At 42.5% G+C, this 57,671-nt stretch carries 35 protein-coding genes, 5 tRNA genes and 4 pseudogenes (1 of these 44 running past the window's edge); 15 read left to right on the top strand and 29 right to left on the bottom strand.

Translation table 11 applies throughout. The features are described from left to right. On the bottom strand, positions 1-1,232 hold the 5' portion of the coding sequence (locus tag V7K48_RS03445) for a RecQ family ATP-dependent DNA helicase (RefSeq protein WP_335069625.1). It extends 214 nt beyond the left edge of the window; 1,232 of the gene's 1,446 nt are visible here — the first part of the coding sequence; its start codon is at positions 1,230-1,232; its stop codon lies off the left edge, out of view. A 163-nt stretch (positions 1,233-1,395) separates the two neighbouring features. Between V7K48_RS03445 and V7K48_RS03440 the strand changes: the two genes are divergently transcribed. Further along, positions 1,396-1,833, top strand: a complete 438-nt coding sequence (locus V7K48_RS03440; protein ID WP_335069623.1) for a GNAT family N-acetyltransferase — start codon at positions 1,396-1,398, stop codon at positions 1,831-1,833. A 246-nt stretch (positions 1,834-2,079) separates the two neighbouring features. Here the strand turns inward: V7K48_RS03440 and V7K48_RS03435 are convergent. From V7K48_RS03435 to V7K48_RS03425, 3 genes and pseudogenes are all read right to left on the bottom strand, one after another. Further along, positions 2,080-2,761 (bottom strand): annotated as a pseudogene (locus V7K48_RS03435) (SnoaL-like polyketide cyclase). 334 nt (positions 2,762-3,095) lie between these two features. After that, the gene (locus V7K48_RS03430; RefSeq protein ID WP_335069621.1) at positions 3,096-4,700 is read right to left on the bottom strand and encodes a 2-isopropylmalate synthase; all 1,605 of its coding nucleotides are present in this window, start codon (positions 4,698-4,700) and stop codon (positions 3,096-3,098) included. Between the two features lie 95 nt (positions 4,701-4,795). Then, on the bottom strand, positions 4,796-5,317 hold the full coding sequence (locus V7K48_RS03425; RefSeq protein ID WP_041565194.1) for a LabA-like NYN domain-containing protein: 522 nt from the start codon (positions 5,315-5,317) through the stop codon (positions 4,796-4,798). Between the two features lie 740 nt (positions 5,318-6,057). Here V7K48_RS03425 and V7K48_RS03420 point away from each other — a divergent pair. Beyond that, positions 6,058-8,427 carry a CHASE2 domain-containing serine/threonine-protein kinase gene (locus V7K48_RS03420; RefSeq protein WP_335069619.1) on the top strand — a complete coding sequence of 790 codons (2,370 nt, stop codon included), beginning with the start codon at positions 6,058-6,060 and terminating at the stop codon, positions 8,425-8,427. 289 nt (positions 8,428-8,716) lie between these two features. Here V7K48_RS03420 and gorA read toward each other — a convergent pair whose 3' ends face one another. Further along, positions 8,717-10,063, bottom strand: a complete 1,347-nt coding sequence (gene gorA, locus V7K48_RS03415; RefSeq protein WP_335069617.1) for a glutathione-disulfide reductase — start codon at positions 10,061-10,063, stop codon at positions 8,717-8,719. Positions 10,064-10,490: 427 nt separating this feature from the next. Between gorA and V7K48_RS03410 the strand changes: the two genes are divergently transcribed. From V7K48_RS03410 to V7K48_RS03400, 3 genes and pseudogenes are all read left to right on the top strand, one after another. Beyond that, positions 10,491-10,616 (top strand): hypothetical protein, encoded by a 126-nt coding sequence (locus tag V7K48_RS03410; RefSeq protein ID WP_335069615.1) that lies wholly within the window; start codon positions 10,491-10,493, stop codon positions 10,614-10,616. Positions 10,617-10,703: 87 nt separating this feature from the next. Next, on the top strand, positions 10,704-10,970 hold the full coding sequence (locus tag V7K48_RS03405) for a ribbon-helix-helix domain-containing protein (protein ID WP_335069613.1): 267 nt from the start codon (positions 10,704-10,706) through the stop codon (positions 10,968-10,970). An 89-nt stretch (positions 10,971-11,059) separates the two neighbouring features. Further along, positions 11,060-11,374, top strand: a pseudogene (locus tag V7K48_RS03400) (PIN domain-containing protein); the annotation flags it as partial. Positions 11,375-11,576: 202 nt separating this feature from the next. On the opposite strand, the gene V7K48_RS03395 reads toward V7K48_RS03400, so the two are convergent. The 6 genes from V7K48_RS03395 to V7K48_RS03370 form a co-directional block, all read right to left on the bottom strand. Next, the gene (locus V7K48_RS03395) at positions 11,577-13,898 is read right to left on the bottom strand and encodes an NB-ARC domain-containing protein (RefSeq protein WP_335069611.1); all 2,322 of its coding nucleotides are present in this window, start codon (positions 13,896-13,898) and stop codon (positions 11,577-11,579) included. Positions 13,899-15,179: 1,281 nt separating this feature from the next. Next, positions 15,180-16,781, bottom strand: coding sequence for a TROVE domain-containing protein (locus V7K48_RS03390; RefSeq protein WP_335069609.1), 1,602 nt, complete (start codon positions 16,779-16,781; stop codon positions 15,180-15,182). Between the two features lie 37 nt (positions 16,782-16,818). Beyond that, a tRNA-OTHER gene (locus V7K48_RS03385) sits at positions 16,819-16,944 on the bottom strand. 39 nt (positions 16,945-16,983) lie between these two features. Next, positions 16,984-17,110 (bottom strand) — tRNA-OTHER (locus tag V7K48_RS03380). Between the two features lie 152 nt (positions 17,111-17,262). Beyond that, positions 17,263-17,392 (bottom strand) — tRNA-OTHER (locus V7K48_RS03375). 55 nt (positions 17,393-17,447) lie between these two features. Beyond that, positions 17,448-17,581: transfer RNA gene (locus V7K48_RS03370), tRNA-OTHER, on the bottom strand. Between the two features lie 412 nt (positions 17,582-17,993). Between V7K48_RS03370 and V7K48_RS03365 the strand changes: the two genes are divergently transcribed. Continuing rightward, positions 17,994-18,722 carry a hypothetical protein gene (locus tag V7K48_RS03365; RefSeq protein ID WP_335069607.1) on the top strand — a complete coding sequence of 243 codons (729 nt, stop codon included), beginning with the start codon at positions 17,994-17,996 and terminating at the stop codon, positions 18,720-18,722. A gap of 25 nt (positions 18,723-18,747) precedes the next feature. Here the strand turns inward: V7K48_RS03365 and V7K48_RS03360 are convergent, their stop codons facing one another. Next, positions 18,748-19,890, bottom strand: coding sequence for a quinone-dependent dihydroorotate dehydrogenase (locus V7K48_RS03360; RefSeq protein WP_335069605.1), 1,143 nt, complete (start codon positions 19,888-19,890; stop codon positions 18,748-18,750). Positions 19,891-19,952: 62 nt separating this feature from the next. Here V7K48_RS03360 and V7K48_RS03355 point away from each other — a divergent pair, with 62 nt between their 5' ends. Next, positions 19,953-20,174 carry a hypothetical protein gene (locus V7K48_RS03355; RefSeq protein WP_335069603.1) on the top strand — a complete coding sequence of 74 codons (222 nt, stop codon included), beginning with the start codon at positions 19,953-19,955 and terminating at the stop codon, positions 20,172-20,174. Positions 20,175-20,624: 450 nt separating this feature from the next. Here V7K48_RS03355 and V7K48_RS03350 read toward each other — a convergent pair whose 3' ends face one another. Continuing rightward, positions 20,625-20,840 (bottom strand): hypothetical protein, encoded by a 216-nt coding sequence (locus V7K48_RS03350; protein ID WP_335069601.1) that lies wholly within the window; start codon positions 20,838-20,840, stop codon positions 20,625-20,627. A 333-nt stretch (positions 20,841-21,173) separates the two neighbouring features. Here V7K48_RS03350 and V7K48_RS03345 point away from each other — a divergent pair, with 333 nt between their 5' ends. The 4 genes from V7K48_RS03345 to V7K48_RS03330 all read left to right on the top strand — a co-directional run bounded on the left by V7K48_RS03345 (position 21,174) and on the right by V7K48_RS03330 (position 32,811). After that, the gene (locus tag V7K48_RS03345; RefSeq protein WP_335069599.1) at positions 21,174-24,095 is read left to right on the top strand and encodes a sensor histidine kinase; all 2,922 of its coding nucleotides are present in this window, start codon (positions 21,174-21,176) and stop codon (positions 24,093-24,095) included. A gap of 1,007 nt (positions 24,096-25,102) precedes the next feature. Beyond that, positions 25,103-26,956, top strand: coding sequence for a vWA domain-containing protein (locus tag V7K48_RS03340; RefSeq protein WP_335069597.1), 1,854 nt, complete (start codon positions 25,103-25,105; stop codon positions 26,954-26,956). A gap of 20 nt (positions 26,957-26,976) precedes the next feature. Then, complete coding sequence (locus tag V7K48_RS03335) at positions 26,977-29,724, top strand: tubulin-like doman-containing protein (protein WP_335069595.1); 2,748 nt, start codon at positions 26,977-26,979, stop codon at positions 29,722-29,724. Positions 29,725-29,754: 30 nt separating this feature from the next. Next, entirely contained in the window at positions 29,755-32,811 is a 3,057-nt protein-coding gene (locus V7K48_RS03330) for a hypothetical protein (RefSeq protein WP_335069593.1), read from the top strand. A 545-nt stretch (positions 32,812-33,356) separates the two neighbouring features. Here V7K48_RS03330 and V7K48_RS03325 read toward each other — a convergent pair. The 4 genes and pseudogenes from V7K48_RS03325 to V7K48_RS34845 form a co-directional block, all read right to left on the bottom strand. Further along, positions 33,357-34,856 carry a nickel/cobalt transporter gene (locus V7K48_RS03325; protein WP_335069591.1) on the bottom strand — a complete coding sequence of 500 codons (1,500 nt, stop codon included), beginning with the start codon at positions 34,854-34,856 and terminating at the stop codon, positions 33,357-33,359. A gap of 258 nt (positions 34,857-35,114) precedes the next feature. Next, positions 35,115-36,503, bottom strand: a complete 1,389-nt coding sequence (locus V7K48_RS03320) for a tetratricopeptide repeat protein (RefSeq protein WP_335069589.1) — start codon at positions 36,501-36,503, stop codon at positions 35,115-35,117. Positions 36,504-36,508: 5 nt separating this feature from the next. After that, complete coding sequence (locus V7K48_RS03315; RefSeq protein ID WP_335069587.1) at positions 36,509-37,789, bottom strand: DUF4331 domain-containing protein; 1,281 nt, start codon at positions 37,787-37,789, stop codon at positions 36,509-36,511. A 685-nt stretch (positions 37,790-38,474) separates the two neighbouring features. Beyond that, positions 38,475-38,631 (bottom strand): annotated as a pseudogene (locus V7K48_RS34845) (IS982 family transposase); the annotation flags it as partial. A gap of 231 nt (positions 38,632-38,862) precedes the next feature. On the opposite strand from V7K48_RS34845, the gene V7K48_RS34840 reads away from it, so the two are divergent. Further along, positions 38,863-39,018 (top strand): GNAT family N-acetyltransferase, encoded by a 156-nt coding sequence (locus V7K48_RS34840; protein WP_442949400.1) that lies wholly within the window; start codon positions 38,863-38,865, stop codon positions 39,016-39,018. Positions 39,019-39,363: 345 nt separating this feature from the next. Here the strand turns inward: V7K48_RS34840 and V7K48_RS03310 are convergent, their stop codons facing one another. The 9 genes from V7K48_RS03310 to pstS form a co-directional block, all read right to left on the bottom strand. Continuing rightward, complete coding sequence (locus tag V7K48_RS03310; protein WP_335069585.1) at positions 39,364-39,777, bottom strand: CARDB domain-containing protein; 414 nt, start codon at positions 39,775-39,777, stop codon at positions 39,364-39,366. Between the two features lie 33 nt (positions 39,778-39,810). Beyond that, complete coding sequence (locus V7K48_RS03305; protein WP_335069583.1) at positions 39,811-41,184, bottom strand: hypothetical protein; 1,374 nt, start codon at positions 41,182-41,184, stop codon at positions 39,811-39,813. Between the two features lie 92 nt (positions 41,185-41,276). Further along, a complete protein-coding gene (locus V7K48_RS03300) occupies positions 41,277-42,914 on the bottom strand; it encodes a hypothetical protein (RefSeq protein ID WP_335069581.1) in 1,638 nt (545 codons plus the stop codon). 262 nt (positions 42,915-43,176) lie between these two features. Further along, on the bottom strand, positions 43,177-43,356 hold the full coding sequence (locus V7K48_RS03295) for a recombinase family protein (protein WP_335069859.1): 180 nt from the start codon (positions 43,354-43,356) through the stop codon (positions 43,177-43,179). Positions 43,357-43,484: 128 nt separating this feature from the next. Then, positions 43,485-45,578 carry a prolyl oligopeptidase family serine peptidase gene (locus V7K48_RS03290; RefSeq protein WP_335069579.1) on the bottom strand — a complete coding sequence of 698 codons (2,094 nt, stop codon included), beginning with the start codon at positions 45,576-45,578 and terminating at the stop codon, positions 43,485-43,487. Between the two features lie 355 nt (positions 45,579-45,933). After that, the gene (gene pstB, locus V7K48_RS03285) at positions 45,934-46,740 is read right to left on the bottom strand and encodes a phosphate ABC transporter ATP-binding protein PstB (protein ID WP_335069577.1); all 807 of its coding nucleotides are present in this window, start codon (positions 46,738-46,740) and stop codon (positions 45,934-45,936) included. A 147-nt stretch (positions 46,741-46,887) separates the two neighbouring features. Next, entirely contained in the window at positions 46,888-47,769 is an 882-nt protein-coding gene (gene pstA / locus V7K48_RS03280; protein WP_335069575.1) for a phosphate ABC transporter permease PstA, read from the bottom strand. A 19-nt stretch (positions 47,770-47,788) separates the two neighbouring features. Then, positions 47,789-48,739, bottom strand: coding sequence for a phosphate ABC transporter permease subunit PstC (gene pstC, locus V7K48_RS03275; protein WP_335069573.1), 951 nt, complete (start codon positions 48,737-48,739; stop codon positions 47,789-47,791). A gap of 169 nt (positions 48,740-48,908) precedes the next feature. Beyond that, positions 48,909-50,087 (bottom strand): phosphate ABC transporter substrate-binding protein PstS, encoded by a 1,179-nt coding sequence (pstS, locus tag V7K48_RS03270; RefSeq protein WP_335069570.1) that lies wholly within the window; start codon positions 50,085-50,087, stop codon positions 48,909-48,911. 794 nt (positions 50,088-50,881) lie between these two features. On the opposite strand from pstS, the gene V7K48_RS03265 reads away from it, so the two are divergent. Both V7K48_RS03265 and lspA read left to right on the top strand, forming a co-directional pair. Continuing rightward, positions 50,882-51,469, top strand: a complete 588-nt coding sequence (locus V7K48_RS03265) for a biotin transporter BioY (RefSeq protein WP_334978790.1) — start codon at positions 50,882-50,884, stop codon at positions 51,467-51,469. Between the two features lie 332 nt (positions 51,470-51,801). After that, complete coding sequence (gene lspA, locus V7K48_RS03260) at positions 51,802-52,278, top strand: signal peptidase II (RefSeq protein ID WP_335069568.1); 477 nt, start codon at positions 51,802-51,804, stop codon at positions 52,276-52,278. Between the two features lie 456 nt (positions 52,279-52,734). Here lspA and V7K48_RS03255 read toward each other — a convergent pair whose 3' ends face one another. Further along, positions 52,735-53,451 (bottom strand): hypothetical protein, encoded by a 717-nt coding sequence (locus tag V7K48_RS03255; RefSeq protein ID WP_335069566.1) that lies wholly within the window; start codon positions 53,449-53,451, stop codon positions 52,735-52,737. A gap of 432 nt (positions 53,452-53,883) precedes the next feature. On the opposite strand from V7K48_RS03255, the gene V7K48_RS03250 reads away from it, so the two are divergent. After that, the gene (locus V7K48_RS03250) at positions 53,884-56,154 is read left to right on the top strand and encodes a transglycosylase domain-containing protein (RefSeq protein WP_335069564.1); all 2,271 of its coding nucleotides are present in this window, start codon (positions 53,884-53,886) and stop codon (positions 56,152-56,154) included. A 225-nt stretch (positions 56,155-56,379) separates the two neighbouring features. Here the strand turns inward: V7K48_RS03250 and V7K48_RS03245 are convergent. Both V7K48_RS03245 and V7K48_RS03240 read right to left on the bottom strand, forming a co-directional pair. After that, positions 56,380-56,450 (bottom strand) — tRNA-Gly (locus V7K48_RS03245). A gap of 633 nt (positions 56,451-57,083) precedes the next feature. Beyond that, positions 57,084-57,671: pseudogene (locus tag V7K48_RS03240) on the bottom strand (hypothetical protein); the annotation flags it as partial.

Genomic DNA, 57,671 nt, shown 5'->3' with positions numbered 1-57,671 from the left:
TGGAGTAAAGCTAAGGTGATCGCACCTTCGGGAAATTGTCGCGTTACTGCATTCACTTCTCCCTGTTTTGGTAATTTTTTCACAAGTCGCTGCGCTATTTGTTGTTGCGATCGCATTTGTTCTTGAAAAAACTCCTGTCTTTGCTTATCTTCTGGATCTAACCACCCTGTAGGTTCACTCACCAATGTCAATGCTTGGGCTGGTTTTCCATCCCTTCCAGCCCGGCCAATTTCTTGCACATATTCAGATAGCAGATGTGGTGCGTGAAAGTGAACTACCCAGCGCACATCAGATTTATTTATCCCCATACCAAACGCACACGTACAGACAACAAAGGGGATTTTACCACTTAACCAGCTTGCTTCCACTGCACGGCGTTCTGTTGCACCCAATCCTGCATGATAACTAGCTGTAGTATAACCCATCTCTGCTAACCAATCAGCTAAATCTTCGCTATCTCTCCTAGTGCGAACATATACTAATCCCGATTGTTGCGGTCTATTTTGAATAAACTTTAATAATTGTTGTTTCCTACCTCGTGGTGTCCAAGCAATGCGGACGCTGGGATGCAAATTAGGACGGTAAGGATTCAAGCGAAAAATCTCTGGTTGCTGTAATTGTAAAACTGTTTGAATAATTTTTTGGGCTAAGGGGTCAGCAGTAGCGGTAAAAGCAGCAATGCTAATTTTTGTTCCCGGTGGTTTTGATTTTAGTAGTGCAGGACGCACAGCCCCTAATCTGCGATAAGCTGGTCGAAAAGTATCACCCCACTGCACTAAACAATGGGCTTCATCCAAAATTAAGCCATTAATTTGCAATTGTGGCTGACATAATCTTTCCCAGACTGGCGCACTTAGCAAAGTTTCTGGCGATAAATAAAGTAATCTTAGCTGTTGACGTTCTAAAGCTTGCAGAGTTGCACGGCGTTGAGATGAAGACAATTCGTTATGTAAAAGCGCTGCTTTTTGGTGGCTTTCTCGTAGTTCCTGTACTTGATTTTCCATCAACGCCACCAAGGGTGAAACTACCAAAGTTAATCCTGTTTGTAGCAGTGCGGGAAGTTGAAAACAAATCGACTTCCCTCCACCGGTGGGCATAATAATCAGTGCATCTTTTTGTGCTAATAAACTGCTGATAATTTCTCCTTGTGGTGGACGAAAATCTTCATAACCCCAGATTGTTTGAAAAGCTGCACGAACTTCTTGCCAAGATTTTGTTGTAGGCTGATTCATAATCAATGGTAGATGCACCCATATCCTTGAACACTGAATATAGCCTCTGTTATCCAGCTAATGGTTCAGTAATTTCATCATCTTAGGTTGCAACGCACTGACTGCAAGAATGAATTAGAATTAATTATTATGCATTAACATATTAAATACAAGTTTCACCTAGATGAACGAAGAATTAAAACATAAATTTTACATCAGCACCGATAAATCTAAATTAGATATTCAAATGATTCATGATTTTTTACAAGCTTCTTATTGGGCTGAAAACATCCCATTAGCCACTGTGGAAAAGGCAATAAAAAACTCTTTATGTTTTGGACTTTATGAAGATAATCAGCAAGTTGGCTTTGCAAGAGTCATCACTGATTATGCAACTTCTGCATTGTTAAAAGATGTTTTTATTTTGGAGCCTTTTCGAGGACAAGGTTTAGGAAAATGGTTTGTAGAATATATTTTGGAATATCCAGAATTGCAAGACGTTCAAAGGTGGATGTTAGGCACAAAAGATGCTCATGGACTTTATCGCCGTTATGGTTTTAAAAATTTGACAGAGCCAGAAAAAATCATGATGCGTCTAAATACTAATGCTGATCAAGCATAAGCAATGCCTAAATTGGGCAAAGCCTATGTAAACCAGTTTCATTCGATATAGCGCTTCTCGCTTGTATGCAATGCACTTTGACCTCACTTCCATTCCTCTCTCCTTTTAGAAGAGAGGCTTTGAATCTTACTCCCATTCCCTTGTAGGGAAGGGGCTGGGGGTTAGGTCTCTTGGACTCAGCTGAGAAACGCTATAAGCACTCTTGGTTGTTTACTTAAAGCACTGATCGAGTCAACTATATAAAAATTAGTGAGTGTTCTGATTTTGGGAATGGAAGGGACAACCACCTGCCGTTAATTTATCAAGAAAGACATTATTATCAAAATAATGCTCTAAAAACTCAATCTTCAAATCATCAGTCACGCGAGCAATACTAACTCCTACGATTTCTACTGTTTCTCCTGTGGGTGCATAGTCTTTATAAGAACCATTAAATGTTCCCCAATGTCGCCACTTAAAGGTTACATTAGGCGGTCCTGAGAGGACTTCTGTTAATTCCCAAAGAAAGCCATTATGAAAGGCATTATGAAAAACCTCAAATGAAGATTCAAAGGTTTCTGTTTCAGAGCTATAATGCTCACTTTCACCCAGAAACAGGTTATAAGTACTCTTGCTGGGCAACTTCTTGAGCAGTGAAGTGTTGCCCGCCATTGGTACTCATCTTAAACTTATCAGTAACAATCGAAAGCCACTGTTGAGGATTAGATTTATTAGAAGCTTCCATCTCAAAAGTGCGGACTAAATTTTGAGCGATCGCTTCTAAAGAACCTTCTGGATGCTGAAATTTACTTTCTTGATGAAGAAATTCATTGGTGTAAGAATAATCCGGGCGTATTCCTTCTCGCCACTGTACTTCTTCATCATGAGCAATGACTATATCTCTATCTTGTACCCAGAGCGGCAATTCTGGAGTTTTTTCGCTACTCATACAAGCTAACTGACTATAAAGATCATTTTTTAGAATAAGGTTTTATGGATATGAGGTAAATTTAAAAATCTAAAAAAGTAAACAATATTCATAATCAACTCAATAGACTTGACTTTTTGCAAAAATCCGAATACGAACAAAAAGAACCACAGATAAACATCAATGTTTATCTGTGGTTCGATTGTTTTTATGACTTACACACTGAAAACCTGAAACCTCCTTCGCGTAGCGTGCGCGAAGCGCACTCTCCCCTAACCCCCCGATAAATTGGGGGGGATCTGAAAAACCCCCTTAAAAAGGGGGTTGGGGATCTCTTCTGTGTAAGTCCTAGTTTTTACACTTTCTGTGCAGATACTTCCTCTGGCTTTTCTTGAGTTTGCAATGCAGAATATAGCCTGTTCAGCGCATTTACATAAGCTTGAGCAGATGCCACGATAATATCTGTGTTCGCTGCATGACCAGAAAATACTCTAGATTCATAACGTAAACGAATTGTCACTTCTCCAATGGCATCAATACCAGCTGTTACTGACTGCACAGAAAACTCAATCAACTCGTTGGGCACATTCACCACCCGGTTGATGGCTTTGTAAACTGCATCTACTGGCCCAGTCCCGATCGCAGCATCGGTTAATTCTTCACCTTCTGGGGTGCGGAGGGTGACTGTAGCTGTGGGACGGGCGTTGCTACCACAGGAAACTTGCACCAATTCTACCCGGAACAAATCGGGTGCTTGTTGGATTTCATCGTTAACGATCGCTTCTAAATCCCAATCAGAAATTTCTTTCTTTTTATCTGCTACCTCTTTGAATCTGACGAATGCTTTATTTAACTCAGTATCCGACAGTTCAAAGCCCAATTCTTTTAACCGAGTGCGGAAAGCATTTCTCCCTGAATGTTTGCCCAAAACTATTTGATTGTCTGTCAAGCCAATCAATTGGGCATCCATAATTTCATAGGTGAGTCTATTTTTTAGCACACCATCTTGGTGAATCCCAGACTCATGAGCAAAGGCATTCGCCCCGACGATCGCTTTATTTGGTTGTACTAACATTCCCGTCAGATTAGAAACTAAGCGTGAAGTTTTATAAATTTGCCGGGTATCGATATTTGTCAGGGATTCTTGAGAATCTGCTGCTCTGCCGACATAGGGATTAAAATATTGTCGCCGCACATGCAGTGCCATGACTAATTCTTCTAGTGACGCATTTCCGGCGCGTTCACCAATCCCATTAATCGTACATTCTAGTTGCCGTGCACCATTTTTCACGGCTTCTAAGAAGTTAGCAACTGCCAAGCCTAAATCATTATGACCGTGAACGGAAATAATCGCTTGGTCGATGTTGGGGACATTTTTGATAATCCCCTTAATCATGGCTCCAAATTCGCTAGGGGTTGTGTAACCCACAGTATCGGGAATGTTAACTGTTGTTGCACCAGCTGCGATCGTTCGCTCTAACACTTGGTAGAGAAATTCTGGATCACTACGAGCCGCATCCATCGGCGAAAATTCTACATCTGTCATGAAGGACTTGGCATAAGCTACCATTTCTTCGGCGATCGCTAACACTTCTGCCCGTGACTTCCGCAACTGATACTCTAAATGAATATCAGAAGTCGAAATAAATGTGTGAATTCTGGCGTTGACTGCTGGTTTTAATGCTTCGGCGGCTGCTTCAATATCTGCTTTAATTGCTCTTGCCAAACTGCAAATTACCGGGCCATTTTCTGTCCCGACAATTTTGGCAATCTTGCTGACTGCTTCAAAATCTCCCGGACTGGCAAAGGCAAAGCCCGCCTCAATTATATCCACACCCAGACGCGCCAGTTGCTTGGCAATAACTAGCTTTTCGTCTATATTCAGAGTTGCTCCTGGACACTGCTCTCCATCTCGCAGTGTAGTATCAAAAATGATTATTCTATCTGTTTTGTTTGTCATTTGCAGTTTGTTGTTTAATTTTTACTTGTGGCTCAATATATCTTCAACCTTAGTTTTTCTCTTACTCTTACCTTTGTAAATAGTTGCTAAGGCTACTAACCTTCAGTTTTTTCTATTTGATCTCTGATATCATTTAAATCTATATATCTGTCAGTAGCATTTCGTAGTTCTCTAGCGATCATTCCTTCTGTTGACACTACTGTAATATGTGTATTTTTTGAGCGTAATAGTTCAATTGCTCTTTCAAAATCTCCATCACCACTGAATAATACTACTCGGTCATACTGGTCTACTGTATTAAACATATCTACAACAATTTCAATATCTAAATTCGCTTTTTGTGAGTAACGACCAGACGTATCATCATAATATTCTTTAAGAATTTTAGTTCTGACTGTATATCCTAGACTAATTAGAGCATCTCTAAAACCTCGCTGATCTTGTGGGTCTTTTAAGCCAGTGTACCAGAATGCATTAATTAATGTTGTTTCTGATTGCTCATGTTTGAAGTATTCTAAGACTCGCCGCGGGTCAAAAAACCAGCCATTTTTTTGTTGAGCATAGAACATATTGTTTCCATCTACAAAAATAGACAGACGATTCATTGGAGAACCCATACAAATTTACACCTAAGAATATAAATGAATTTAGATGGAACAATAGATTATAGCAATTTTCAAATGCCTTGTTTGCTAATATCTATAAAGTAGCTCTTCATCTATAGCTTTTATCCTACCTCTTTCAAGGCATAAAAACGGCTGCAACATTGGAGTTGAGATACTGTGTGCTAAACCTTATTCACCTCCAGCACTGCAAGAGCCACTCTGTGATCAAAATCTACCAATAAAATTGAACCAGTAACAGCATTCATCGCTGTATAACATTAAAGTTTACTCCTAAAGAGGTATAGCATAGGCTGAGAGTAGGATATAAATTAATGCCTATCTATAGGTAAAGCTTTCAGTATCAGGACACGCTTTGTAGGGAGTACCAATATTGCGCCAGAGACAGAAGACGAACTTGGGACAGCTTCTGGTAGAGCACCCAGTTAGGAGCTTACCTGTTGGTTAGGTTAGGGTAAAATCTCGCCAGAACCAAATGCACAAGCAGAGTATATCCAGCTCTGTTCTGTGAGACAATCTACTAGTTGTAACTCACTCAACAGAAAAAGAATAAGTTAGGTAGTGCTTGAGGAGGAATCTCTTGGGGCTAGCTCTGCCAATAAAAGTTTGTTGATGAATAGAAGATACTTTACAAATGTATAAGATTGTCATTTAAGTCTTATTTCAATGTGCTTACACTAAAACGTGGTCTGAATAAATAAAAGTGTTGGACTTAAATCAATCAGTAACACGATATGGCAGAAGAACCTACATCCACCTTAACTAAAAACTATGTCTCTGCTGCCAATAGACTGTCAAGTAAACCGACAAAAGTAACCTTGAGTGCATCGGCTCGCCACTCCAGGTGGATGGTTCGCTTAGGTCATCTCCTCGCTGGCGCTTGGGTAATGGGGGCAGCACTGCTGACTGCTTCTGGTGGGGAATTGGTTCAATTGAGCGAAAATCAGGCGCTTTCTAGCTTTTTTCAACTGCGTGGGCCGATTGTGCCTCCAGAAGACATCGTAATTTTAGCAATAGACGATCAGTCAATATCAGTTCCCGAACAGTACTATAAAACAGATCCGCAACAGTATGCTTACCTAAAAACATTGAAATCTTATCCTTATCAACGTGCTGCATACGCTCAGGTAATCACAAAATTAATCAAAGCAGGTGTCCGCTCTGTAGGGGTAGATGTCGTTTTTGACACGCAAAGTAGTTATGGAGTTACGGACGATCGCCAACTCCAGGCAGCATTGCAAAAATATGGCAGCAAAGTTACCTTGGCAGCCGTCTACGAAAATTCCGAGACGCACCAAGGGTCTTTTATGCAACTGATAGACCCACAACAGATGTTTCACATAGGTCAAGTGTCCATTGGCTCAGTTAATTTCCCCGTGGAGGTGGATGGTAAAGTTCATCGATTAGCGAGTGAGTTTTCTAAGTTGCTAGCTGAAGATAATTTAATCGAGAAGCTACCCTCTTTTGATCAAGCAGCGCTCAGGGCAGGACAAATAAATTATCCTCAATCAAAGGGCGATCGCATTTATTTTTGGGGGTCTGCGGGTACATTTGAGCAAATACCCTTTTGGTACGTACTTGACCCGGAAAACTGGAACACCTATTTGCAACAGGGAAAGGTGTTCAAAGACAAGATAGTGCTGATTGGTGCAACAGATAAGTTAAATAATGATTATTATCCAGTCGCTGCTAGCAACAGCAGTAAACCTATGTCGGGCGTGGAAATTCACGCCAATGCGATCGCAACTTTGCTCCAAGGTAAAGCGATCGCCCCAGCAATTAATAGTCCACCGTTGCAGGGTTTGTTTGTGCTAATTCTAGTTGGCAGTACAGCCTTGATGATTAGCAGACGTAAGCGTAGTATCAATAGATTTCTATATAGCCTCGCCTTGTCTGGTACTTGGGTAGGAATTAGCTATGGGTTATTTGTCTATGGTCAGTTAATTTTTCCCACTACTGTACCAATGATTGCGATCGCGATGATCGGATTTTGCTACTTGGGAACTTCATTAGTCAGAGAAAGCATCAGAAAACGCCAATTAGTAGACATTTTTCAGAAGTATAAAACTTCCGCCGTTGTCCGAGAGATTATCAGCCACCAAGATGACTTGCAACACCTAATCCAGCAACGAGATTTAGCCTTATCAGGAAAAGTCCTGGCTCAACGCTACAAAATTGTCAAAGTTCTTGGTTCCGGTGGATTTAGCGAAACCTACATTGCCGAAGATACCCAACGTCCTGGTAATCCGCGATGTGTTGTCAAGCAACTAAAACCAGCTAACACCAAACCAGAAGGATTGCAACTTGCTAGACGTTTATTTAACTCAGAGGCGCAAACACTAGAAAAATTGGGAACACACAATCAAATCACTCAACTTTTAGCGTATTTTGAAGAAGATGAAGAGTTTTATTTAGTGCAAGAACTTATAATTGGTCATCCTTTAAATCAGGAACTGCTAATAGGTAGAGTAATTGATGAAATTGCCGTTATCAAAATTGTCAGGGACTTATTGCAAACATTAACATTTGTCCATAAAAACAACGTGATTCACCGGGATATTAAGCCCAGCAATATCATCCGGCGACATTCAGACGGTAAACTGGTACTAATTGACTTTGGAGCCGTCAAAGAAGTCAGCACAAAACAGCTTGATCATCAAGAACAAACCCCCTTGACCATTGGCATTGGGACTCAAGGTTACGCACCAAGCGAGCAATGTTATGGGCGTCCACACTACAGTAGTGATATCTATGCAGTCGGCATGGTTGGAATTAAAGCCTTGACTGGTATAGCACCCCGTGAGCTAGATAGAGATGCTGATGGAGAGATAAAATGGAGCAATCGGGCGCAAGTGAGCCACTCCTTAGCTAAGATTCTCAGTAAAATGGTGCTGGATGACTTTAAACAGCGATATCAGTCTGCATCAGAGGCTCTTAAAGATATTGAAGCTCTTGAAACTTTTAATGATTTTAATGATGTTGTAAATTCCCAAAGCAGATACCCCATGCCACAGGATGACTCATTAATGAATACTTTAGACGATTTAGGCGCTCCCACAAAATCTTGCTCAGAAGGACAAGAGGGACAAGGGATTTCCAAATAAAAAAGATCCAATCGCTGTGGAAGCTGTTCTTGAGCAAGGGAAGCAGAATCTGATAGTTGTACTGGATATAAGAATTTGGATAATTTAATTTTTGGAGTTCCCCCAAGACGGTTTGGTTAAGAAAGTTATCAGTCAAGGCAAGCAGGGGAAAAGGAGCAGCAGTTCTTAAGCAGGTGGAGAAAGAATCATTGCTCAATAACTCTTTTTCTTCCCCTGCCTCCCCTGCCTCCCCTACCTCCCCTGCCCCCTTCTCTGTTCGTGTCTTCTTCACTCAATCCTGCACGTGATTTTAATTTAACGACAAGAATTCTTCTCCTGTCGTGGGATGAATGGCTATGGTTTCATCCAAATCTTCTTTGGTAATGCCCTTGCGAATTGCCACGCCGAGACTTTGAATAATATCTGCTGCGTGTTCACCCACCATATGAGCACCCAAAACTTGCCCAGAATCACCATTTAACACTATCTTCATAGTAGTTGGTTCATTCTGTTCGATTAACTGATACAACAGTGGTTGGAACTGGGTGCAGTAGCATTGTACAGATTCACCAAACTTTTCCCGTGCTTTTGCTTCTGTCATCCCCACACTAGCCGCTTCTGGACGGCAAAAAACAGCAGTGGGCACATAATCATAATTCAGTTTTTGCGGCTTGTTCCCAAAAACTGTATCGGCAAAGGCAATACCTTCTGCTTTAGCCACTGGAGACAATTGCAGGCGGCTGGTGCAGTCACCCACAGCAAAAATGTTCTCTTGGCTGCTGCGGCTGTATTCATCTACTTTAATTGCACCATTTTCGCCAAGTTCAACATGGGCATTTTCCAAACCAAGATTCTTGGTATTTGGAGCGTAACCTGTGGCAACTAAGATGGTATCTGCTGTAATTATTTCTTGGTTCTCACCAGTGATAGTTAACAACAAACCTTCTTCTGAGAATTTGATTTCTTGACTGGTGCTGTTGGTGAATAACTTAATTCCCCGTTTGCTCAAACCTTGTTGTACCGCAGAGCGAATGTCATTATCAAACCCCGATAAAATCATCTCGTCTTTTTCAATTACCGTCACCTCGCAGCCAAAAGCGTGCATCATGCTGGAAAATTCTACGCCAATGTAGCCGCCGCCAATGATTGCTAAACGTTTCGGCAGATAAGGCAGCTGAAACATCTCGCGGGATGTGATGGCATATTCTATACCTGGGATTTGGGGCTTAAGGGGTTGTCCTCCCACAGCAATTAAAATTTTGTCTGCTGTAACTTTGCGTCCATCGATATTGATAGTATGGGTATCGATGAAAGTGGCATGTTGAGAAATTAGTTCAATTCCAGCTTTGTGCAATTGCTGAAAATAGGATTGGTTAATCTTGTCAATATGCTGGTGTACTGACTTAATAAATAATGTCCAGTCAAAGTATGTTTGACAGTCACTCCACCCATAACTCTGCGCTATTTGATTTTGCAAGGCGAAGTCAGCGGCGTAAACAATCAGTTTTTTGGGAACGCAACCGCGATTTACACAGGTTCCACCGATGGCTTCTTGTTCAGCAACAGCTACACGGACACCGTAACTGGCTGCTTTTTTAGCTGCTGCCAATCCTCCAGGCCCAGCACCAATGACAAACAGGTCGTAATCATATGTCATAAAAATCTGTTCCTTTTTTACTTTCTGGAAAGCAGAGCTATTTCATCCCTTATAGTTACTCAGACAAAACTTCATCTACTGTCTTTAGGTGGACAATTTGGGATGAAACCAGTCTGATATGTAGCAGATTGCCGCTTAGATAACGATTACATCCAAAAGGAACAGCGATCGCTCGAATATTGCTAAGTTATATTACATTATCTTGTTAAAAAAGGATCTTGTCTATTCTACAAAAGGGAAATATTTGCGATCGCTTCGGGCGGGTGGGTAGGCGATCGCACTTTTGAGGCAAAGCATATAAATAACAGCCTAATTCTCAGCATGATTTTGGCAAGGTAATTTTGTATTAGACAGAGAATTACCTTGCTTGCGGTGGCCAGAGGCTGGAAACGAGGTTTTAAATGGGTTTGGGCTTAAGTTGACACCTATGAGCATTACGCTAAACCCCTACAGCACGGGTCTATTTACCATCCCAGATGTAGGTTGGGTTGATGTAAGGAAACCCAACATCAGCGTCGGTGTGAGTTGCCCACACCACATGAGTTTGATTTAATTCGATTATGCAATTTAGATGTTTTTCAGCTTTCAATCTCACTTAAGACTAAAATAGTTATGAAAAAACACCCTTGCATATGAATCTATGAATGTGTTCTTAAATCCAGAGATAGAGCAATTCATCCAAACTCAGATTGAAAGTGGTAAGTATGCTTCGCCAGAGGAAGTAATTGTTGATGCTCTCAAGATATTTGCAACAAAAGGTAACATTGAAGCACCAGTGCAGGTAAAAACACCCGAAGAATTGGGGTGGCCTCCTAGTTTTTTTGAACAGACGGCTGGTTGTCTGCAAGATGATCCTCTGGTGAGATATCCGCAAGGTGAATATGAAGTGCGGGAGCCGTTAGAGTGATTTATTTATTAGATACCAATGCTTGCATTGTTGATCTAAATCGTCCAATATCTGGTGTGCGATGACGGTTAGAGTCTTTATCACCACAGGATATTGCTGTTTGTTCAATTGTTAAGGCTGAACTCTTTTATGGTGCGAATAGAAGCAAGAATCCTCAACGTACATTGGCGTTACAGTTAGCTTTTATCAATAATTTCGTCTCTCTGACTTTCGATGATCTAGCCGCCACAATTTTTGGTCGAATTCATACTGAATTGGCAACTTTAGGTACACCTATTGGTCCTTATGATTTACAAATTGCATCGATTACTCAGGCACATAATTTAATCTTAGTTACCCACAATAGGAGTGAATTTAATCGCGTGAATGGGTTACACATTGAGGATTGGGAGGAAGAAAGTTGATAATTGAATCGAACAACTGTTCCATTCCTCACCAATTTCTTAACTATGTTATTCTGCACTCAATATTGGTGTTGTACTTCTCAACAATTGCGATCGCTTCCAGCGGGGCGTAGCCCATCGCCTAGTTTGGACGGGTAGGCGATCGCACTTCTGGGTAGCAGCCATCCTGTAGAAAAACTAGAGATGCGTTGTTTACGTATGATTATGGCAAATCAAATAAAGTTTGCATCTTTTCCGCATCCCGTGTCATTCCCAAGTGCTTAAAACTATTGATAGCCTTAGTTGAGAATTGGCGGGCTTTCTCTGCACTTCCCCACTTTTTCTCCCAACGAGCAAGAGAACGTTGATAGCGAGCCAAACGCCGCTTATTTTTGCTGCTTTCGGCGACAGTTAAGCCTTGAATTAATAACTTTTGAGCTTCATCGCGATCGCTTTGTTCTATTGCAATATCAGCTAGCCAATTTTGAGCAGAATTTATTACTCGATGCCAATTAATTTTTTCTGCACTTTTCATCACCTCTTGAAAGAGCTTCTTTGCCAAAAGATATTCACCTTCTAAATAAAAGATTTCAGCCTCATGGTAAAGAACGGGAATAAAATAGCGGATGTGCTGTCGCTCCTCTAGATTAGCCTCGATCACCAATTTTTCTTCTACCGTCAACCAGTGGCGTGCATCTTTATAATCCTCCTGTCTAATTTGCAGCCTCGCCATACTTTCGGCTAAGTCAGCTTGAACACATAAATCTGCATGGTCACCTAAAAACCAGGCTCGCTGCAATATTTCGCCTGCTTCTTTCAGACTTTGGGGTGAACACTCCCAAATTAGCAGCCAGGTTTTGCGGATCATGAATTTCACCAAAGATGACCATTCACCACGTCGTTCTGATTGTTCTATGAGCCATTGCAACCAATCGAGGCGATCGTCCCAATATGCGTAGAGATTTACGTAATGATTCAATAGTAGCCATAAATCTCTAACCGCTTCATAGCAGTCTTGGTCTTTACACCAATAAAGTACTGCCCGCAGATTTCCCTGCTCTTCCTCTAGCTTGTTGTAATGTATCCACTTTTCCGAATCTTCTCCAGCATAACTGTGGGCAAAATTCAGATACCATCTCACCCAGCGCCTCCGTGCTTCCCTCTCAAAATCTGGGTCAGCTGCTAATTCTGCTAAGGCGTACTCACGAGTCAAAGAGAGCATATCAAACCGCTTAGTTTCTGTGTTGAGATTCACCAAGGAAAGTTGCTGCAAACGTGCCAAGCCATTATTTACACCATCAGGAGCGGCTGTTAGTCCAGCAACCTCAGCGACAGCGGCGAGTATGGGAGAGTCAGGAAAAATCGCCAGTGACATCAGTAACTTGTGGGGTGGTTGTCCCTTCATTCCTTGCACTGATTGCTCAAAGCAAAAACGAGCCACATCACCTGTAGCAGAGGCTAACCGCTCCAATACTGAGTCTAGGGAGTAACCACTAGATACTTGACCGATCGCATAGACGATCGCAAGAGGGATTCCGCCAGTGCGATCATAGAGTTGCTTAGAGTCCTCATCGTTGATGGTTATAGCTTTTTCTTCAGCTTGTTGTCGAATCAACTGCAAACCATCATCAGGAGGTAAATTTCGCAGACGGATTGGCAGCAAGGCAATTTGCTCACGGGTAGTAATTACTACTTTTACGCAAATAGGTAGATTATATAAAAACTCAATAACCTGATCCCTGTCCTCTATAGTCTCCATATTGTCCACAATCAACAGTGTTCTCTGTTTTGAGAGACTTTGGCGTACACGATCAAATTGGTCATGGGGAGGAGATTGAATAATCGTAGGGTCGTCTAAGGCATTGGCAATTTCCCGAAAGATATCGCGCAGGTTACGCTGTCCCTGTTGCCGCCGTAAAATACTATCGGGGATGAGTTCTTGTTGTTTGGCTGAAGTGAAAATAACCGCATCAAATCTGGGTGTACCAGCAAGGTTTTCAGAACTGGCTTTTAAGCACAAGTAAGCAGTTTCTAACACCAGCGCCGTTTTACCTACGCCACCAATACCATGCACCGTAATCATATGAGCACCATGATCCGGCGAAAGGCGTTCCAGTAGCTTGTTCATATCCGCTTCCCGACCAATAAATTCTGTGTAGGTTGGTGATGGCAGATTGTGGGGGATAGAGCGGCTATTGGTAGGAGATGCAGCAACACCTCTGCGATACCCATGTCTCTCTAGAATGTAAATAAGGTTGCTTGACCTGACGCTGTTGTCTGGTTCTCCTGTCAAACTTTCAATATCTCGATAGATATTGCTCAATCCTACTCTTACACTAGCGTTATCCCTGTACAAGTCCTGACTGATCTTGGTCAAGCTATATCCACATAGTAAGCCAAGTAATAGGTCTTTCCTGGTACTTTGTCTGTAACGTTTTTGAAGCGTAGCCTCTAAGTCAGTCAGTAATCGATCTATCTCCCAGTCCTGCAAAATCTTGCGATTCCAACTTTTAGGTAAATTCCAACCTTCTGACTGACCTGACATAAAATATTATTCTATCAAGAAGTGATAGATTTGAAATTATTAGTGTTTTAAATAATAAAAATTTGACACTAAGTTAACATTGTTTATTATGAAAAAAATTCCAAAAACATCATGGGGTAAAAGTTGTTGATGTTTTACCTAATACTTATTGCAGAGTGTTGCTAATACTCCGCAATAAGCATCTAGTCTATAATTGTACTTTTTCTATGGATTAGATTGATTTTGAACAGAGCAACTTACAGTTGATTGCTGGCTATTCGCAACAGTGAATCCACCTCCAAATGAAACCCCCGCTGTCAAAATAACAGCAAACAACGTCTCTGATAGACGAAAAGTAAAAGTAACCCCTGACTCAGAGTTCTTGTTATGATTTGAGTTTTGTGACATACTAAAGTAAGCAGTCCTTGATCTGCTGTAAATAAAGAATATTCCTGGTGAGCGTCTGCAAACGTTCCCAAGGATTAGAGAGCAGAAGACCCCCAGGGCCAACTAAAGCACTGGGGGTCTTTGCTGTTATGTCAACGATACAATGAACATTAACAGCGAGTCAAGAGTTTTTAAATATAATTATACCTACCATTACAATATCATGATTTATCATGATATTGCAGAAATACTTGTAAATATAACATTTTAACTAACAAAATAGTAACAAAATTTTAACTATATTTCACTATTATTTTTTGGCTATAAAGCTTATATGATAGGCAGTTCAGACAAATTTTTGCATGATAATTTCGTTAACATAGTTGATTACTTAAACAATAACTGACGTTCATGACCAAAAGTTAGTGTTATTTCGTTACTCTCTCCAGCGAATATTCTGAAACCCTTGCATATATAGACTTTAGGCAATAATTAATGTTTCTGGCTTTCTGTGAGACGCGCACTTACTCTAAAGGCGAGCGCACCTTTGCCATAACTTAAATCAAAATTAATTAGTGGGACTTAGACAAAAACACCCAAAAAAGAGCCTTAAATCTATATACAGAAAGATTTTGACATCGTTTTGCTTAGTTGATTGATATATCTGGGTTTGGGCCATTTTTGAGTATTTGGTGTATTCCCCTTACCCTGTATGGGTTTGAGGCTTGTTTGTCCCTCAAAAATGTTTAAGTCCCGTTAGGGCGGGTGCGGGGTTTGAACCCGCTAATCCCCACAATGGTGGAGACATAACCGATAACCCTAAATTCTTCGGCCCCGAAAGGCAAGTTGCGAACAGGGATAACCCGCCATGAAGCATGAAGGATAAAGTGTTCATCCTTTACCCTTCAGCAATATCTACAACTCATCCGTAGCCAGCATCTGGATGATCCGAGGCGTACCTGGGTCGAACCCTGCCAAATCCCAAGACAGCGAATCTTCAGGATCTACCAAAGTAATCTGGTAAGGTGTCAAGCTGACATACACCGCCTTGACGTTGGGATTTACCTTTTTCCGGTATTCCTTCAGCGCTTGACTTGGATGCTTATTTCCAGCCCAGCTTTCTGAGTCAGTCCAAAAGCAGACTACATCCGCCTTGAACTTATTCTTAATCATCCAGTCGTAAGCCACAGATGCATCTGTTCCACCAAAGTTTTGGTTGCTAGCTTTGCGAACCGCAGAACTAAAACTATCTTTGGCGGTGATACCTAATTCACGGAATTCCGTAGCAAAGCCGCGAATCATGTAGTTTTTCTCTGCTTTTGCTGTTACCAGTGCCATTGTAGTGGCAATTTCACAACAACTTAGTCCCATATCTGCAACCAAGCTACCCATAGAACCAGAAACGTCTACGGCGTGCATGAAGACTTTACCTGTGGGTTTCACAACATCAAAAGATAGTTCAACCGCCTTTTCTAAAATGTCCACAATCCGAGGAACTGGGTTCCAAGTCTTTTTACTGCGTCCTAATGTTCCACCAGATTGATAAGTTTTCAGTGCTTTCAAAACATCAATCGGATGGATGCGACCTTTACGCAGATGTTCTCTACGATTAAGAACTGTTTCCACTTGCAGCAAATTTGCGCTTTCATCAGCTCGCAATACGCCCAGTTCAGTTAAAGAACCCAAGTTACGCAACATTGCACCTATTGGCATTTCCTGAAATAGCAGCTGCCAAGCAAGCTTGTCCATTTTGCCCACAGGTGCAGCCATTTCGTGAGTTAGGCGTCCTTGGGAAATAGCTTCATGGGTTTGGGTAGGATTTCGCTTGAGCCACTCATACCACCAAATCTGCGCCAACGCCTCTGAGGGAATGTCTGCTGGCAATTCTTCCCAGCCTCTAACTACCCACTCAAATAGTTGACGGTGATTTTCTGTAGGCGGTTTGACATGGAACAACCGCAACGCATCTCGGTGGGAGAAGCCTTGACGCTGTTGATATTTCAACAGTTGATAAGCTAAACCCTTGACATCTTCCCGTGAGAGCCAAGTTTTACCAGCTTCGCGCACCACCTTGCCAAATCCCCGCAGAGATTTGGTGTAGTTCAACCATTCGTAGAAGTGGCTACCAGTGCGGACAACTTGCGGGAAGATTTCACCAAACGCCTGTTTTGCTTGTGGTGCTTCACCCATCGACAGCAGCACCAAAGCTAAGATAGGCGCACTGTTATTGATGGCGCGTCCATCGCTAGCATACAAAATTTCTTCTGCTACACGGCTGGGATTTTCGGCAACAGCTTGTCTGACAACTGTCACAAAATCCTCAGTTAATTCCTGTTTACCAGCGTAGTAAGTGCTTTTTGCTGTGCCAACCAACAGACAACGGCGTAGCATCTTCCAAATGCCAGCATTAAACATCCAACCGCCGGAACGTCCCTGAACCATTTCTGCTTCCTGTCCGGGGATAGGCTGATTTTGGGGTGTAGTAGTTTTTTTGTTAGTGAAAAAATTGTAATTCATCGTTTCATCTCCCGGCCCTTGCGGGCAAAAATGAAAGGTGGCAGAGCAGGATTTGAACCTGCGACATCCGGCTTAAGAGGCGATAACCCTAATTCGTCGGCCTTTTCAGGCAAGGTGTGAAGAAGGATGTTTTTCGGCGCTCTACCAACTGAGCTACCTGCCACATGAAAATTTTGGATTTTGGATTTAATCTAAAATTAATTGGTGTAGCGGAGCGAGATTTGAACCCGCGACCTCTCGAACCCTATTCGATAACCCTAATTCGTCGGCCTTTTCAGGCAAGGGGTGAAGAAGGATGTTTAGCGCTCTACCACTGAGCTACCCGCCACATAAAATTTTGGATTTTAGATTTTAAATTCAATCCAAAATCGTTCGACTGAGCGTACTCCTACGGAGAAGCAAGCTACGCGAAGCGTCTCTAAGAGTTGCCGTTCGCGTAGCGTTCCGCAGGAAAGTCCAAAATCTAAAATCTAAAATTAATTGGTGTAGTGGAGCGGGAATCGAACCCGCCACCTCCCGCTTGGCAGGCGATAACCCTCAATTCGTCGGCCTTTTCAGGCAAGGGGTGAATAAGGATATTTAGGCGCTCTAACCACTGAGCTACCCACCACATGAAAAATTTTCGATTTTAAATTTTAGATTCAATTCCATTATCTGAAATTAGTTTGGTGTAGCGGAACAGGATTTTTACCTGCACCTCCAGAAGTTTGATCAAGGGTTTTTTAGTTATATGCGATAACCCTCGAAATGTCGGCCCTTCCGGGCAAGGTGGGCGCTCTGCCATTTGAGCTATCCACTACTGGTGAAAGCTAACTCCCTAATGAAAGTTGACTTGTATTATCAATGTAGTATATGTATTATCTATTGTCAAGGGGCTGGCAAGCTAATGCGAGAATTATTGCTTTGGAAAGAGAAGTCTGAGTGGCACAAGCGATCTGCTATTCAGAATTTTGGGGGAATATTATCCACACTGGATTGCGATCGCTCTTGTCAAAACCCTCTTATTTTCTCTCTTAAAAAAACTTCTGCCCGATCGCTAACTAATTGAAGATAAGCAGAAGAGTGATAAGGGTATAACACCCACTAAACAAAGGTTTTGCCGATGTTTTGCCGGCAAATTTGCTGCGACGTTGCCAAAAGATACAAAAAATTGTCCCAATTTTTGCCAAGATAATAGTATTATTTCCTAAAATTCACTTGGCAAAAATCGGCATGAGTGAAAAACCCATAGAAAGTTACGGCAAGGCTTTTCTCGTTCTACTTTTGCCCATCTCGTTTTTGATTATTTTTCTGGTTACTACCTGGAGAATTTTACTGGCGGTAATTTTGCTGGTAATTGGCTTCAAGCTTTGGCAGGAATATCAATGGCAACAGTGGACTGTACGAGTTAACCCAATTTTTCATCAGTTGGTTCGCGAAAATCAGGGCAGACTTACGCCAATGGACTTGGCAATCAAGGGCAATTTTCCTGGAACAACAGCAAAACGCTACTTGGATGATAAAGCCTCGGAATTTGGTGCAAGTATAGTGAACTCTGAAGATGCAGGGCAGTCTTATTACTTTATAACTGCCAGCATTCTCGGCAATATTCTTGACAGTAGTGAGCCTGTCAAAGAACTTCCTGCTCAACCAGTTACTAAAACTGCGCGATCGCTTTTAGTACCACCACCACCAACGCCACAGGAGGAAGAACTAGAAACCGAATCACTCCCACAGCTAAACCATGAGGACGCTAAACGATCGCTGGAAAAACAGTTAGTTTTTGGCTCTCTGATCCAATCTGAACTTGCCAAACGGCTAAATGTCTACTCCAGTACGGTTTATAAACGGCGAAATGATCCAGAGTTTCCTGACTGGAGTCGCAGCAGAGACCCTGATGGTATTGCCTGGTCATACTCGGAAAAAACTAAGGAGTTTTTCCCACTAGAGGAAGAAGGTTAAACAATTCAAAAATCAAAAATATTAATTATTTTTGATTTTTGAATTGTAAACCCACAGCTTCGTTGATGGAATTTAATCCGCTTTGTTCTAACTTGGTAAGCAAACCTAAAAGAATCCGGCGTACCATCAGTGGGCCTTCGTAAATCCAGCCTGTATAAACCTGGATCAGGCTAGCACCAGCAGTAATTTTCTCCCAAGCATCTTCAGGAGAAAAGATGCCACCAACGCCAATAATCGGAATTTGTCCTTGGGTTTGCTGCCAAATAAAACGAATTACCTCAGTGGAGCGATCGCGCAATGGTTCACCGCTAATTCCGCCAGCTTCATCCTGGGGTGATTTGCCCGTTTGTTCAATCACCTGAGTTTTTAGTCCATCACGGTGGATGGTGGTGTTAGTGGCAATAATTCCCGCCAGTTGGTAGGTTTTAGCAAGAGTTATAATGTCAGCGATCGCCACCCAATCCAAATCTGGCGCTATCTTGACAAAAATTGGCTTTTGTGTAATGTTTTCCTGTTGCAATAAATCCAAGATCACACTGAGCATAGAAGCATCTTGGAGCGATCGTAACCCTGGTGTATTGGGAGAAGAGACATTAACAACAAAATAGTCTCCCAAATCCTTGAGTAAGCGAAAACTATCGAGATAATCCTGTGCGGCTGCTTCTAAGGGAGTTACCTTCGATTTACCCAAATTTATCCCTATAGGTATTGACTGGACGTTATCCTGTTTTTTCTGTCCCAAACGTGCCGCCATTGCCGCTGCACCGCTATTATTAAAGCCCATCCGATTGAGAGCCGCTTTGTCCAACGGCAAGCGAAACAAACGGGGACGGGGATTTCCTGGCTGTGCGTGAAAAGTTACAGTTCCTAGTTCCGCAAAGCCAAAACCCAGGTTAGACCAAATGCCAGCAGCGACTCCATCTTTGTCGAAGCCAGCTGCTAACCCTACGGGATTTGGGAAGTTTAGCCCAAACAAATTTTGTTCTAAGCGTAAATCGTATAGACATAAGGACTGCTTTAGGCTTTGGTTTACCCAACTAGCTCTTTGGTGAATGCCTGTTTGGGATAGCCAACTAAAACTACGAATCGTCTGCTGCTGTAACCACTCTGAATCAGTTTTTACCAGATCGAACAAAAGCGGACGAATGGCAAATTTATAAATATCCATTAGCTTTTATAAAGAATAACTCAGAAGTCAGAATTCACTCCATAATTCTGTACGAGTGGGTAATGAGTATTGGTCAAAACCTTACCCAGAAGCAAAAACAGGATGATTACAGTTCAAGTAGAACAAGAAGTAACTCAGCAGGATCGGATGACCATCATCCAAATGATTCGCCAGTTCAATCAACATTTTTTCCGTTGTCGGAATGGCAATCTATAGCAGTTTTTGCACGAGATGAATCAGGCTTGATTGTTGGTGGAGTTCTGGGTGAAATCGGTTGCGATTAGCTTTATATCAGAGTCTTAGTTGAACAACTAAGACTTATGCGGCAAATGGATTGCAAGCAACATCCTAAAAATTGCTGAAAAAGAAGGTCAAAAGCAAAACTGTGTAAGGGTTCATCTTGAGACATTAGAGTTTCAAGCTAAGGAATTTTATGAATCTCAAGGCTACACTGTATTTGCTTTTCAAGAAAACTACCCACTTGGCTATAAAAGATACTTCATGCAAAAGTTATTTAATCTGAGTTAAATAGTAAACACGATTATCTTGATTAATTGTTTATCTAAATCTTCCCATCCTTATTGCTGTGATCCTAGGCACGTTCAACTTGGATTCAGTTTTATGCTTTGAACAAGGAGTGTTGAAGCCTGATGACATGAGACAGCCCCTGGTATGTGATTGAACGCTCTGTTCATTAGTCTTAGGTACTTCTGGGTACATAACCCCCCTTAACACTACTCGAATTCGGTAAACTGCTGCAATTGGTCTTTAGCTTGTCGTGCTTCCTCTTTAGCTTGTCGTGCTTCCTCTTTAGCTTGTAGTGCTTCCTCTTTAGCTTGTAGTGCTTCCCCTTTAGCTTGTCGTGCTTCCTCTTTAATTTGTCGTATTTCTTCTTTAACTAGCCGCACTTTTTCAGCAATCTGCCGGGTTTCTTCGGCAGAATTTCTCATTTCTTCAGCAATCTGCCGGGTTTTTTCGGCAGAATTTCTTATTTCTTCAGCAATCTGTCGCTGCTCCTCTTTTGAAAACCTAGTGTCTTCAGCAACTCTCGCTGGTCCTCTCGTGAAAGCCTGTTATCTTCAGCAGACTCTCGCTTTTCCTCTGAGACTTGTCTTTGCTCCTCTAAAGCATCAGAAGGAGTTTCACCCATTTTCATAACACTTTATAATCTAACCTCAACTAACCCGTTACTTAGAACTTTCAGCAAACACCTGTGGCAATATTACTCAGGATGCTTTTCTGGGCATCTTATATATTACAAGCTATGTAAACCAATAAATCAGATGGGGCAGCCGCAAAAAACTATAGCCGCCGAACAGCAGATCCTTTCCTTGGGACGTGTCCTCCAGAGCCTTAGGGAAGAAGAAGATGTTGACGTTCTGATTGAAACTACTATTTCTTATCTTAAGGAACAGTTTGACTACAGACTGATTTGGATTGCTCTTTACGATCGCCTGAATCATATATTGTTCGGCAAAGGAGGCATCACACCTGATCATGATACAAGCTTTTTACGACAAAGAGTTGTTCTCAGTCCTGGGGATTTATTAGAGCAAGTGGTGATTGAACAACATCCCTTGGGCGTAGCCGATTTACAAACCGAAATCCGCGCCGCCGAATGGCGAAAAATTGCCGAAAAATTCCAGATTCAGGGAACAATTATCTTACCAATTCGCTATAAAGACCGCTGCTTGGGTTTGTTGTTACTAGGTTCAGAACGCTGGGGCTACCTACTGACAGGGGAAGCAAAAGCACGTTTGATGATGGTTTTAGGCGAACTGGGGGCAGTACTTTGTCATAATGAGATAGATTTGCAGCACAAGCAAACCAAGAGACCCGACGAGCCATTATTAGAATTGCTGGAAAATTTACGCACCCTGACTAATTTTAATCACAGACTTGAAGCTACGGTGCAAGCAACTCATAAATTTGTCTCCCCCAACCGAACAAATGTTTACTGGTTTGAGCGGGAGGGGCGCTACTTTTGGTGTCGGACGAGCAATCAGCCGGTCAAAATCGATCACAATTCCAACACTCAGCAAGCAGCGGGAATGACGGTGCAGGAGTTGAGCGACTTTTATTATGCTTTGACGGTTAACCAAATTGTCTCGATTGGTGATGCACGCAGTTCTTTAAAAAGTCATTTTACGGCAAAATTGCTGCAACGGCTGAAGGTGCGATCGCTCTTGGCAGCTCCTGTCATCTGGCAAAAGAACTTAGTAGGTTTTCTGGCGGTGGAAAGCAATGAACCTCGGATATGGACGGAGACAGATAAAAATTTCGTCCAAGGTGTTGCTGGCTTAATCTCCCTAGTTGCACCTACCGAAAGCATGGAAAGTACCATCAAACAGATTCAAGAGGATGCCCAACTGACTAGCCAAGTTGCCCAAGGTATTTATAGCGAACATGACCTTCAGGAAACTTTACACAGCTGTGCTAAAAGAGTTTTAGTTCGACTAGCTGCTACGCGATTTTTGCTGTTGCAGTATGACCCTGAGCAGAATAATTATCAATTTATTTACCAAAATCAGCCCCATAATCGCCGACCGTTGACATTTACCCTGAATACTCTTAAAGAATTAGATGGGCAGCTTTTGCAACGTTCAACTCAAGCGGTGGAGATTGAGAACTTAGATGAAGATTTACGTTTTTTTAACTGGCGTCCCTCGTTGTTAGAGAATGGTGTGCGATCGCTACTTATTTGTAAATGCACTCACGATCATATACCCGCAGCGCTTTTGGTAATCACTCACGAAACCCATCGTTCTTGGACAACTCTGGAAAAGGAATTGCTGTGGGCCGTCAGTCAGCAGATTGGTGTGATTGTTCGTCAGTGGCAATTACACAACCGCACCACCCAGCAGCAAAAAACTTCCCAGGCATTTGAGCAATGCCTACGCATCCTGACACAATCCCAGAACAGCAAAATCGAGGTCAAAAAAAAGCATTTAGAACATGCAGCACTCGAACAAATAACATTAATTTTGGACTGTCCCTTAGCGGTACTGCTATCCTGGTCACCTGGTGAAAGTTGGGCAGAAATTATCCCTGGAGTGATTGATGATAGTAAATTTGGGATTATTCCTGATGCATCTATTCCTATCCAGGCTGAAGCCTTAATTCAGTGGGCACTTGCTACGGAGAGTTACCTGACTTTGAAGGTAGATAATTTACCCCCAGAAACCCGGAAATGGTTGAAAGCTCCAGATAAAGGTCAAATTTTGGTGATGGCATTACGTACCAATGCTGATTATGAAACCACAGGTGTAGTCTTGTTAGCAGACTATCAAAAGCGTCGCTGGTCAGAACAAAACCTCAGTGCGACAGCAACTCTGATTTCTCAATTAGCCTGGTGGCGTCGTCAAAAGCAAATTACCCGACTTCTAGAATCCACAACAGAGGAATTACGACAACTTAACTGGTACAAACATCGTCGCTTAGAGGAAATCCAAAGAATAACGGTGCTGTCCCTTAAACAAATACATGATTTAGGTATTCCTGTTAATGAACTGACTCAGATGCGCTACCAGCTATTGCTGCGGCAGTTAGATCACACAGTTACCTCCATGAGTGGAATGCTAAAACTTGAGCATTGGCAGCTACACATGAGTTTGGAAACTATGCCCATAGCCAGTTTACTGAAGCGATCGCTTGAACGCATCGAAAATTTAGTCAAACAACAAAAGCTGTGGATTGGTGTACATGGTTTGGGACAACCGATTGACGAGCAATCGCCAAAGAATTCTTCATTAGCCAAAGGCGTTCCTACCTCCAGTGCTCAATCTGCAATGGCGATCGCTAGTGATATTGTCAAAATTGAGTTAGTTATCCATGAATTGTTGGTTACTGCCTGTAACCGTTCTCAAATCGGCGGCAGAATTGATATTTGGTGTCGCCGTTTAGATGCATCTAAAAACGTAGATGCAAAGCATTCTTCTGCAAGCGTAGGAACTGATCATCAGATATCGCTAGAACTGTCAATTACATACAATGGTGCGATCGAACCACAGTTACTCACAGAACTGCATGATAATACACCCAAGGATGTGCTTGCTCCCTCCAACCTCGACCAACCACCAGGTTTACATCTGCTGATCTGCCAAAACCTCATGCAAGAGTTGGGAGGAGAGTTGAATTTCTATCAATTACCAGATAATCGCGTAGTTAGCCGCTTGCTATTGCCGTTAGTTGGTCATGATTCTTAGTACTATTTTTCAAAACAAGTATCTGAAAATGAGCTTGAGTTAAGCATTTCTGTCTTCTCTTCATTTGCGTCCAACTCTTCTCTACGAGAGGCTGCGCCAAGGAGACGCTACGCATAGCTTACTTCTCCGTAGGAGTATGCGTCCTTCTCTAATGAGACGCTGCGCGTTTGCCCTTGGCGTCTTGTAGAGAAGGCGGTAGCCTGCGGGAGTTAACTATAACCATTAACAATTTACCCTTGTCACTGTCAAGGCTAATTAAACGGAAATATAAAATTATCTTGGCAATTATCTCAATTAATTTGTATATATTTACTGACTTCACCAAGAGGTCAGCTTTGAGTTTTTAATGACTTGAATATCCACAAAAACGTGACATTCTTTTTAAAAATAGTTAACATGTAACTTGATAAAACACTGATAAGCATCATTCCTTTTGAATGTAATCTAAATTCACATTTCAATCCAAAAAAAATAATTAGCCAGCCAAAAATTGGCAAAATTGTCTATAAAATCGGCTATTAATGGGATTTACACAAGAAAAATTAGCAATTTATCTTTAGCGTTGCTTTCCCAACAGTTCACTGTTGTAAAGAATAAGGATAGTAATCTTTTAAGGATTGTTGTGCAGGAGATTGAAGTTTTAATAAAAAACTTGATAAAAAGGTCAAAGTATATTGGCTAAATATCACTAAAATATTTCGGATTTAGCATGAATAGTTAAAACATCTTTTAAATTTAATATTGTATTTAAAAATGTACACAAGTAAATTTGTATATTGATTTTGGTAAATTAATACCAGCTTAAACCTTCATTTTGTAGAGAATAAGATGGAATCAGTGCATCAAATTATAGCTGTAATTTTGTTAATTATAAGTTTGCTGCAAAGAAAATTATATGGATGGAACAACAATATATTGGCAGGCATTAAACAAATTAAATTTAAACCTTTCATCTATCGCTTTCAGGAAGACCAATATAAAATTTATCTGCCTGGAGAAATCTATCAATGAGTTTTAGATACTTTAAGCATTGGTTGAAATTTAGTTCAGTCCGAAGCATCATTGTTTTGGCTCTAATATCAATTCCTAACTTATGTGGTGCATTTGCTCAGACTACTCCTAAAGGTGGAATTGACTGGATTTTAGTAGTAGATACTTCTGCTTCCATGCGTGGTGTAGGTGGAACGAAAAATATTTTTGAACCAGTAAAGAATTCTATTACTGAATTTGTTAACACTGCCAGATTAGGCGATACAGTTACTATCTATACTTTTGACAAAGATGTAACTTTAAATGCAGATGATATCAAGATTACCAGTAATCCAGACAGAGGTAAACTCAAGCAAATAATTAGGTCACTTCAGGCTGAGGGTGTGCGGACTCATACAGGTAAGGCTGTGCAAAAAGCGCTGCAACATTCCGCCCTGTTAAACAAACGTGCTGATGCTCTTGGTCGGACTGTCAGCATAGTGTTTCTAACAGATGGATTAGAAGATGTGCGTGGTATTCCTAATCCTGTTCTCATTCCTAGTAATACCCAATTTTTACGTGAGCAACAATGCAAACCCTATATATTTTTTGTGTCTTTAGGATTAAAAGAACACGAAAAGCAACTAAATGACTTTGCTAGTAATCCAGCGCTTTGCGGAAAGGGACAGGTATTGCGAGATCCTGGAGGAGTTCAACTCAACAAGCTGGCTGAAAATATCCGACCAGTGCTGATTACACCTAAGCTTGATGTCAATTTTCCCACGACCAATTTACAGCCAGTATTACCTGGAACAACTACTGAACCGCTCAATATTAATGGCATCAGTAATGTCAATGCTAAGGTAAGTTTGCAACTGGAAGACCCTCAGCAAAGTGGTATTCGTTTAATTCCACCCGATCGCACAATCGAGTTAGTTGCTAATCAAGCAACAGTAATCCCTGTGCGTTTACAGATACCAGCAGAGGCAAAGGGGGGCGCTAGTAACTTGCGCTTGGTGTTGGCGATCGCAGACCAAGCGATTACACCAATTACAATTGACCTACCTATAACCATTAAGTCGAAACTACAAATACAACCTACAAAGATAGATTTTGGCTCAACAGAGGTAGGCAAAACCACTGAAATCCAAAATTTGGTAGTTCGCACCAATATATCTGGAACAGCCAGCTTACAGCTACAAGGCAATTCCAAAGGCGTTTTGATCGCAGAACCTTCAGCAGGCATATCCTTACAACCAGGAGAAACTAAAATTCCTGTGCAATTGCAGGTTGCTGATAGCAATTTTGCAGGCGATGTCTACGACGGGCTACGCCAACGCACCTTCACCTTGGTCCTGACTCCAGATAACTCAATTGCTAGTCCAGTCAGTGCGGAAGTTCATCTGCATATTTTGATGCCATTGGGACGAAAAATACTCATTTGGTTGCTCTTAGGGCTACTGGTGTTGTTAATTACCCTGATAGTAGTTTGTTTGATTCAACGCAAAACCCCCTTGGAATTAGCCGAAGATTTTCGCACCCGCAAACGCTTAGAAGGAGCATTGGTAGTGCTAGAACCACTGCCACAATCATCCCAAGACGAAGAGATTAGTCTCACTCACCTACAGAAGGGGAGAGTATGCTTGAGTGATTTGATACCAATTATTGCAGCTACAAATTCTGATGCCGAGTTAGTCACAGTTTGGCGGGCAGGCAAAAAGAATATAGATTTGCGGTGTTTGAAAGGTGTAATTTTTGTCAATACTAAAAAGATAAATACAGATGAACTTTACGACGAGGACATCATCGAAATTGACAATGTTAAGCTGCAATTTAACTGGATTGAACACCAAAGACCCTCTGAGTCAAGCAGTGGGCAGACAAACTTTTGAATAATATCACAGGAAAGTGAATGTTAACTCCCACGGTTGTGCGTCCCACGGTTGTATTTCGTCCTACCGTTGTTATCGGGTTAGGAGGAACGGGTTATGAAGTCGTACTCAAACTTAAAAAGCGATTCATAGATGTTTACGGCTCAGTACCAGAAGTTATTCGTTTTATTTCGATTGATACTACCGAAAACATTCAAGAACGAGAAAAATCACCCGATGGCACTAAGGTTTTCTTAGAACCTAATGAACTTTATGCAATCTCTGTCGCAAATCCACTACCGCTAACACGTAACGACCACATCGCTGAATGGTGGCCTAGGGACATTCCAGCAAACGCCCTAATCAATGGTGCTGGACAGATTCGGGCCCGGGGACGGCTCGCCTTATTTGCAAGAGTAGGCGATATCAAAAGTTTAATTTCTCAAGCAATCAATGCTGTCCGCGAAATTCGCACCAGTAAACAAGCATTTTCAGATAACTATCAAGTTTCCAGTCGTGATGGCGTGGAAGTTTTTATTGTTGGCAGTTTGGCAGGTGGGACGGGCAGTGGCACATTCTTAGATGTGGCATTTTTGACACGAGAACATCTGAATAATTTTTCTAATATTACGGGGGTATTTGTTTTACCCAGAGTGTTTGCCAATATTCCCCAAACTCACTTGGTGAAGTCTAATGCCTATGGCGCTCTCAAGGAAATCGAACACTTTTGGGGATTGTCACCGTCTAATAGCATTGAGATTGATTATGGTGTCACAAAAATCAAAGCTGATCGCCCTCCCTTTGATGCTGTATTTTTAATTGACGGGGTTAACAAAAATGGAACTGTAGTCGGTCGTCCAGACGATTTACAAAATTTAGTTGCAGATGGCTTGTACATCCAAATTGGTTCTCAAATCGGTTTAGACGCTGCTAACGTTGCTGATAACATTCGCGCTTATCTGGCAAATGGTGAAAAAGTTCGAGGACGCAATATAAATTACTGTAGTTTTGGCTTTGCTACCCTAACTCTGCCAGTACAGCAATACGAGCGGATGAAATTAGAGGATGCTCAAAGCTTGCTGAAGAATGAGTTAATGGCATCTACTGCAACAATCGATTTAGAAAGCGATATTGCCCGGTTTTTAGAAGATTGCAAGTTAGCAGACGCTACTACTGTTCTGAATGCGTTGACTGAAAGCGATCGCGGCGGACAAATAAAACCCGAATTCCGAATTGGCGAAATCCGTCATGATCGCACAGCTTTGGCGACGATTAAAGAACTCTACAAACGGCAACTGGATCAATTTGAACAACGGACGGCTCAAGAACTGGGATTGAGTTTTCATCGCTTACAACAGACTACAACTACTGCGATCGCAACTTGGTGGGAGCGGAGTCTCAACCGTCCCAATGGACTAGCTTATGCCTTGCAATTTTTAAGCAAACTTTCCCAAAAACTGGATGAATTACAGCAGAGCGTGCAGCACAAGTCGCAAGAAGCGAAAACCAGTTTCAATACTTTGAAATTAGAACCACAAGAAGAAAAGATTAAAGAAGCCGCAGAAACTTGGTTCCCAAATAAAAATACTATTCAAGCAGCTTGCCAAAGATACAAAGAACGGGCTGACCAAAAGTGGAAGACTTATTTACATTGGAAGCGGTGTGATAAAGCAGCTGAACTCTATGGTATGTTGCGGGCGAAGGTAGAAGAAATCCAGGAAAAGTCTCAGCGTCTACACATCAACTTAGATAAAGTTTATCGAGATTTAGAACAGAGTTATCACGAGGTTAACCGTCAAGGAAGTAACGATAATCCCTTTATTCACACCATTCAGCGCATCAATTTTCAATCGAAACGCCCTAAAGTTACTGGCGAAGATTTTATCCGTTGGTATCGAGAACAGTCTCAAAGTTTAACGAATTGGTCTGAGAAAAAAGCTGAAGATGTCAAGAACGAAATTCTGAAATTTGTCAATGAAGCTTACTATCCTCTCACCAGTATGACGGTTGAGCAGGTTTTAGCAGATAGCAATCCCGAAGATGCGGGACAAGATTTGCAACAACTTGGCAAACTTGCAGTTCCTCTTTGGCAGTATGAAGAAATGGAAATTCCCGTTCAACAGCAGCACGTAATCACAGAATTTTATTACTACGGAGTAGAGAGCAACAACACAATTTTTAGCGATCCGCCTCTTTCTGGTCGTTTGCCTAAAGGAAATAATAATCCTTCTTTCGTACCGACAGGCGAACCCCATAAGGTGATGCTGTTTCGAGTCGAAATTGGTGTTCCCTTATTTGCCTTCAACGGAATGAGGGATATGGAACTAGCTTACCTAGATCCGAATAAAGTCTTTAAGCACCTGCATCGCAATTGGACAAACTTAGCAAATTTAATTCCTCCAGAAGACGACGGTGGGGCGTTGCGTTGGTTTGCGTTAGCGCTGGCACCTGAACCATATAAATTAATTGTTAATCACGGTAAGAAATATTTTGTTTCTACAGAACAAGCGAAAAGATTAGAGGGCGGAGTTTTGCCTTTGGGAGGCGATCGCAAATCAGCATTCAAAGCTTTTAAAAATAACTTGCCTCTAGTTAAGGAAATTGCTGACAAAGTTGAGCGGATTACCCACGAAGACCAAGACAAAGCCAAATTTACTTTGCAAAACTACATCAATCACCTCAATCAGGTTTTAAAAGGAGACAGGGTTGATGCCCAAATTAAAGAACAGGTAGAAATGGAAATCCAGGAAATTGAAGCCTACCTGGAAGATTTAGATGTGATTATTTAGCCCCATAGTTTGCACTCAGAGAGTGTCACCATGCCAAAACCAACTATATTACTTGCACTCGATCCTCACAGTGCCGCTTTTTGTGCAGCCATTAAACGGCAACTACAAGAATTTCCGGCTGCCGAAAGCTGTTTAATTCAAACTTATACTTTAACTTGGGACGGTCAAGCTTTTGGCTTTAGTAGCGAGTTAGATCAGTTTGCTGACACGAGTTTTGATCTAGCTCAAACTCATAATAAACAAGCTTATGTCTCCAAAATCCGTACCCAGTTCAGCGAAGCGACTGGCCAGATCCAAACTGCACTGATTGAATTATTGAAAACGGCTAGTCAATCAAAAGAAGCGATTGCTGCAAAACACCAAGGAGTGAAAATCAGCAGCACCCATCGAATATATCTCATGCTATCAGTCAGCAATCAATTTGCTAGGGGAGTAGTTTTTGACATAGTACGCTTGATTCGTTGGCTATTTTCCAAGTACTTTACAGATATTCCTTACAGCTTAGAAGCTTTATTGCTATTGCCAGGGTTATTTACCCAAGCCACAACTGCTGATTACGGCGCTGCTTACACGCTCCTGAAAGAGTTAGATTACAAAATGACCACTGGAGTTGTGATTGCAGGCGCTCAAAAAGTAGCACCTTTTGATAACTGCTGGCTGATGGACGAGCAAATTGGGGGATTGAAGGATAATTTACCTAGCTATGCTGATGCTTTGGCAGGTTTTCTCACCGTGGAACTGGAAACTAACGGCTTATTAATTGGCACACAAAAAGTCCGGGGGAAAATACCTGCCTATAGTGCATTTGGCTATGGAGAACTATTTTTTCCAGGAGAAATAACTATTAACCGTTTGAGTGCTGCCTTAGCTGCCGATATTATGATGGAGCAGTTTTTACCGAAGGCAGAATTCACTCCAAAGGCAATTCGCAAATGCCTATTAGATGCCAAAGGATTTATCCTCAGCGAAGATTTCAGCAATGCTTTTCTGCAATTAGAACGAGACAACGGCAAACCAGTTTGGCAAGATTTTAATCCGCGCCTTGAGATGCGTGCTGGCCAGGCTCAGGAATATGGGATGGAATTGCAGCGTGCTTATCGGCAATTTGAAAATAAAGAGCTACTTTCCTATAAGCGGACGCTGGAAAATTGTTGCAAACAATTACAGGCAACACTAACCGCTTTCTTAGACCGCACCATTAATCGCTATGCTGATGCTACACCTAGAGGCTTGCATGAAGGAGCTAGGCTATTAAACATATTGACCTTTTTGTATTTGGAACTGCAAACGGATGCCATTGGCGATCAATCCCAGAATCTGGTTACAGAACTGCGTGCGGCTGAAGCATTTCTCGACTCAAGATTGCAGGTAACAATTGATCAACAAGCCACTCAAAAGCTGCTCAACCAAGTTCTGTCCTTAAAATTGCGGCAGCAACAATTACAAGATATTTTAGCTGAAAGAAAGTCTGAAGAACAACTGCAAGAGCTACAAACAACTCAGAAACAGCTAGAAACGGTAATTGTTGAGTATCGCCAAGCGTTAAATGCAGAAATTGAACAAGCTCGACAAATTCGTTTTATGGCGATCGCTCACGCTCGTGAACAAGCCGCAGCTGCCATCGTTTCATCTCAAAATCACCTAACTCTCACTGAAAATCAACTTGAAACAGCCACAGATCAACTAAGTGAACTGCTAGCAGAAGAAAACAAATTTCGCTCTCAGTATCTAGTCATTTATCCTATTTTTCTTGCTACTGCTTTATTAGGCTTGCTGATTCTGACAGGAATTTTCAGTCAATCAGCACTATGGCTGTTATTGCAAAATTTTTGGGCTAACTTAGTTAGTTATCTGCTTTGGACTGCGGTAACAATTCTGACTTATTTAGGGATGGTTTGGCTCAAGTACAGCACTAATATTCGCGATCGCATTCAAAAGGCTCAGAAACAAATTAAACGACTAGAAAGCACTGTTAAAGCAACCATCGTAGAATTACGTCGCAACTATAATGAACAATTAAAGTTGGAGTATGATTTATACGCCCAAAATCTCCGCGTCGAGGCATTGAATTATCTGATTAAAACAGCTAAACAAAGGGCTGAGACTTTACGGCAAAGTCTTACTGACTTATCTGAGATATACAATGATTTGGTTGCTCAACGCGCTCAAGCTACGACGAAGTTATCGGAAATTAGACTTACTGTTCTTACCGATGCGGATATTGATGCTTATTACCAAAGTTTCCTTACCACACTAACAACTGAGACATTCACTAAAGAACAAATTAGCCGCTCTCAGGCGTGGAAAATTTCTGCTGAAGCATTTGAGAACCAACTTATCTCTTTTGCTCGCCAGCAGTTCGAGCAATTGAGCAATTTATCTATTGGGGAAGTATTAAAACAATCAGATTTAATTACTGAAAACACTGCAAATTTGCGTTTAAATCAACTTTATAATAACGCTAACTTGTTAGTGCGAATTCAGGATATTGATACTAACTTAAACCCAACTTCTCAACGAGAGATTACCCTCTGGGTGGGAGCAAAAGATAAGGAACAAATATTTGCATTTTACAGTCGATTTAGTCGCACTTTAACCGCCTTGGTAACTGAAGATGAGCAGCGGTTGTGTATTTTGACCCGTTCGTTGGGCTTTCCGGCTTATTTTCTCAGTCAAATTGAGTTTTATCGAGACTGCTATGAACGAACTCAGAGCGAACAAATTGAGCCAGACAAGAATATTCCTGATTTAATCCCAGAGGAAATTGGTTCTGGTAGGGAATTAAAACTAGCTTATCAAACCTTGCTTTTAGCGATCGCTCTTGGGCTACTATCCCAGCATTCTCAAGGTGATTATCAATTCAACGGTCGGTCACTTGGTAAAGACCGAGAACAAATTACCTTAGCTTTAGCAACTGAGTTCACCTTTCAGGAACTCTATGGTGACTTAGAAGAACGTATCGAAACATTTGAACGTGATTTTGTTTACCATAAATTACAGGAATTAGGAACATCAGCTTCATATTTAAATCATTACGAAGGTAAGCTTTTAGATCATCTCCTCTCAGAGTATAACCCTCTGAATTAGGCATTAAATCGCCCTCTTTATGGTAGAATACAGACATCCCCAGCAGGATGGCCATATTTATCGTTATAAAATTTAAAAAAACGGTTCAGTTAAGACTTAACTTTTTACCAAAGTCAATTTTTTTAACAAACCGCTAAGGACGCAAAGAACGCAAAGGAAGAGAAGGAAGAAATGCTTAACTGAACTGTATTGCTTTATGGTCTGGCGAGAAATGCAAACCATCCATTTTGCAGAACTTAAATTAAAAAAAGATCCGATCATCGAGGCGTATTGCAATACGCCCCGACAAATGTACTAATCAGCAAAAATCCTGAGTGCAGAGTGCAAAATGATTTTGTGAGCAGGATTTCAAAGACTCAAATTGAGCCAAAAAAGTTTTTCAGCCTGTGACAAGCTAATTTCAAAGTAGCCGATTATGCACAAAGCAGTTATTAAAGAGATGAAGATAAATCGTTTCATATTTTCCTCGCAATAAGATTTTCTGACATCTGGTTGGTTCAGGGTTATTTGATAAAACTGAGTGCTTTGTATAATTGCACTTTCATCTAGTTCCAGGGATGAGCGAGTAAAGCATGTGAAGTAATGCCTAAACCAATTAGGGTGATACATAAGGCGCTTGCGACTGGTAACATTTTTATCCTGGGTATCTGGAATGGTAAATGTTCAAACCGATCCTTGGCGTAGACTAGCATTAACCCGATTCCAGTTAGTACTGCTGCTAAACCTAAGCTAAAGGCAGATACCAACGCTAATCCAAAGCCAATTCGTCCCAGCGCGATCGCACTCAGCAACACTATTAAGGCTGAAGGACAAGGTAACAAGCCGCCCGATATTCCCAGCGCTAGAAGGCTAGACCAGTTCATGGAACTTAGATCACCGTCAGGCGGTAGATGGGAATGCTCATGGTGTATATGGTTGTGGTCATGGTGATGGTGATGATGCAAGTCGTGGCTATGTTCATGACTATGCACATGGTCATGTGAATGAGATACCTGAGTCCCTTGCAATCGACTGATAAACAAATTCAGACCAATTACAGTTACTAGTACCCCGGAGAAGACGCTTAACCAAGGGTACAATTGCTCTGTGAAAATAAACTGGGATGTGCCAAGAGTGACCAGCCCTAGAGCAAATATGCCAGCTGTATGGGTAATCGTTACAATCAGCCCCAGGAATAGGGCATGTTGGGCATTACTACGGGAACCCACCAAATAAGCACCAACTATTGTTTTCCCATGACCAGGGGATAGAGCGTGCAAACCACCCCATAAAAAGGCGATCGCTAGAGCTATTAGAATACTCAAGAAATTATGATTTTCCTGGGTAATCAGGCTAGTAAAGACATCGTTGCTTCTTCCTGTCAAAGCATTATCTAAGCGGCTGGATGATTTAACAGATGGTGGAGGCGCTTGTTGACTAGATGTCAGAGACGGATCGAGTTTCAAGTCAATCCGACGCTGATCGAGAGGACTGCTGAGTAAGTCTGTAGGGTAATTTCTCAAGCGGTTGGTAATACTCAAAGAGGTGAAATCACCTTGAATAGGAACGCCATTTGCAACCACAGTAATCTCACGCCAGCCCAAGCGCTGTGGATAAAACTGATCTTCAAATATTAACTGATTCGCACCGACTAACTCCGTTGACCCCTGAAAGTTACAACTCAGCCGCAGTGTAGATAATCCTCCTACACCTGGAGGAAATTCGACTGTTGATTTGATCAAAGACAGTGCTAAAGGATGTTTATTGATCAACAGTTCCAGATGTGAGTTGACTTCCTGGCATTTTTGGTCAGGGTATTGAACCGTCTCTACAGGTTCAGCTTTGCGGTTGTGATTGCTATCTAACTGATTAATTTCTTGAAAAGCAGGAATTTCTGCCATGTCTAGAACATAATCAATCCCCACACCATCGGTTGCTACCTGCACTCCTGCGTAGTGATTGATGGTGAAATTACCTAAAGGATGGGCATTTGCCCTCGGCATCCAAAAAAAACATATTGCGATAATTGCAGTACTCCAAGCCAAGCGATATAGCAGCTTTTTCATAAAGAACTCCCTATAGCGTTAGGAGTGGGAGAGGTTATTTTGAGAGACAGAACGCGTTAGGTTTGCCAAGACTTGATCCAAAAAGACTCATGATACAGAGCAAGTAAATTTCTTTATGGGGATTGTTAATTTTGAATTTTGTTAGCGCAGCGTAAAGCCTGCGGCATGGCTTCTCTACGAGACGCTGCGCGAACGCTTAGAGCGAGTCCGCGTACTCCTCCGGAGAAGCAAGCTACGCGCAGCGTCTCGTAGAGAGCGTCATTTTGAATTTTGAATTAGGAGCGAAGCGACTTGACGAGCTTGATCAGCATACTTGTGATGAAATTGAGGATTCAGGCTAACAGCTTGAGTTAGTCGCTTTATTGCTTCCTCACGGTTATTTAAGTGAAGTGCAATCATGCCAGCATGGAATTGCAGCAAGGCATCCTCTGTCCCCAAGCGAGTTGCCCGTTGTGCTGCCCTTTGGGCTTCTTGCCACTGCCCATTAGCCGCAGCTGCCCAAGCCAAAGTATCCTCTGCATATACATCGTCTCGTATTGCTACTTCACTACGGGCAATCTCTAGTGCCTCTGTTAAATGAATTCCGTGTTCGGTGTAGTAGACCGCCAAAGCGCGATCGTAGATTCCTTTAACTTTGCTCAGGTAAGCTACTACCCCGATCAAATCTTCCGTTTCAGTTGCGCCTTTTTGGTCTCCTAGAGCTAGTTGAGCATCAGCCTTATACCCCAGCGTTTCTACCTGTGGCATCAGTTCTATACCCTGGTTTGCTGCATTCAGAGCATCTTGCCAGCGATGCTGGGCCGCATAGAGGCGGGCTAATCCTGTAAACGCAGCTATATGCCGTGGGAAGAGGTCAAGAGCTTCCTGATATCGCTGCTCAGACAGGGCAAAATCCCCGGCTGCAAAAGCAAGATCCCCAGTCCGCATATGAAACCAAGCACGAGTTTCTGCGCTCATCGTGTAGAAAGAGTCCATCTCCTGCATAGCCTGATTTAACAGTTGCCGTGCCGAGGCTAAATTGCCAGTTAACTCTAAGTAACGGGCGACAACTGCGTTCTGACCAGAGTTCGATTCTTCCTCAGTAAGGTTCTGCAATAGTTGATGAGCTGCTTCATAGTCGCCCAACTCCATCTGAATCGATGCCCTTAGCGAGACAATATTGGGATTATCAACAGATGGATTCTGAGTGTTATTTAACACATCTAAAGCTGATCGAAACTGATGTTGAGATAGTAAAGCTGATGCTAAGAGCATGGAAGAAACCTGATTATGGCGCGGCTGTAGAGCCAGGGATCTACGGGCCGCTTGTTCTGCTCGTAACACATCTTCCACATCTGCCATTTCTCGAAAGCGCCTCAAATATTGATCAGCCAACAGACGTAAAAATATTGAGGAATTCGGAGATTGGGCAACTTTCTCCTCATAGACGCTGATAATATGCGATCGCTGTAAATAATCAGGGAAGACTAAATCTGACCGCTGAACTGGTAACATCTGCCTGGAGTTAACAGTCAGCAGTTGCACAGTAGAGGAGTATGTGCCTGACTTACCATTGGTGTAGCCTAAACTTAGCGCTTCTGTATCAGAGGGTCTTAGTAAAACCAGTAGGCTAGTTAGCGCTAACACCCATAGTATTCGTAGATGCATAAACCTTACAAAGGATTACCTAAATAAGGGAAGGTAGGAAGAAAGTTGGCATCATTAGGTCCAACATTATCGCTAGTCAGCCCCGGAATTTCGCCTGTAGTAATCCCTGTAACTGCATTACCAAAGACAACAGATGCTGTTACATCGATTACGTCATCCTTTAGTCTTCTGCCGCCAAAGTTGTTGCCTAACTGAGTTCCAAAATAACTACCGTTAGATTTGGAAAGGTCAGCTTGGATAACATCAGGAATCGCTACTGAGATCACTGCATCAGCTATGCCTTGAGGTCTACCAATCGCATTGACAAAGGCTCGAATGAATTGGGATTGATTGCTAGCGTCTTGGGTTGGTGTCTGAATATTACTATTATTATGAGCCTGAAAGTCCATAAAAAGTTCATTCAGGGCTGGAACTGCTAACCGCTCAATCTGAGCAAAATTCGGATTTCTGAGTGTAGGAGTTTCAACACTAGTTGTTATCCAAACACCAATCTTGCCACTACCAAGCTGTTGCCTGGGTAGCTCGACAATAATTGAGTGGACATTGAATGGGGCTAGGGTGTCTTGTGCTTGTCCAGGGGGTCTAAAGGAAAGAACTTGGAAGGGAGGACTGGGATTAGGCTGAAGGCTATAGTTCCGATCTGGGATGATTTTAAAGAACTGTTCCAAATCAAAAAAGAACGGGTCTTTGCGTGTGCCAACAAAGAACTTTGTGGGGTTAATGCCGTTAAAGGAGAATGTTTGGTTGAGTTGCCCTGTCCTACTTACTGGAAGCAAAGCTGGCCTTGTTCCTATTTGGGTTGGAGGAGCTGGACTGCTGACTGTGACAGTTTGGTTTGAGCCTGTGTCATTTATTTGGAATTGAAGTACGATATCTTCAATACTGTCACCACTGTTATCAATATTGAACTGATAAAGAACATTTGGATCGAATGGTCTCATTTCACCAGAAACGATCAGAGGGTCGAAATCCATTACAAGGACAACATTGTTGGGGTCTGTGGGACTTTCAAACACAAACAAATCTGTGAGATCCGCAGCAGTGAGTTGAGTGGCAAGAAAGGTTGTATCCTGGTGGTCTGAAGCCAAAGCTTTAGGGGTTGCATAGATTAGGACTACGAGCAAAATAGCAACAATCGCCACTAGGCTACGAAGAAAACGAGTAGCTCTAGTCCAATATAGCGATCGCTTGATCGGAAAAAATGCCATATTTTGCACTAGTTTATCTCTAAGTAATTGACATTTTATTGGTATAAAAGAGGCGATACTCCGAGCATTTATTTTCATAATTGCCCTCCTTGAGGTGTTTTGTATTTTCTATTGTATGTATATTATGTACGTGGAAATAGCAAGTTGATAACAAGTTGACTCAGATTTCAAAAAAGACTGCGGTTATTACCGAAGTACCTCACAGCCTATTGGCTCCTACTAGTACAGCCGGCGCGTAAATAAACCAACCATTCAAAGTGGCGCCAGAGCAAGGAATATAGTTCTTTTGAATGAGTGACTTTTGACTTCTGGCTTGCAGTACTAGTCACTTAAGAGACCAAAACTTGCTCACTTCTTGTTCACTTTTTTGGTTTAAGGTTTTAAGACTTATATAATACATATGCCCTACATAGGATTTGGGTATTTCAGCCATGTTGCTCCACCAATCGCTATTTAGTAGTTCGCATAGTACTTTTCTATTAACCCAAGTTGCGGGTTATCAAATTTTAGATATGTCGCATCTGTCAATTCATCCGAATGCACATGATAACTTGACGGTTGCGCTACGCGCAACTGTGACTTAGACTCAATTACAAGTACAAGTATTAAATCACTTTAGAGTCTTGAAATTTACTTTTACTGAAATGCTTTTCCCCAGAGTAAATGCAAAAATAAATACTTCAATTTTTCGTAAAAACTCTTAATAAGTTACTGCGTGAATGGATTTAGGAAAAACATGGGTGATACTGCTAAACACAGTTTAAATATGCCGATTAAATCGGGAATTTTCTAACATATTGGATATTAATTTATGGTCTTTCATATACCCGCAAGCAATACTAGTAATTCCCATCGAAGAACATTGCTGTACACACAGATGTTGTAATGATCTCTGCATCATTCATGTTCTGACGGTGATCTTAATTATGTCCCCACAATTGCTGCTGCGTGCATTTCAGGATAGTGACATAGGCGCGTTTATAGCTGATCGCTGTGATTCAGAAGTGGCAAAGTTTTAAAGTTGGGATGCGCCTTACCCAAAAGTCGAAGCGATCGCATTTATAGAATTTATGAAGCAGTCAATACCAGGTGTGTTAGGTAATTGCGCCTTTTGCATCTTAGCTGATTATGGACGATAGGCGGAGATTGACTTGACGCTGGCGCGATCGCACCAAGGTAAAGGCTACGCAACTGAAGCTCTCACCCACTTGCTCGAATATCTTTTTACAGAATCCAATCTGCTTTGGAGCTGGTACAGAGGTAAAAATTTTGGAGATTGCGGGGCATTTTCATTGTCCGTCCTGTAGAAATGAAAATTTGCACAATGAAAATATACAACCTTACAGGCTACACTAGGGTAAAAACGCCTACTGTAAAGTATTTAGCCCCAGATTAACCCGCAAGAGCGATCGCGGTCTTTGGCGGGAAATTACTATTTTCCGACATTGGGGCAAAAAATGAACATCATACCCCTAAGTTATTGATTCCTGTTGGCTTCTTCAACAGCTTGGATAAAAGACTTTTAAGAATATGTGGAAACAGGGCGGGCCTGGTAAAAAGACAATACCCGACTGTTGCATTAATTTAACTGCATCGCCTTGCCCGCAATGCTCTATTATTTTACCGTTTTCAACGCGATCAATCTCCTTAATCTAGTTGTTCACATCAATGCCAGCGTTAAAGCTGTAGTTATTAGAATCGGTAACATCTAACTCAGGAACATCATTATGAGAATCGATATAAACGTGAAAGGTATACTTAGCAGGCGCAATTGCAGAAGCAGGCACAGAAACCACTCGACTTTCGGACTGTCCTGGTGCCAGTCCGGGTAGATCAATTTCTTGAACCCAAACCACAACGGAATTACCATCCTCATCTGTATTATGATCGTCGGTAATCCAAACTGTGTCTTTATAAGCTCCAGCCGCATTTTGTTGATCGAGATTGGCATCTGCCCATTCAATGTCGAATCCATCTTGAGCATGGGGGATCGCTGGATTGATGACGATCGCGCCTAAGTTACCACCTTCGGGCGTAAAAAGCCCACCAAACGTTAGTTCTGCCATGATTAAATTGCTCCAATTTTGTTTGAATGATGTCTATGGAGTCGGATCAGCGTCGGGCGGTAAGAGTGGCATCACCTGAGAAACCCATCCAATGACTTGTGCTCCTTCACTCGTTAGGATTTTTGTATTTTGATCGACCGTCCGCCCAATAAACGAGAAAGGACCAAATCCCGCCGATCTCTCAACCACATCCGTTTCGCTCTCTTCCCAGTCTGTAATCTGCAAATCCTTGATCAAAATTAATGCGATCGGAATCACTGGAAAGACTACTCCAGTGTTGCTAAACGTTCCGGTTGAGAATGCACCGCTCTGGTGACTTGGCAAATACCAGTGCTTTGTTTGGAGGTATGCCTGTGAAATCCAAGGACGATCAATTTGCACCAAGCAATACTTAAACGACATCTTGAGATTGGTGGAAGACACCGTTTGTTGAGTTGATTGCTTCAGCAATTCTTGGAGTCTTGCCGCCTGAATTATTGGGCTGCTGATCGGCACAAGCTCAACTTGATCCAGTTTCGGGCGCCATTTGATGGGATCATCAACTCGAATCACGATCGGGATTCTAGACGAGATATCAATCCTTTGCCCAACATTGCCCATTAGGGATGTTGCCTCTGCCATCGGAGCGATCGACAACCGCGAAAGAGGCAATTCTGCCTTCAGCACCTGTCCTATGCCCGATGAGAGATCAACTTTCAACACATCCCCCAACCGCCTTTCTAGCTCTGGCTTCAAGATCACTTTAGACATATCAATCTGTGAGGTGTCAGGATTTACCACCACATCTTTGAGATCAGCAACATTGACTGTGGAAATGCGATCAATCACTTCACGATGAAGTAAAATCGGCGCTAAATCGGCAGGTAAAACTTGCCACCGCCAATCTGCCTGAAAGACATGAGTTTGTGACTCTGAAGTACTGCTTTCAGTATTGTAAGTTGTCCAATTTGCATCAGAACTGATGTCATACCAATCGGTCGGCGTGGCGTAAGCTGGATGAAACTGAGTCAGCGGCTCGAGGATTGATCCAGTCTTCATTTCGTCAAAGCTCTTTTTCGCTTGTGCTTTGAAGTTACTAAAGACTGTTAAATCTTCATTGTCACCACTGGGAGATGGGAATGATCCTTCGAGTAAAAAGTCATAAGATTGCTCAACGGTTTTAAACGTGCGTTGAAAGGTATCTGCACTAATTGCGGGAACAACATTAGTTAAGCTGGAAAACTGCTCTACGGCGAGGTTTGCAGAGAATGTTGTGGCGGTAGGATTCAGCTTAAACATATTGGGCGTAATATGGGTTCCAATCGGCTGAAACGCCAAGATTGAGTCCCCAGTTGGAGTGCCACTATTTTGATGATAGAGCGATAGAAAGTAGTCGAACACATTCTGCATCAAGTTCTCGATCGGCATGGGAAGCTCTCCTAAAAGAACAAAAGAAGAAAGGGATGGGCAATCGAACTGCGAGAGCTGCCCATCCCACTAGGGCATTATTTGTTGTCTTTTTACAGACCCGGATCATCCAACGGCGCACAAGCTGGGACAATTTCGCTTAACCAAGCAATGATCTGTGCGCCTCGAACTTCCAAGGTATCGTCCATAAAGCGCCAACCGTAATCGGAAGACCCACTGTGACTTGTAGAACCGCTAGAATCGCCGCTAGAATCGTTGCTAGAGTGCGAACCATGTCCACCAACGGTGATAAAGCCGAGCGAGAAGCCACCACCCGCACTGATATAATCGCTCTCGCTTTGGTCTTCGCTACGATAATCGCTATGCATTGCCTTGAACGTTTGACTATCTTGCCCCCATTCCGTTGTCCGGATTTTAACATTCCGAATCACCAAAAACTGGGTCGGAATCATGGGTAGCTGAGTCTTGTCGCTATTTGCCTGGTTGTCGATCGAGCCATCACTAATCGAATTCTTCAGATTGTTCACTGAGTACCAGTTCTTCATATAGAACAGGTCGCCCAAGAGCCAGGGTCGGTGAATTGTACACATGCCATATTCCAATTCGATCGTCAGATTTTTAGCATCATTATGGAACTGATAGCCCGAAGATGAAGACCCGGAAGAGGATGCTGAACTTGATGCAAAACTTGTTCCACCATCAGCCGCAACAAACACAAACGCAAACCCGATAGCACCCCCACCACCACTTGATGACGAGTGACTTTCCCAGTGATTCTTAAAGTTGGTTTCGTCTTGACTCGCCGTATGACTGTTGTATTCATTAGACGTAGTGGTGAGCCTTTGCCAACCTTCATCATCATCCTCGAGGTCGTACCAACGGGTTGGTTCGATGTAGGAGTAGGGCATTGCGATCGGCACACCCGCTAATCCCAAATTCCAGGCATCATATAGTTTTCTGGACTTAGCGATCAGATGATCCTGCATACTCACGCCTACCGACTCGATAATGTCTAATGCCCGCTCAATTTTTTCTGCACCTTCGGTTTTGAAGGTGTCCCAGGCTTCATCGACTTGCTGTTGGTAAAAGACCGAAGTTTGGGGCCAAGAGTCTGCTTTGATTGGATCGGCTAATGCAGCAGCTTGGGCATCTGCGTAATCTTTTTTCACTTTGGCAAAGGCTTGGGAGTTTTTGACGTAGGTTTTGTAGAGTTTGCTTTTACCGACGATGTTGTCTTCGTCATCAAACTCGTACAGCACTTTTTTGGAATCATCGATTTGCTTTTGAATTTCAGGCGAGATCGGCGGTATCGGTGTCGGTTGCATACTGCTGATGATGCCTTCGTAATTCAAGCTAATCCGACGCTGAGTCGGGTACTCCAAAAAAGAACTGTCTTTCGTCACCATGATCATGTTATCGACTAGTTCCGCAGTTTTAAACGCTGCCTGGATCGCTTTTTTGAACTTCGGATCGGGAGTGGGTGCAGAATTACCAGCTGAGGCAGGCGATGTTGGCATCGATTTCACGGTATCTTGCAGCGTGGAACCCCCCATTGGTGACCAGGGATTCGTATAGTCCCCAGGATCTACCATTCTGCCGAGAACCATTTGGGAATAGACGAACCCAGTGGTGAGTGATTTGCCGTCAGTGCGAACTGGACGAGTAGATTTGATTTGATCAATTAGTTTGCTAAAAACTGTGAGAATTGCGGCTCCTGATTCGTTCGGCATGAATTTCCTCCTAATTTCGATGAGACGAAGTTCAGTACCCATTCTTAGTAGAAAGATTGAGGTGCTGTTCCTTGCGTGCTTCAACCTTAACGAGGAATTCAAGCTCTAGCAGTACCCGCGTGGGTACTATTTGTCGGATTCCCTGGTTGGTAGATTGCCAACCCAATCTTCAAGGGAATAGGGTTCGCTGCAATGAGGTCGGCTATTGTAATGGAGCAAAAACTTCATCACCCAAGCGTTCACTTCCGTTTCTGTCTCCAGTTCATGCGTTAATCCCCCGAAGCACGCAGCACTCCAGCATTTCCAGCACTTGTAGGATGGAGCGTGTTATCCGACTGACTTCTGAGAAAATTACTATATCGGATTCTTGTACTGTTTCGGTTAGGAGTAGTCCTACACCTCGCTCTGACCATTTCTCCCGCCCGGAAACAGTATTTTCTATAAACGTTTTGAGACTGTTTTTTTATAATTGTCTTGTGCATTGTGTACGTTGCGATCAAGCAAATGATTACAGACAAAATCTCACGCAAAGGCGAGGACACTTGCGTGAGACAATCATATTAGTCTAGTCTAAACTTCAACATCCAAAGTACGCACCAAAAAAGCCCACTTATCTGCGGCTTCTTCGATAATTTTAGCCGTGGGTTTACCCGCACCATGTCCTGCTTTAGTTTCAATTCTAATTAGTGTTGGCGCATCACCTGCGTGAACCTCTTGTAAAGCTGCGGCAAATTTGAAACTATGAGCCGGGACAACGCGATCATCATGATCGGCTGTGGTAATTAAGGTTGCTGGGTAAGCTGTATCTGGTTTGAGATTCTGCAATGGCGAATAAGCATACAGCGCTGGAAACTCTTCTGGATTATCTGCCGAACCATATTCGGAAGTCCAAGCCCAACCGATGGTAAATTTGTGGAACCGCAACATATCCATCACGCCGACTGCTGGTAAGGCTGCACCAAACAAATCGGGACGTTGTGCCATGCAAGCACCCACTAATAAGCCGCCGTTACTACCACCTGCGATCGCCAGCTTATCAGTCTTAGTATACTTATTAGCAATCAACCACTCAGCTGCGCCAATAAAGTCATCAAAGACATTCTGCTTTTTATCCTTCATTCCTGCTTGATGCCATTCTTCGCCGTATTCTCCACCGCCGCGGATATTGGGCATAGCATAGACACCACCCATCTCCATCCATATTAAAAGACTCACAGAAAAACCAGGTGTCATTGAGGCATTAAAACCGCCATAAGCATAAAGATAAGTGGGATTATTTCCATCTAATTTAATCCCCTTTTTATGCGTAATAAACATTGGGACTCTAGTACCATCTTTGCTATGATAAAAGACTTGTTTTGTCTCGTAATCATCCGAATTAAAATCTACCTCTGGCTGGCGAAAAACGATACTTTTACCAGTTGTCATATCGTAGCGATAGATAGTTCCTGGTGTGGTGAAACTGGTGTAAATATAAAAAGTTTCGGTATCATTACGCTTGCCATCAAAGCCTCCGGCTGAACCTAGTCCAGGTAGTTCTACCTCGCGGACAAACGCACCTTTGAGGTCAAAAATTTTAATTTGGCTGTGAGCATCTTTGAGGTAATCAGCAACAAATTGATTATTGAGTATGCCTACACTTTCCAACGTTTCTGCTGATTGAGGAATGATTTCTCGCCAATTTTCTTTAGCAGGGTTTGTGGTGTCAATCGCAATAACTCTTCCGCGTGATGCATTTAAATCTGTGCGGAAATAAAACACGCTATCATCATTGTTGATAAAGCTATAATCTGCCTCAAACTGGTTAATTAGTTCTACAACTTCCGCATTAGGGTTAGTCAAATCTTTGTAGAAAAATAAATTCTTGGAGTCAGTGCCCAGCCAAATTGAAATTATTAGATAGCGTCCATCTTCAGTAACACCGCCACTAAAACCCCATTCCTTTTGGTCAGGACGATGATAAATTAATACATCTTCTGATTGAGGTTTACCTAGGTGATGATAGTAGAGCTTTTGATAATAGTTAACATCTTCTAATTGAGTTTTTTCATTCGGCTCATCGTAACGACTGTAAAAAAAACCTTGATGATCATGTGTCCAGGATGCACCAGAAAATTTAATCCACTTCAGATGGTCTTGCAGGTCTTCACCAGTTTCGACATCGCGTACTTTCCATTCTTGCCAATCAGAACCAGAGGCGGATAGACCGTATGCTAAAAGTTTACCATCCTCGCTAATAGACAATCCTGAAAGAGCAACAGTGCCATCTTCTGAAAGTTTATTTGGATCAAGTAAAACTTTGGGTTGGTCTTCGAGGGTTTTCAGAGTGTAGAGGACACTTTGGTTTTGCAGTCCGTCATTTTTGAAATAAAAGTAGCGTTCGGTGGAACCGTCTTGCAGAGATTCACCTTCTTTAAAAGGGATACCATATTTTTCATAATCCCAAAGTTTAGTGAGGCGCTGTTTAATTTTTTCCCTGGTAGGAATTTCACTCAAGTAGCCATAAGTAACTTGATTTTGTGCCTCAATCCAAGTCCTTGTTTCTTCAGAGTCAGGATCTTCTAACCAACGATAAGGATCGGCGACTAAAGTACCGTGGTAGTTATCGACTTGATTGCTCTTGTGGCTGGATGGGTAGGTGAGGGGTTTTTCAGAGTCAGGCATAATCTCAGGTCAAAAGTGCTTCTTTACATACTACAAAGATAGACCCAAGACGTGGAGCATACACTAATCAAACCTGCGGGAAAATTCCAATTGGAAAGAGTACCTGCTGGGTTACTATTAAGCAGCAAGCAGCCCTGTTAGGATTTTAATGAGCAAGCAAGTATAAATGAAAGGGCGATAAACAGCTTAATTATTGCTTTTCTTGACCAAGAAATAGCCATAATTGATCAAGCGATGCCTGCGGCGGGCTACGCCTACGCCAACCTTGGCGAACATATAAAAAAATTAGAGGAATATCGCACAGCTTTAATTTCCGAATATCCCTCATTGCTCTAACATCAACAATGTGTAATATTTATCCAAATCTGCCGCTAACGTAATCTCGGGTGTCTTGTTGCTGAGGATTGTTGAAAATTAGTTCTGTTGCGTCGTACTCTACCATGTAGCCGTTACGACCACCTGTCTCTGTAGTGCGAACATTAAAAAAGGCTGTTTTATCAGAAACCCGCGCTGCTTGCTGCATATTATGGGTGACGATAACGATGGTATATTGCTCTTTAAGTTGGTGAATTAGTTCTTCAACCCGCAAGGTGGAAATAGGGTCGAGGGCGGAGCAAGGTTCATCCATCAGGATAATTTCAGGTTGGACTGCGATCGCTCTAGCAATACATAACCGTTGTTGTTGTCCACCAGATAAAGACGAGCCACTTTGTCGCAGTTTATCTTTGACTTCATCCCACAAAGCTGCTTGCCGCAAACTCCGTTCCACCAATTCATCCATATTACCTTTATAACCGTTGATTTTGGCTCCAAAAGCAATATTGTCATAAATTGATTTTGGAAATGGGTTTGGTCTTTGAAACACCATCCCAATCCGACGACGCACTTCTACAGGATCAATGTCGGATGCATACAAGTTTTTATCGTAAAAAAGTATTTTACCTTCTGCTTTAAATGACTCAATTAGGTCATTAAGGCGGTTATAGCATCGCAACAACGTACTTTTACCACAACCAGAAGGGCCGATAAAGGCTGTCACCTGATTTTTCGGTATATCTAGCCAAATATTCTGCAAGGCTAAAAATTTGCCGTAGTAAACGTTGAGGTTTTCGGTGCGTAAAACGGTTTGAGTATCATTGACTGTGCTAATATTAGTAGCCATAAATTAAGTTTAGTGTTAGTAGCGATACAAATCCGTTATGTATTTGACTAGTACAGCACGACGTTAATAAACCAACCATTCAAAATGGCGCAAAAGCCCGGAATAAAATTCTTTTGACTTTTGACTTTTGACTTCCGCCTTGCGGTACTAGGCTTTTTTGCGAGTTGCCCAGCGAGCGATGATACTTGTGAGCAGAACCATCAATACCAAGATCAAAGATGCTGCCCAAGCTAGTGATTGCCAATTTTTAAACGGAGAAATAGCGTATTTATAAACCAAAACAGCAAGGGAAGCTGTTGGTTGAAATAAGCTATCGGGCCAAAAGTTAGAAAACAGGGCAGTAAATAGTAAAGGTGCGGTTTCTCCAGAGGCTCTGGCGATCGCTAGCGTTGCTCCAGTTACAATTGCTGGTAAAGCTGCTGGTAAGACTACTTGACTCACTGTTTGAAAGTTAGTCGCTCCTAGCCCTACAGATGCTTGTCGCAAATCTTGCGATACTAACTGCAAGGCTTCATCAGTAGTTCGCAAAATAATTGGCAACATCAAAATTGCCAGTGCAAACCCTCCACCGAGAGCTGAATATGATCCTAAGTTCAACTTTACCAGTGTCAAAACTACAATGCCATAGGCAAATACCCCAGCAATAATTGAGGGGACTCCACTAAGGACGTTAGCCGCAAAACGTACCCATCTGGCGACTTTCGCCGAACTAAATTCTGTGATGTAAATCGCCCCCAAAACTCCAAATGGGATGCTAATCAAGGCAGCAATTCCTACCATCAACAGCGTGCCTAAGATTGCATTACCAAAACCTCCTCCCTTTTGTAGAGCTTTGGGTGGCAGTTCCACAAACACGGCCAGATTCAGACTGCTAAAGCCTTTAATAATCACGTAAGAGAGCACTGCTAGCAAAGGTAAAAGTGCCAATACTCCGCAGGTAAATGCAACTACGGTCATCACTGTATTAAACAGTGTCCTCTGAGACGTGGGGGAGCGAGTTAAACTGCGCTCTGGAAAACTAGAAGTCATAATTTAATCCAAAACTAAGCTACAGTCGCTTGACTCTCAGAACGATCAACTCTGCCAGAATATTGACTACCAGCGTCAAGAAAAATAGAACTAAAGCCGCGTACATTAAAGCCGCAACTTGCAAACCACTAGCTTCTGAGAATTGATTTGCCAGTAGAGAAGAAATCGTATTGGCTGGTGCTAAAAGAGAGATACTGATGTTGTTGGAGTTGCCAATTAACATTGTTACAGCCATTGTTTCTCCCATTGCCCGCCCAAGTGCCAACATCACAGCACTAACTATACCTGAAAAGGCAGCTGGGATGAGAACTTGCAAAATCGTTTCCCAGCGCGTTGCTCCTAGTCCTAGAGCAGCTTGGCGCAAACTGGGGGGTATAGAAATCAAGGCATCGCGGGATAGAGCTGTGATGATCGGCAAAGTCATTATTGCTAATATGACTCCCGCCGGCAACATTCCTGGCCCTGTAGGAGAAGTGCTAAAAAATGGCAGCCAGCCAAAATAACTATTGAGCCATTTTCCCAAGTTGGTTAATATTGGAACCAAAACAAAAATACCCCACACGCCGTAGACAACGCTGGGAATAGCTGCCAGCAGTTCTACTGCGAAAACCAGTACCAGCTTGACCTTAGCGGGCAAAAAATCCTCGCTCAGGACAATAGCAGTACCAATCCCAATTGGTACTGCGATCAGCAAACCAATAAAAGAACTCAAGAGAGTTCCATAAATTTGAGGTAGCACCCCGTAGCTATCATTAACTGGGTTCCAAGTGGTGTTGGCTAAAAAGCTGACACCAAACTTTTGGATGGCAGACCAAGCGCCAATTGTAACCTGCCACCCAATCCATAATAAAGTAGCGGCAACCCCAAAGGCGAAAATTTTAGTCAGCCAAATAAAACCCCGATCTACGGACTTTTCTGCGTCAGAGCGATTTTTCATCGCTGATGACATATTTTGAGAATTTGTAGTCATGAATACCGACTTTAACAATTAAATCAGACAAAAATGTGGGAGGCAACCAGATTAGTAAAATTGTCGCCTGATCATCTGTTTCAACTAGTACATTAGTAACTCCGTATCCCAGTTACTAATCTCTATAAAACGACCAGTTGATCAATTATTGATTCGGGATGTTTGATGCTTATTTGTTAGCGCTAGTACCACTGGCAACAGAAATTTTATACTCGGGACTGATTTGGTCAGCAGCAGCAGCTACCTTGGTGATTACATTTTGGGGTAGAGGAACATACCCTAGTGCAGTAGCCTGCTTTTGACCCTCAGTTAAGGCGTATTCGATCGCAGCTTCAACTGCCTTAGCTTTAGCCGCATTCGGATATTTCTTGTAAGCCAAAATCCAGGTGTAAGTGACGATGGGATAGGAATCAGCCCCTTCGGGATCGGAAATGAAGACACGAAGATCAGGCGGTAGAGTCACTGATGCCAGAGTTTTAGAGGCTGACTCCTCACTAGCTACAATAAACTTACCGCCTTTGTTTTCCAAAGCAGCAAACTTGAGACTATTTTGTTTGGCATAGCCGTACTCGACATAACCAATAGAACCTTGAGTTTGTTGGATTTGAGCGGTAACACCCTCATTACCCTTAGCACCGACTCCCGTAGGCCAGTTGACAGTTTTGCCTTCGCCAACTTTACTCTTCCACTCCGGGCTAATAGCGCTGAGGTGTTTTGTGAATACACCCGTGGTTCCGCTACCATCGGAACGATAAACAACTGTGATCTGCTGTTTAGGAAGTTTTGCACCTGGGTTAGCCTTGGCAATTTGGGGATCATCCCAAGACTTGATTTTGCCTAGTAGAATATCGGCGTAAACGGCCCGTGGTAGCTTGAGTTCTGGAACATCTGGCAAGTTGTAACCCAGCACGATGCTACCAGCAGTCACAGGCAGTAAAATAACACCTTTATCTGCTGGTACTTTCTGGATTTCTTCATCCTTCATAGCAACATCGCTGGCACCAAAGTCTACAGTGCCTTTGATAAATTGTTCAACTCCAGCACCGCTACCAACTGATGCATAGTCAACTTGCAGATTTGGATATTTTTTGTTCAAATCTGTGAACCAGGTATCGTACAGTGGTGCCGGAAAAGACGCACCAGCCCCGGTTAATTTTACGGTTCCGCCAAGGTCTAATTTAGCTGGGCTAGAGGCAGTAGTATCTGTAGCAGTGCCAGAAGGCGTATCCTTGGTGGCTGTATCTGGGGTTTGCTGTCCGCCACAGGCAGCCAGGCTGATTGTCAGTGCTAACACTGAAATTGAACCTGTGAGGCGATGAGTTTTTATTGCACTAAGATGTGAGAGCATCGCTATCAATTTTTTAGTAACTTTCCAGGTGAGCGTTTCTAAGATACCCTTAAAGGACAACGATCAAGATTAACAACAGGTTAATAAAGTAAAAAATCTTTGTTTTTTTTTGATGAAGACAAACCCTTATTTCTAGTTTTGCTTTGATAAATTTTATACTCTTACTTTATCTTTAAGCTACAAATAGTACCATGGTTAAGTTGGTTATACGTATTTACAAAACTTTATTGGTAGTGTAGTTTCGTTGGTCAAGTTATGAAAAAAGTATGTAAATAAGATGATTAAGCGTCTTAAAATTAAAACCTTATAAATCTGGGAGCTTATGGAAAACTGTTTCTGCTTACCAGCCGAAGCAGACATGAAGCAAATAACTAAACAATTTCATCTAGGCAGTGAAATTATTCTTAGATAAAGCAAGGGAAGAGAAACAGTAAATTGCTTATATATAGCAGAATAGGCGGGGCGATCGCCTAAAAAAGTGGATTAAAGAAATATTTTAAGCACTTTGCAGCCTATTTAGGCAATGCTCTGAAAAATTAGTACAAGTATTTAAGCTCAATGATATCGATTTTACCAGATTTGAGGGCAAATACCACAATCAGAACACGCCTCAGTCAATAAAATCAGACAATAGACACCTAAGCCGCAATTCGCAGAACTTAAAAATTATATACCAAAAAAGCAAAATCAAATATGCTAGTTCTTAAGATGTCAGCACAAATTTCATTTCAATATTAATGTTTATACTGGTTCCTGTTGGTTTTCCCTTTTGCCTTTCCCTGGTTGACTGATAAATGTTTGCTGTTTCCAATCAATTATTATGGTCCATGATTGGCTTACTCCTGACAATGGGGGGCAATTTCCTAGAAGCTTATGGTATCACCTTACCTTGGAATTGGAGTAAGCACGGAATTCAAACTTTTTCTTTAGGTGTCACTTTTCAAATTGGCGCAGTATTGTTGGTGGGTTGTTTAGGAGGCAAAAATGCTGGTGCGCTCTCACAAATTGCCTATTTAGTCATGGGGTTAACCTTATTACCTGTATTTGCCGATGGGGGCGGTATTGGTTATATTAAGCTATCTAAATTTGGCTATCTATTAGGCTTTATTCCTGGAGCTTGGATTTGTGGCTTGTTTGCTTTTAAAGCTAGACCTCGACTAGAAACTCTCGCCTTTAGTTGCATCTGTGGCTTGTTAACTCTCCACCTATGCGGTATTAGTTATTTGATTATTAGCTATATTTTTCAGTGGAAAGGCACAGAAAACCTACCCTTGATGCAAGCAATCCTCAGATACTCCTGGTTTGAACTACCAGGGCAACTAACTGTGGTCTGTGCCGTTACTGTAATAGCATATGTATTGCGTCACTTAATGTTTTATTAGTTCTTCGTCCTTTGTCATTTGTCAAAAGCTCATGACCAATGACCCTTACGGGTGACACAAGGGTAGCGTCCCTTGAGCGTCTCCAAGAGTTGCGTTAGCGACTGTGTGTAGCGTCTGACTCCCTTACTAGTCGGTTATGGGAAGCTAGTGCGCTGGGTGGGCAATGCCCTCCCATTAAAGGAACTTGCTCCCCATCGCCCTTGACATCTGACGCCACTTGCTACAACTAACTTTGGAAACCCCTGCAACGCAGTGGCTCCCCGAATCCCAAAGGGGAGAATACGCGATCGCTCACCAATGATCAATCACCAATGACCAATGACTAATTCGCCATGCGTTTAAAAAATCGCCTTTTCTGGATCGCTGCCTTCATAGCTTTTTTCTTAGACCAAATAACAAAATACTGGGTGGTGCAAACCTTCAGCTTAGGGCAAACACTATCACTCTTACCTGGGATATTTCACTTCACCTATGTCACTAACACTGGTGCCGCTTTTAGTCTGTTAAGTGGGAAAGTAGAGTGGTTGCGCTGGCTATCTTTAGGAGTGAGTTTAGTATTGATAGCATTGGCCTTGTTTGGTGCAACGTTAAATTTGTGGGATCAGTTGGGCTATGGCTTGATTTTAGGTGGAGCTATGGGTAACGGTATTGATCGCTTTGTTTTAGGCTACGTCGTTGATTTTCTTGATTTTCGCCTGATTAACTTTGCTGTATTTAATGTGGCAGATTCATTTATTAGTATCGGTATTGTTTGCCTGTTAATTGCTTCCTTGCAAAAAACACCGACTTCAACTGACAGATCGCATTAAAATAATTCGTAATGACGCTCTCTACGTTCGCGCAGCGTGTCGCAGACAGACGCTCTTGCTAGCTTACTTGTTTGCAGGAGTACGCGGACTCGCTAACCTAATTCGTAATTAAAAACTGTTTCAGACGGGGACTTAGACGCCGACTGAAACAAAGCCACATATACACGAACGCGAACAGCGTCTCCTTGGCGCAGCCTCTCGTAGAGAAGAGTTGGGGAATTAAACCCAAAAATTATGAATTACGAATCAGTTAAACTATTAAGCCTGGGATGATTAATCCCAGGCTATTAATTACTAAAACCCTTGCTCAGTCTTATATGCGAAGACTTAATCTATAGGTTCGAGCAATTTTGATTTGCCATCTTACACCAATTTGCATAACTGGTGCAAGAAGTCAAGATACATCGGCGATCAGAGACAGCAAACTAGTATTTAGTTTATGCCCCAGCTTTTAATTTAATTACCTGTGGTAGGAGTTTTTGGCGAACTTGGAGTACTGGGAGAGCTACCTGGTTCGGTAGTGCTGCCAGGAGTACCAGACTCAGGTGAAGTTGACCTTCCTGGTTCGGGATTGCTGTCAGTAGTACCAGACTCAGGTGTAGTTGAGTTTCCTGGTACGGTACTGCTACCAGGAACACTAGGTTGAGCTGGGGTAACGCTTCCTGGTTCGGTAGGGCTGCTAGGAGCGCCAGGTTGATCTGGGGTAACGCTTCCTGGAGTTAAGTTGCTAGGAGCGCCAGGTTGAGCTGGGGTAATGGTTCCTGGTTCAGTAGGGCTGCCAGGAGCGCCAGGTTGAGCTGGGGTAACGGTTCCTGATCCGGGAGTGGTTTCGGGAGGGGTTTCAGCAGGGCCAGATCCAAATGGTTTTTTGGTTCCTGGTGCAGTTGTGCTATCTGGAGTGGTGGTGCTATTGGGCGTGGTTTCTGGTGGTACTGTAGTGCTACCAGGAGCGCTAGGGACGACTGCTGTGCCGCCGGGACAGCGGGAGTTGAGCGGAAAATACTCGCACAGAATTTTCATCCCTTCTGGCGACATCTTGATTTCCGTTGGTGAACTAGTGGAGTCGCTGCTGGCTTGGGCTATGGGGGATTTACTGGATTCGGCTACAGCAATGTTAGCGGTGAGCGCCAAAGATAGAGCTGTACCAATCATGGTCAGAGATTTTCCCATCATTCTAAAATTAACCTCAACGGAACACTCCGCCTATTAAAACAAACAATTAGATTTAGAAAATCTTCCTAAATGAAGATATTTAGGTTTGTTTCAGAATATGTGGATATGTAAAATTAGTAAAAATTAAATCTGTTGTTTCTTGATAATTAGTGTTTAAAATTACAAAAGCAAAAATTATGGTTGTAGTTATTCAACTAGTAAAAGTAGATACAATAGGCCTTTGAGAATGGATAAAAATTTGTGTCTCTGAAAATAAGTTACGAAAATAACAAATTAATTCTAGTCATCAGCTAATTTAAAGTATAAATTAAATCAAAAAGTTACGTATATCCAATTTATGCTTTGGCTTATGAGTAAAATGATGAAAGACTAACATCTAAATTGATTGTAATTCGCCCGATTCTTCACTAAAAACTGTGATGTGAATAGCCGATGAGTTCTCCTCAACCCCCTCACAAGCCACAAACGTTACTAGGTCAACTGACTCAAGCGGTACATACGATTCAAGCTAGGGTCGATTTTTCCAAACTGGCGCTCAAGCCTAATGCCAAGGTACCGGAACTTTGGGTGCAGGACGCAGGGGCGGATAAGGCAGAGGTATATCCACTGTTGGGCGATCGCTATATTTTAGGTCGTAGCTCCAAATCCAGTGATATCGTCATCCGTAACCCTGTTGTCAGCCAAATTCACCTGTCGCTATCACGGAATTCTACTCAGCGCACACCAGTTTTCGTGATCAAAGACGAAAACTCTACGAATGGTATTTATCGTGGCAAGCGTCGTGTTAGTTCCCTAGAACTGCGTCACGGCGATATTCTTACTCTGGGGCCCTCAGAACTCGCCGCTTCTGTACGGTTGCAATATGTCGATCCACCAGCCTGGTATGTCAAAGCTGCAAGTTGGACAGCTTATGGTGTCGGTGGTGTCAGTGCCCTGTTAGCGTTAGTAATTGGCGTCGAATGGCTGAAATTTTCAGTTAAACCTCTACCTACAGCTACACGCGCCCCAGTAGTTGTTTATGCCCGTGATGGAGCCACCCCCCTGAGAGAGCCTCGGACTACCTCTCATGTAGACATGAAGCGTTTGGAGGAATTTGGGCCTTATTTGCCTGCTGCGGTAGTGGCTTCAGAGGATAGTCGTTATTACTGGCACTTTGGGGTTGACCCTCTGGGGATTTTACGAGCCGTGTTGATCAATAGCCGCAGCGGAGATGTGCAACAAGGAGCCAGCACTGTTACCCAGCAAGTTGCCCGCAGTTTGTTCCGCGAGTATGTAGGTAGACAGGATACCCTTGGACGTAAATTGCGGGAGGCAGTTGTCGCCCTAAAGCTCGAAACCTTTTACAGCAAAGATGATATTTTGCTGATGTACTTAAATCGGGTTTTTTTGGGAGGGGATACCTCTGGCTTTGAGGATGCAGCCCGGTATTACTTTGATAAATCGGCTAAACAATTAACTTTGGCAGAAGCAGCAACATTGGTAGGAATTTTACCTGCTCCCAACGGCTTCGATTTTTGTGGGGATAGTCAGAATAAGCTAGAAGCTGCTGAATACCGGAATCGCGTGATTAAGCGGTTGCTGGAGATGGGCAAAATTAAACTTGAGGATGCGAACCGAGCTAGACGCTCCACTGTCCAAGTTAGTCCTAAAGTCTGTGAACAGCAAGCTAAGACGATCGCTCCTTATTTTTATAGTTACGTCTTCTCTGAACTTGAATCAATCTTGGGGGAGGGAGCCGCAAAGGAAGGCAACTATATCATTGAAACCCAGCTTGATCAAGCGATCCAAAGCAAAGCAGAAGCAGCGTTGCGGAATTCAGTTAACAATGGTGGTGCAAATTTTAATTTTTCTCAAGGGGCGGTGGTCACTCTTGACTCTAGTACTGGTAGCATCCTCGCAATGGTGGGCGGGACTGATTACAAAAAAAGTCAGTTCAATCGTGCTGTTCAAGCCAAAAGACAACCAGGTTCCACCTTTAAAATCTTTACTTATACTGCCGCTATTCAACAGGGGATTCCAGAATCAAAAAGTTATTCTTGCGCCCCTTTAACTTGGCAAGGCTTTACTTACAAACCCTGTCGTGCTGGTGCTGACACTAGTTTAGATATTGCCACCGGGCTGGCTCTTTCAGAAAATCCGATCGCCCTACGAGTTGCCAGAGAAATCGGGCTGAATAAAGTGGTGGCGATGGCGCAAAATTTGGGAATAAAGTCAACCCTTGATCCAGTTCCTGGCTTGGTACTAGGTCAAAGTGTGGTCAATGTTTTGGAAATGACTGGTGCTTTTGGCGCTATTGGCAATCGTGGTGTGTGGAATCCTCCCCATGCGATTAGCCGAATTTTAGATAGTGGTGATTGCCGCGATCGCAATGATATCAAAACCTGCCGTGTAATCTACTCCTTTGACCAAGATCCGAATGCCAACAAACCAGTGCTGACAAATGGTGTCGCCGATGAGATGACTAGTTTGATGCGCGGCGTAATCGCAAGAGGTACTGGTCGTAGTGCTGCCATTGGACTGGGGGAAGCTGGTAAAACTGGCACGACTGATAAAAACGTTGACTTATGGTTCATAGGTTTTATCCCCAGTCGGCGGCTTGTAACTGGTGTTTGGCTGGGAAACGACAATAATTCTCCCACATCTGGCAGCAGCGCTCAAGCAGCTCAGTTGTGGGGGAATTATATGAGGCGGGTTACAAGGTAAATTGGGGAGGTACGCGAAAAGTTGGTGTCCACAAGGTGTACGACCAATTGTACCTAAACAACAAGTCAGACAATATATTTACGCTTATGCCGCAGTTGCACCCGAATTAGGACACTGTGGTTGAAGTTTGCATAACTTTAACAATGGGATTTTGCTCCTTGTCTAATTGAAATATCAGCTGGATTTACGCCATGCTGCATTAGTGCATTTCAGAGTTTTTTTCTAAGCGGGCGGCGGGAATCGAACCCGCATTAATAGCTTGGAAGGCTATAGTTTTACCACTAAACTACGCCCGCGAGACCAAGGAATATTCAGTTAGGGAACTTAGTGCTATACACAAACCATACACAAATACTGTATATTTAGGTTCTCACAACCTTTAGCTCATATATGGACTCATCTCAATATATCAGAAAACCGTTAAATACAACAACCTCTTCAGCAAAAGCTTTTAAAGGTACTGTCACAGTAGAGTCAGTGGATGGAAGGCTCAGGTTAAGGTTCAGAGTTGCAAGTAAAGCTTATACCATTACTTTAGGGGTATCTGATATCATGTCCGACTTAATACTTATGTGATTGCGAGCAGAGCGTGGCAATCCCAAACCTTTGTGATTGCTTTATTTCACTTCTCTACGAGACGCTGCGCGAACGTTGCATTCGCAATGACATATCGTAAGTAATTTACCGAACTTGATATGACCATCAGTAACAGATAAAGACTATTGAGTTTTTGTCAATAAGTAATAGTATTTAAAATTAGCGGAAAATCGAGCTAGTCAACAGAATTTTTGGGCTAACGATGCCGAATGCGAGTGCGTCTCCTTGGCGCAGCCTTTCGTAGAGAAGAGTTGGCGGGCTACGACTACGCTTCGCATTTAAAAGCATCATTCATTCTTGCTCAAAATCCAGTTTTGCAAAGATTCAAGCATTTATTTTGAATTGGCAGATTGGATTTTGATTCGTACAAACAAATTGCTCAAATCTGGTTTTGTGCCATCGTTGTTATGAGCGGCAAGAAAGTTTTCTGTTTTGAAAACATCATTGAGAACTCGCTCATATGTGCTTTTTTCACTTTGTAGTGTTGCTGGTTCTATTTCTATAACTAGAGCCTGTTCAAAGTTGCCATTTTGATCAATTACTAAGCTAGCCAAGAGCTGTGCTGGTTCAAGTCCAGAATTGTGGATAAGAAAACTTGAGTCTAATTGTTTTGTGTTGCTTCCTCTGTATAAAGCGATAACGTCGGGTAAAGCATCTTGTCGTAATTTTCCTGATTGTATCAAGTTACTTACTTCATCTCTAAGCAAAGGAGCTACTATTGCTACTGATGCTCCCTCAATAGGAGTTGGTGGAGTTTCCCTAGTTCGAGTTGGTGGAGTTTCCCTAGTTCGAGTTGGTGGAGTTTCCCTAGTTCGAGTTGGTGGAGTTTCCCTAGTTCGAGTTGGTGGGGTTTCCCTAGTTCGAGTTGGTGGGGTTTCCCTAGTTCGAGTTGGTGGGGTTTCCCTAGTTCGAGTTGGTGG

Origin of the sequence: Nostoc sp. (assembly GCF_036919615.1) — a bacterium.
Lineage (GTDB): Bacteria > Cyanobacteriota > Cyanobacteriia > Cyanobacteriales > Nostocaceae > Nostoc.
The sequence above is the reverse complement of the archived record's forward strand: the minus strand, read 5'-3'. Positions and strand labels throughout refer to the sequence as shown.

Excerpts from the sequence above, each read along its gene's own strand:
- V7K48_RS03330 (WP_335069593.1), top strand. The coding sequence starts at position 29,755 with ATGCCAAAACCAACTATATTACTTGCACTCGATCCTCACAGTGCCGCT.
- V7K48_RS03340 (WP_335069597.1), top strand. The coding sequence starts at position 25,103 with ATGAGTTTTAGATACTTTAAGCATTGGTTGAAATTTAGTTCAGTCCGA.
- V7K48_RS03390 (WP_335069609.1), bottom strand. The coding sequence starts at position 16,781 with ATGAATTACAATTTTTTCACTAACAAAAAAACTACTACACCCCAAAAT.
- V7K48_RS03355 (WP_335069603.1), top strand. The coding sequence starts at position 19,953 with ATGAGTATTGGTCAAAACCTTACCCAGAAGCAAAAACAGGATGATTAC.
- V7K48_RS03250 (WP_335069564.1), top strand. The coding sequence starts at position 53,884 with ATGAGTTCTCCTCAACCCCCTCACAAGCCACAAACGTTACTAGGTCAA.
- V7K48_RS03440 (WP_335069623.1), top strand. The coding sequence starts at position 1,396 with ATGAACGAAGAATTAAAACATAAATTTTACATCAGCACCGATAAATCT.
- V7K48_RS03425 (WP_041565194.1), bottom strand. The coding sequence starts at position 5,317 with ATGGGTTCTCCAATGAATCGTCTGTCTATTTTTGTAGATGGAAACAAT.
- V7K48_RS03300 (WP_335069581.1), bottom strand. The coding sequence starts at position 42,914 with ATGCCGAACGAATCAGGAGCCGCAATTCTCACAGTTTTTAGCAAACTA.
- pstA (WP_335069575.1), bottom strand. The coding sequence starts at position 47,769 with ATGACTTCTAGTTTTCCAGAGCGCAGTTTAACTCGCTCCCCCACGTCT.
- gorA (WP_335069617.1), bottom strand. The coding sequence starts at position 10,063 with ATGACATATGATTACGACCTGTTTGTCATTGGTGCTGGGCCTGGAGGA.
- V7K48_RS03265 (WP_334978790.1), top strand. The coding sequence starts at position 50,882 with ATGTTTGCTGTTTCCAATCAATTATTATGGTCCATGATTGGCTTACTC.
- V7K48_RS03335 (WP_335069595.1), top strand. The coding sequence starts at position 26,977 with ATGTTAACTCCCACGGTTGTGCGTCCCACGGTTGTATTTCGTCCTACC.
- pstS (WP_335069570.1), bottom strand. The coding sequence starts at position 50,087 with ATGCTCTCACATCTTAGTGCAATAAAAACTCATCGCCTCACAGGTTCA.
- V7K48_RS03430 (WP_335069621.1), bottom strand. The coding sequence starts at position 4,700 with ATGACAAACAAAACAGATAGAATAATCATTTTTGATACTACACTGCGA.
- V7K48_RS03410 (WP_335069615.1), top strand. The coding sequence starts at position 10,491 with ATGAGCATTACGCTAAACCCCTACAGCACGGGTCTATTTACCATCCCA.
- V7K48_RS03365 (WP_335069607.1), top strand. The coding sequence starts at position 17,994 with ATGAGTGAAAAACCCATAGAAAGTTACGGCAAGGCTTTTCTCGTTCTA.
- V7K48_RS03255 (WP_335069566.1), bottom strand. The coding sequence starts at position 53,451 with ATGATGGGAAAATCTCTGACCATGATTGGTACAGCTCTATCTTTGGCG.
- V7K48_RS03315 (WP_335069587.1), bottom strand. The coding sequence starts at position 37,789 with ATGAAAATAAATGCTCGGAGTATCGCCTCTTTTATACCAATAAAATGT.
- V7K48_RS03325 (WP_335069591.1), bottom strand. The coding sequence starts at position 34,856 with ATGAAAAAGCTGCTATATCGCTTGGCTTGGAGTACTGCAATTATCGCA.
- V7K48_RS03420 (WP_335069619.1), top strand. The coding sequence starts at position 6,058 with ATGGCAGAAGAACCTACATCCACCTTAACTAAAAACTATGTCTCTGCT.
- lspA (WP_335069568.1), top strand. The coding sequence starts at position 51,802 with ATGCGTTTAAAAAATCGCCTTTTCTGGATCGCTGCCTTCATAGCTTTT.
- V7K48_RS03405 (WP_335069613.1), top strand. The coding sequence starts at position 10,704 with ATGAATGTGTTCTTAAATCCAGAGATAGAGCAATTCATCCAAACTCAG.
- V7K48_RS03320 (WP_335069589.1), bottom strand. The coding sequence starts at position 36,503 with ATGCATCTACGAATACTATGGGTGTTAGCGCTAACTAGCCTACTGGTT.
- V7K48_RS03395 (WP_335069611.1), bottom strand. The coding sequence starts at position 13,898 with ATGTCAGGTCAGTCAGAAGGTTGGAATTTACCTAAAAGTTGGAATCGC.
- V7K48_RS03290 (WP_335069579.1), bottom strand. The coding sequence starts at position 45,578 with ATGCCTGACTCTGAAAAACCCCTCACCTACCCATCCAGCCACAAGAGC.
- V7K48_RS03345 (WP_335069599.1), top strand. The coding sequence starts at position 21,174 with ATGGGGCAGCCGCAAAAAACTATAGCCGCCGAACAGCAGATCCTTTCC.
- V7K48_RS03360 (WP_335069605.1), bottom strand. The coding sequence starts at position 19,890 with ATGGATATTTATAAATTTGCCATTCGTCCGCTTTTGTTCGATCTGGTA.
- V7K48_RS03310 (WP_335069585.1), bottom strand. The coding sequence starts at position 39,777 with ATGGCAGAACTAACGTTTGGTGGGCTTTTTACGCCCGAAGGTGGTAAC.
- pstB (WP_335069577.1), bottom strand. The coding sequence starts at position 46,740 with ATGGCTACTAATATTAGCACAGTCAATGATACTCAAACCGTTTTACGC.
- V7K48_RS03305 (WP_335069583.1), bottom strand. The coding sequence starts at position 41,184 with ATGCCGATCGAGAACTTGATGCAGAATGTGTTCGACTACTTTCTATCG.
- pstC (WP_335069573.1), bottom strand. The coding sequence starts at position 48,739 with ATGACTACAAATTCTCAAAATATGTCATCAGCGATGAAAAATCGCTCT.
- V7K48_RS03350 (WP_335069601.1), bottom strand. The coding sequence starts at position 20,840 with ATGAGAAATTCTGCCGAAGAAACCCGGCAGATTGCTGAAAAAGTGCGG.